At 74.5% G+C, this 54,231-nt stretch carries 55 protein-coding genes, 1 other RNA gene, 3 pseudogenes and 1 riboswitch (1 of these 60 only partly in view); of the genes and pseudogenes, 28 read left to right on the top strand and 31 right to left on the bottom strand.

The genetic code is table 11. From position 1 onward, the window contains the following. The 4 genes in view from ACFY60_RS28950 to ACFY60_RS28935 are tightly spaced (at most 29 nt apart) and all read right to left on the bottom strand, a layout consistent with a single transcriptional unit that may run on beyond the window. Positions 1-1,539, bottom strand: the 5' portion of a protein-coding gene (locus tag ACFY60_RS28950; RefSeq protein WP_388608291.1) for an ABC transporter ATP-binding protein. The gene continues 189 nt to the left of window position 1, outside the view; the window shows 1,539 of its 1,728 coding nt (coding positions 1-1,539); it begins with the start codon at positions 1,537-1,539; the stop codon falls past the left edge of the window. Beyond that, a complete protein-coding gene (locus ACFY60_RS28945) occupies positions 1,536-2,738 on the bottom strand; it encodes an energy-coupling factor transporter transmembrane component T (RefSeq protein ID WP_388608289.1) in 1,203 nt (400 codons plus the stop codon). The genes ACFY60_RS28950 and ACFY60_RS28945 overlap by 4 nt, the downstream gene beginning before the upstream one ends. Then, positions 2,735-3,391 (bottom strand): SCO2322 family protein, encoded by a 657-nt coding sequence (locus ACFY60_RS28940; protein WP_388608286.1) that lies wholly within the window; start codon positions 3,389-3,391, stop codon positions 2,735-2,737. The genes ACFY60_RS28945 and ACFY60_RS28940 overlap by 4 nt, the downstream gene beginning before the upstream one ends. A gap of 29 nt (positions 3,392-3,420) precedes the next feature. Then, the gene (locus ACFY60_RS28935) at positions 3,421-4,683 is read right to left on the bottom strand and encodes a prenyltransferase/squalene oxidase repeat-containing protein (RefSeq protein WP_388608284.1); all 1,263 of its coding nucleotides are present in this window, start codon (positions 4,681-4,683) and stop codon (positions 3,421-3,423) included. Between the two features lie 95 nt (positions 4,684-4,778). Then, positions 4,779-4,855, bottom strand: a riboswitch (cobalamin riboswitch). 170 nt (positions 4,856-5,025) lie between these two features. Between ACFY60_RS28935 and ACFY60_RS28930 the strand changes: the two genes are divergently transcribed. Continuing rightward, positions 5,026-5,694 (top strand): hypothetical protein, encoded by a 669-nt coding sequence (locus tag ACFY60_RS28930; RefSeq protein WP_388608282.1) that lies wholly within the window; start codon positions 5,026-5,028, stop codon positions 5,692-5,694. Positions 5,695-5,793: 99 nt separating this feature from the next. Continuing rightward, on the top strand, positions 5,794-6,333 hold the full coding sequence (locus ACFY60_RS28925; protein ID WP_388608280.1) for a hypothetical protein: 540 nt from the start codon (positions 5,794-5,796) through the stop codon (positions 6,331-6,333). 46 nt (positions 6,334-6,379) lie between these two features. Here the strand turns inward: ACFY60_RS28925 and ACFY60_RS28920 are convergent, their stop codons facing one another. After that, positions 6,380-7,015, bottom strand: a complete 636-nt coding sequence (locus tag ACFY60_RS28920; protein WP_388608279.1) for a TetR family transcriptional regulator — start codon at positions 7,013-7,015, stop codon at positions 6,380-6,382. Positions 7,016-7,231: 216 nt separating this feature from the next. On the opposite strand from ACFY60_RS28920, the gene ACFY60_RS28915 reads away from it, so the two are divergent. The 4 genes from ACFY60_RS28915 (at position 7,232) to ACFY60_RS28900 (ending at position 11,253) form a co-directional block, all read left to right on the top strand. Continuing rightward, entirely contained in the window at positions 7,232-8,590 is a 1,359-nt protein-coding gene (locus tag ACFY60_RS28915; RefSeq protein WP_388608277.1) for a glycosyltransferase family 4 protein, read from the top strand. Positions 8,591-8,762: 172 nt separating this feature from the next. Continuing rightward, positions 8,763-9,497: a methyltransferase domain-containing protein gene (locus ACFY60_RS28910; RefSeq protein ID WP_345283704.1), complete on the top strand. Its 735-nt coding sequence runs from the start codon at positions 8,763-8,765 to the stop codon at positions 9,495-9,497. Next, on the top strand, positions 9,494-10,570 hold the full coding sequence (locus ACFY60_RS28905) for a prenyltransferase/squalene oxidase repeat-containing protein (RefSeq protein WP_388608274.1): 1,077 nt from the start codon (positions 9,494-9,496) through the stop codon (positions 10,568-10,570). Before ACFY60_RS28910 ends, ACFY60_RS28905 begins: the two co-directional genes overlap by 4 nt. Positions 10,571-10,692: 122 nt before the next feature. Then, positions 10,693-11,253 carry a hypothetical protein gene (locus tag ACFY60_RS28900; RefSeq protein ID WP_388608272.1) on the top strand — a complete coding sequence of 187 codons (561 nt, stop codon included), beginning with the start codon at positions 10,693-10,695 and terminating at the stop codon, positions 11,251-11,253. 71 nt (positions 11,254-11,324) lie between these two features. Here the strand turns inward: ACFY60_RS28900 and ACFY60_RS28895 are convergent, their stop codons facing one another. The 4 genes from ACFY60_RS28895 to ACFY60_RS28880 all read right to left on the bottom strand — a co-directional run bounded on the left by ACFY60_RS28895 (position 11,325) and on the right by ACFY60_RS28880 (position 14,502). Beyond that, positions 11,325-12,212 carry a DUF5336 domain-containing protein gene (locus ACFY60_RS28895; protein WP_388608269.1) on the bottom strand — a complete coding sequence of 296 codons (888 nt, stop codon included), beginning with the start codon at positions 12,210-12,212 and terminating at the stop codon, positions 11,325-11,327. 101 nt (positions 12,213-12,313) lie between these two features. Further along, positions 12,314-13,231 (bottom strand): N-acetylmuramoyl-L-alanine amidase, encoded by a 918-nt coding sequence (locus ACFY60_RS28890; RefSeq protein WP_388608267.1) that lies wholly within the window; start codon positions 13,229-13,231, stop codon positions 12,314-12,316. A 180-nt stretch (positions 13,232-13,411) separates the two neighbouring features. Beyond that, positions 13,412-14,044, bottom strand: coding sequence for a class I SAM-dependent methyltransferase (locus tag ACFY60_RS28885; protein WP_388608265.1), 633 nt, complete (start codon positions 14,042-14,044; stop codon positions 13,412-13,414). 50 nt (positions 14,045-14,094) lie between these two features. Then, a complete protein-coding gene (locus ACFY60_RS28880) occupies positions 14,095-14,502 on the bottom strand; it encodes an ATP-binding protein (protein ID WP_388608263.1) in 408 nt (135 codons plus the stop codon). 84 nt (positions 14,503-14,586) lie between these two features. On the opposite strand from ACFY60_RS28880, the gene ACFY60_RS28875 reads away from it, so the two are divergent. From ACFY60_RS28875 to ACFY60_RS28865, 3 genes are all read left to right on the top strand, one after another. Then, positions 14,587-15,435 (top strand): Scr1 family TA system antitoxin-like transcriptional regulator, encoded by an 849-nt coding sequence (locus tag ACFY60_RS28875; protein WP_388608261.1) that lies wholly within the window; start codon positions 14,587-14,589, stop codon positions 15,433-15,435. Further along, the gene (locus ACFY60_RS28870; RefSeq protein ID WP_388608259.1) at positions 15,395-15,673 is read left to right on the top strand and encodes a DUF397 domain-containing protein; all 279 of its coding nucleotides are present in this window, start codon (positions 15,395-15,397) and stop codon (positions 15,671-15,673) included. The genes ACFY60_RS28875 and ACFY60_RS28870 overlap by 41 nt, the downstream gene beginning before the upstream one ends. Before the next feature lie 213 nt (positions 15,674-15,886). Next, a complete protein-coding gene (locus tag ACFY60_RS28865) occupies positions 15,887-17,383 on the top strand; it encodes an MFS transporter (protein ID WP_388608257.1) in 1,497 nt (498 codons plus the stop codon). A 111-nt stretch (positions 17,384-17,494) separates the two neighbouring features. Here ACFY60_RS28865 and ACFY60_RS28860 read toward each other — a convergent pair whose 3' ends face one another. Beyond that, positions 17,495-18,400 (bottom strand): arginase family protein, encoded by a 906-nt coding sequence (locus ACFY60_RS28860; protein WP_388608255.1) that lies wholly within the window; start codon positions 18,398-18,400, stop codon positions 17,495-17,497. 127 nt (positions 18,401-18,527) lie between these two features. Here ACFY60_RS28860 and ACFY60_RS28855 point away from each other — a divergent pair, with 127 nt between their 5' ends. Continuing rightward, positions 18,528-19,214, top strand: a complete 687-nt coding sequence (locus ACFY60_RS28855; RefSeq protein ID WP_388608253.1) for a hypothetical protein — start codon at positions 18,528-18,530, stop codon at positions 19,212-19,214. Positions 19,215-19,307: 93 nt separating this feature from the next. On the opposite strand, the gene ACFY60_RS28850 is transcribed toward ACFY60_RS28855, so the two are convergent. The 3 genes from ACFY60_RS28850 to ACFY60_RS28840 form a co-directional block, all read right to left on the bottom strand. After that, positions 19,308-19,685 (bottom strand): hypothetical protein, encoded by a 378-nt coding sequence (locus tag ACFY60_RS28850; RefSeq protein WP_388608251.1) that lies wholly within the window; start codon positions 19,683-19,685, stop codon positions 19,308-19,310. A gap of 210 nt (positions 19,686-19,895) precedes the next feature. Continuing rightward, positions 19,896-20,033 (bottom strand): hypothetical protein, encoded by a 138-nt coding sequence (locus ACFY60_RS28845; protein WP_309054059.1) that lies wholly within the window; start codon positions 20,031-20,033, stop codon positions 19,896-19,898. Between the two features lie 47 nt (positions 20,034-20,080). Further along, a complete protein-coding gene (locus ACFY60_RS28840) occupies positions 20,081-21,229 on the bottom strand; it encodes a hypothetical protein (RefSeq protein WP_388608249.1) in 1,149 nt (382 codons plus the stop codon). Between the two features lie 311 nt (positions 21,230-21,540). Between ACFY60_RS28840 and ACFY60_RS28835 the strand changes: the two genes are divergently transcribed. The 4 genes from ACFY60_RS28835 to ACFY60_RS28820 all read left to right on the top strand — a co-directional run bounded on the left by ACFY60_RS28835 (position 21,541) and on the right by ACFY60_RS28820 (position 25,820). Beyond that, the gene (locus ACFY60_RS28835; RefSeq protein ID WP_388608247.1) at positions 21,541-22,578 is read left to right on the top strand and encodes an ABC transporter substrate-binding protein; all 1,038 of its coding nucleotides are present in this window, start codon (positions 21,541-21,543) and stop codon (positions 22,576-22,578) included. A gap of 163 nt (positions 22,579-22,741) precedes the next feature. After that, positions 22,742-23,560: a Nif3-like dinuclear metal center hexameric protein gene (locus ACFY60_RS28830; RefSeq protein ID WP_388608245.1), complete on the top strand. Its 819-nt coding sequence runs from the start codon at positions 22,742-22,744 to the stop codon at positions 23,558-23,560. Continuing rightward, positions 23,557-24,300, top strand: a complete 744-nt coding sequence (locus ACFY60_RS28825; RefSeq protein ID WP_388609187.1) for a zinc ribbon domain-containing protein — start codon at positions 23,557-23,559, stop codon at positions 24,298-24,300. Before ACFY60_RS28830 ends, ACFY60_RS28825 begins: the two co-directional genes overlap by 4 nt. Beyond that, positions 24,300-25,820, top strand: a complete 1,521-nt coding sequence (locus ACFY60_RS28820; RefSeq protein ID WP_388608243.1) for a bifunctional RNase H/acid phosphatase — start codon at positions 24,300-24,302, stop codon at positions 25,818-25,820. Before ACFY60_RS28825 ends, ACFY60_RS28820 begins: the two co-directional genes overlap by 1 nt. 10 nt (positions 25,821-25,830) lie before the next feature. On the opposite strand, the gene eda is transcribed toward ACFY60_RS28820, so the two are convergent. Continuing rightward, positions 25,831-26,475, bottom strand: coding sequence for a bifunctional 4-hydroxy-2-oxoglutarate aldolase/2-dehydro-3-deoxy-phosphogluconate aldolase (gene eda, locus ACFY60_RS28815; RefSeq protein ID WP_388608241.1), 645 nt, complete (start codon positions 26,473-26,475; stop codon positions 25,831-25,833). Between the two features lie 74 nt (positions 26,476-26,549). Continuing rightward, entirely contained in the window at positions 26,550-27,317 is a 768-nt protein-coding gene (gene yaaA, locus ACFY60_RS28810) for a peroxide stress protein YaaA (RefSeq protein WP_309053200.1), read from the bottom strand. Between the two features lie 196 nt (positions 27,318-27,513). Between yaaA and ACFY60_RS28805 the strand changes: the two genes are divergently transcribed. Next, the gene (locus tag ACFY60_RS28805) at positions 27,514-28,956 is read left to right on the top strand and encodes an RNB domain-containing ribonuclease (protein WP_388608239.1); all 1,443 of its coding nucleotides are present in this window, start codon (positions 27,514-27,516) and stop codon (positions 28,954-28,956) included. Here ACFY60_RS28805 and ACFY60_RS28800 read toward each other — a convergent pair. Beyond that, on the bottom strand, positions 28,901-29,713 hold the full coding sequence (locus ACFY60_RS28800) for a hypothetical protein (RefSeq protein ID WP_388608238.1): 813 nt from the start codon (positions 29,711-29,713) through the stop codon (positions 28,901-28,903). The genes ACFY60_RS28805 and ACFY60_RS28800 overlap by 56 nt on opposite strands. Before the next feature lie 188 nt (positions 29,714-29,901). After that, the gene (locus tag ACFY60_RS28795; protein ID WP_388608237.1) at positions 29,902-30,654 is read right to left on the bottom strand and encodes a MerR family transcriptional regulator; all 753 of its coding nucleotides are present in this window, start codon (positions 30,652-30,654) and stop codon (positions 29,902-29,904) included. A gap of 95 nt (positions 30,655-30,749) precedes the next feature. Here ACFY60_RS28795 and rnpB point away from each other — a divergent pair. Next, an RNA gene (gene rnpB, locus ACFY60_RS28790) (RNase P RNA component class A) lies at positions 30,750-31,148 on the top strand. Between the two features lie 68 nt (positions 31,149-31,216). On the opposite strand, the gene ACFY60_RS28785 is transcribed toward rnpB, so the two are convergent. From ACFY60_RS28785 to ACFY60_RS28770, 4 genes and pseudogenes are all read right to left on the bottom strand, one after another. After that, positions 31,217-31,378, bottom strand: a complete 162-nt coding sequence (locus ACFY60_RS28785) for a DUF6087 family protein (RefSeq protein ID WP_388609186.1) — start codon at positions 31,376-31,378, stop codon at positions 31,217-31,219. A 79-nt stretch (positions 31,379-31,457) separates the two neighbouring features. Then, positions 31,458-31,508, bottom strand: a pseudogene (locus ACFY60_RS28780) (hypothetical protein); the annotation flags it as partial. 109 nt (positions 31,509-31,617) lie between these two features. Beyond that, a pseudogene (locus tag ACFY60_RS28775) lies at positions 31,618-31,842 on the bottom strand (methyltransferase); the annotation flags it as partial. Positions 31,843-31,869: 27 nt separating this feature from the next. Continuing rightward, positions 31,870-33,735, bottom strand: coding sequence for a DUF262 domain-containing protein (locus ACFY60_RS28770; protein ID WP_388608236.1), 1,866 nt, complete (start codon positions 33,733-33,735; stop codon positions 31,870-31,872). A 257-nt stretch (positions 33,736-33,992) separates the two neighbouring features. Here ACFY60_RS28770 and ACFY60_RS28765 point away from each other — a divergent pair, with 257 nt between their 5' ends. Further along, a complete protein-coding gene (locus ACFY60_RS28765) occupies positions 33,993-34,631 on the top strand; it encodes a flavin reductase family protein (RefSeq protein WP_388608234.1) in 639 nt (212 codons plus the stop codon). A 17-nt stretch (positions 34,632-34,648) separates the two neighbouring features. On the opposite strand, the gene ACFY60_RS28760 is transcribed toward ACFY60_RS28765, so the two are convergent. Continuing rightward, positions 34,649-35,083: a hypothetical protein gene (locus ACFY60_RS28760; protein ID WP_388608233.1), complete on the bottom strand. Its 435-nt coding sequence runs from the start codon at positions 35,081-35,083 to the stop codon at positions 34,649-34,651. 175 nt (positions 35,084-35,258) lie between these two features. On the opposite strand from ACFY60_RS28760, the gene ACFY60_RS28755 reads away from it, so the two are divergent. Further along, positions 35,259-35,582, top strand: coding sequence for a nuclear transport factor 2 family protein (locus ACFY60_RS28755; protein WP_388608232.1), 324 nt, complete (start codon positions 35,259-35,261; stop codon positions 35,580-35,582). Between the two features lie 156 nt (positions 35,583-35,738). Here ACFY60_RS28755 and ACFY60_RS28750 read toward each other — a convergent pair whose 3' ends face one another. Beyond that, the gene (locus tag ACFY60_RS28750) at positions 35,739-36,515 is read right to left on the bottom strand and encodes an SDR family oxidoreductase (protein ID WP_388608231.1); all 777 of its coding nucleotides are present in this window, start codon (positions 36,513-36,515) and stop codon (positions 35,739-35,741) included. Positions 36,516-36,617: 102 nt separating this feature from the next. Between ACFY60_RS28750 and ACFY60_RS28745 the strand changes: the two genes are divergently transcribed. Then, the gene (locus ACFY60_RS28745) at positions 36,618-38,249 is read left to right on the top strand and encodes an alkaline phosphatase D family protein (protein ID WP_388608230.1); all 1,632 of its coding nucleotides are present in this window, start codon (positions 36,618-36,620) and stop codon (positions 38,247-38,249) included. Positions 38,250-38,324: 75 nt separating this feature from the next. Here ACFY60_RS28745 and ACFY60_RS28740 read toward each other — a convergent pair whose 3' ends face one another. Continuing rightward, positions 38,325-39,389 (bottom strand): Gfo/Idh/MocA family protein, encoded by a 1,065-nt coding sequence (locus tag ACFY60_RS28740; RefSeq protein ID WP_388608228.1) that lies wholly within the window; start codon positions 39,387-39,389, stop codon positions 38,325-38,327. A 62-nt stretch (positions 39,390-39,451) separates the two neighbouring features. Here ACFY60_RS28740 and ACFY60_RS28735 point away from each other — a divergent pair, with 62 nt between their 5' ends. After that, positions 39,452-40,792: a Bcr/CflA family multidrug efflux MFS transporter gene (locus tag ACFY60_RS28735; protein ID WP_388608227.1), complete on the top strand. Its 1,341-nt coding sequence runs from the start codon at positions 39,452-39,454 to the stop codon at positions 40,790-40,792. Positions 40,793-40,951: 159 nt separating this feature from the next. Continuing rightward, positions 40,952-41,938 carry a small ribosomal subunit Rsm22 family protein gene (locus tag ACFY60_RS28730; RefSeq protein WP_388608226.1) on the top strand — a complete coding sequence of 329 codons (987 nt, stop codon included), beginning with the start codon at positions 40,952-40,954 and terminating at the stop codon, positions 41,936-41,938. A gap of 6 nt (positions 41,939-41,944) precedes the next feature. Here the strand turns inward: ACFY60_RS28730 and ddaH are convergent, their stop codons facing one another. Continuing rightward, complete coding sequence (gene ddaH / locus ACFY60_RS28725) at positions 41,945-42,775, bottom strand: dimethylargininase (RefSeq protein WP_388608224.1); 831 nt, start codon at positions 42,773-42,775, stop codon at positions 41,945-41,947. A gap of 246 nt (positions 42,776-43,021) precedes the next feature. Here ddaH and ACFY60_RS28720 point away from each other — a divergent pair, with 246 nt between their 5' ends. Both ACFY60_RS28720 and ACFY60_RS28715 read left to right on the top strand, forming a co-directional pair. Next, positions 43,022-43,708 (top strand): TetR/AcrR family transcriptional regulator, encoded by a 687-nt coding sequence (locus ACFY60_RS28720; protein WP_388608221.1) that lies wholly within the window; start codon positions 43,022-43,024, stop codon positions 43,706-43,708. Positions 43,709-43,858: 150 nt separating this feature from the next. Next, entirely contained in the window at positions 43,859-44,638 is a 780-nt protein-coding gene (locus tag ACFY60_RS28715) for a bifunctional DNA primase/polymerase (RefSeq protein WP_388608220.1), read from the top strand. A 99-nt stretch (positions 44,639-44,737) separates the two neighbouring features. On the opposite strand, the gene ACFY60_RS28710 is transcribed toward ACFY60_RS28715, so the two are convergent. Beyond that, complete coding sequence (locus ACFY60_RS28710; protein ID WP_388608218.1) at positions 44,738-45,850, bottom strand: hypothetical protein; 1,113 nt, start codon at positions 45,848-45,850, stop codon at positions 44,738-44,740. A gap of 154 nt (positions 45,851-46,004) precedes the next feature. Between ACFY60_RS28710 and ACFY60_RS28705 the strand changes: the two genes are divergently transcribed. After that, positions 46,005-46,688 (top strand): PhzF family phenazine biosynthesis protein, encoded by a 684-nt coding sequence (locus ACFY60_RS28705; protein ID WP_388608216.1) that lies wholly within the window; start codon positions 46,005-46,007, stop codon positions 46,686-46,688. Between the two features lie 40 nt (positions 46,689-46,728). Here the strand turns inward: ACFY60_RS28705 and ACFY60_RS28700 are convergent, their stop codons facing one another. After that, positions 46,729-47,379: a heme oxygenase (biliverdin-producing) gene (locus tag ACFY60_RS28700; RefSeq protein WP_388608215.1), complete on the bottom strand. Its 651-nt coding sequence runs from the start codon at positions 47,377-47,379 to the stop codon at positions 46,729-46,731. 113 nt (positions 47,380-47,492) lie between these two features. After that, positions 47,493-48,350 (bottom strand): type I methionyl aminopeptidase, encoded by an 858-nt coding sequence (gene map, locus ACFY60_RS28695; RefSeq protein ID WP_388608213.1) that lies wholly within the window; start codon positions 48,348-48,350, stop codon positions 47,493-47,495. Positions 48,351-48,411: 61 nt separating this feature from the next. Between map and ACFY60_RS28690 the strand changes: the two genes are divergently transcribed. Next, positions 48,412-48,642 (top strand): hypothetical protein, encoded by a 231-nt coding sequence (locus tag ACFY60_RS28690; protein ID WP_388608211.1) that lies wholly within the window; start codon positions 48,412-48,414, stop codon positions 48,640-48,642. 182 nt (positions 48,643-48,824) lie between these two features. Here the strand turns inward: ACFY60_RS28690 and ACFY60_RS28685 are convergent, their stop codons facing one another. Then, a complete protein-coding gene (locus ACFY60_RS28685; protein WP_388608208.1) occupies positions 48,825-50,150 on the bottom strand; it encodes an MFS transporter in 1,326 nt (441 codons plus the stop codon). A 73-nt stretch (positions 50,151-50,223) separates the two neighbouring features. Beyond that, complete coding sequence (locus ACFY60_RS28680) at positions 50,224-50,826, bottom strand: hypothetical protein (protein WP_388608206.1); 603 nt, start codon at positions 50,824-50,826, stop codon at positions 50,224-50,226. Positions 50,827-50,932: 106 nt separating this feature from the next. Here ACFY60_RS28680 and npdG point away from each other — a divergent pair, with 106 nt between their 5' ends. Together npdG and ACFY60_RS28670 are read left to right on the top strand one after the other, a co-directional pair. Further along, complete coding sequence (gene npdG / locus ACFY60_RS28675) at positions 50,933-51,706, top strand: NADPH-dependent F420 reductase (RefSeq protein ID WP_388608204.1); 774 nt, start codon at positions 50,933-50,935, stop codon at positions 51,704-51,706. 46 nt (positions 51,707-51,752) lie between these two features. Further along, positions 51,753-51,984, top strand: a pseudogene (locus tag ACFY60_RS28670) (hypothetical protein). 4 nt (positions 51,985-51,988) lie between these two features. Here ACFY60_RS28670 and ACFY60_RS28665 read toward each other — a convergent pair. After that, positions 51,989-52,783 (bottom strand): site-2 protease family protein, encoded by a 795-nt coding sequence (locus ACFY60_RS28665; protein WP_388608202.1) that lies wholly within the window; start codon positions 52,781-52,783, stop codon positions 51,989-51,991. A 146-nt stretch (positions 52,784-52,929) separates the two neighbouring features. Between ACFY60_RS28665 and ACFY60_RS28660 the strand changes: the two genes are divergently transcribed. Next, positions 52,930-54,231, top strand: a 1,302-nt coding sequence (locus ACFY60_RS28660; RefSeq protein ID WP_388608201.1) for a BTAD domain-containing putative transcriptional regulator, incomplete at its 3' end; no start/stop codon positions are given.

Below are 54,231 nucleotides of genomic sequence, written 5' to 3'. Positions count from 1 at the left end.
CAGGACGGTCGCGTGTCCCGCGGCCGCGAGGGTACGGAGGTGGGCGACCAGCCGGGCCTTGGCGGCGTAGTCCAGACCGCGGGTCGGCTCGTCCAGGAGGAGCAGCGGCGGGCGGCCGGTCAGGACGACGGACAGGGCGAGCGCGAGCCGCTGCCCCTCCGACAGGTCCCGGGGGTGCGTGGTGTCCGTCACGCCCGGCAGCAGCTCGGCCACGAGGGCCCGGCAGGTGCCGGGGGCGGCGCCCGCGTCCGCGTCGGCCGCCGCGCACTCGGCGGCGACGGTCTCCGCGTACAGCAGGTCGCGCGGCTCCTGCGGGACCAGGCCCACCTGCCGGATCAGGGCGCGCGGATCGGTGGTGTGGGGGGTCCGGCCGGCCACGCGGACGGTGCCGGAGGTGGGGGCGACCGTGCCGACGAGCGTGTGGAGGAGGGTCGACTTGCCGGCGCCGTTGCGGCCCATCAGGGCGACCGTCTCGCCGGCCCGCACCCGGAGGTCGATCCGGCGCAGCGCCTCGACCCGCCCGCGCCGGACGGCCAGGGCGCGCACGTCGACCAGGGGTCCGGGCGCCGTGTCCTCCGCCGGGGCGGTACGCCCCCGGCGGAACAGGGGCCGGCGCCCGGAGCCCCTTCCGGGGGACGCGGCGGACGGACCCGCCGCCTCGGCACCGCCCGCGCCCCCGGCCTCACCGGCACCGCCGTCCCGCCCCGCGAGCGCGCGCGGCGGCTGCGGGGTGCGGTCGGCGAGGCGGTCGCGGAGGGCGGTGGCGCGGCGGCGGGCGTCACGGACGGTCAGCGGGAGCGGGTCCCAGCCGGCGAGGCGTCCCAGGGCGACCACCGGCGGATGGACCGGCGAGACGGCCATGATCTCGGCCGGCGGGCCCATGCGGCCGTCGGGGAGCAGAAGGACCTGGTCGGCGTACTGGACGACCCGTTCCAGTCGGTGTTCCGCCATGAGGACCGTCGTGCCCAGGTCGTGGACGAGCCGCTGGAGGACCGCGAGGACGTCCTCGGCCGCCGACGGGTCCAGGGCGGAGGTCGGCTCGTCGAGGACGAGGACCCGCGGGTGCGGGGTGAGGACGGAGCCGATCGCGACCCGCTGCTGCTGGCCGCCGGAGAGCGTCGCGATCGGCCGGTCCCGCAGCTCGGCCAGACCGAGCAGGTCGAGGGTCTCCTCCACGCGGCGGCGCATCACGGCCGGCGGGAGCCCGAGGGACTCCATGCCGTACGCCAGCTCGTCCTCCACCGTGTCGGTGACGAAGTGCGCCAGGGGGTCCTGGCCGACCGTGCCCACCAGGTCCGCCAGCTCACGCGGCTTGTGGGTGCGGGTGTCCCGGCCGCCGACGGTGACCCGGCCGGTCAGGGTGCCGCCCGTGAAGTGGGGGACGAGCCCGGACACCGCGCCGAGCAGGCTGGACTTGCCGACCCCGGACGGGCCGACCAGCAGCACCAGCTCGCCCTCGGGCACGGTCAGGGCCACGTTCCGCAGGGCCGGCGCGGCGGCCCCCTCGTAGGTGACGGAGACCTTCTCGAAGCGGATCACGTGTCCTCCTTCGGTACGGGGGCGACGAACGCGGGCAGCAGCCCCACCAGGACCGCGAGCGCCGGCCACAGCGGCAGCTCCGGTGTCTCCAGCGGGACGACCCCGGGACGCAGGGCGTCCGGTACGCGGGCGGCGGCGAGGACCATCGCGACGGCGACCGTGACGCCCGAGGCGGCGACCAGCCAGGACCGGGGCCCGAACCGGTCGGGCCGGTAGCGGGTGCGGACGGTCCTGCGCCCGCCGAGTCGGAGTCCCGCGAGGGCGGCGAGCAGCCCGGCGCCGAGCAGCGGCAGCCCGTACGCGGCGCCCTCCGCGGCGAGCAGCCCGTACGAACCGGCGCACACGCCGAGGAGACCGCCGAGGACCAGCACGTTCGTGGTGCGGCGTACGGAGTCGGGGACGCGGGCGGTACGGCCGTAGCCGCGCGCGTCCATGGAGGCGGCCACGGCGATCGACCGCTCCAGGGCCCCTTCCAGGACCGGCAGGCCGATCTGGAGCACCGCGCGCACCCCGCCCGTGGGCCGGCCCCGCAGCCGGCGGGCGGTGCGCAGCCGCACCACGTCGGCGACCAGGTTCGGGGCGAAGGTCATCGCCACGACGACCGCGACCCCGGCCTCGTACAGGGCGCCCGGCAGCGACTTCAGCAACCGCGCCGGGTTGGCGAGCGCGTTGGCGGCACCCAAGCAGATCAGCAGGGTCGCCAGCTTGGCGCCGTCGTACACCGCGAAGACCAGCTGCTCGGCCGTCACCCGGCCCCCGATCCGTACCCCCCGCGCCCAGTCGGGCAGCGGCACCTCGGGCAGCGTGAACAGGGCGGTCGTGCCCGGGATGGGCGAGCCGAGGACCAGCGAGAACACGACCCGCAGAAGCACGACGAACAGGCCGAGCTTCACGAACGCGCCGTACGAGCGGGCCCAGGGCGCGTCCGTGCGGCGCGCCGCGACGACGTAGCCCGCGACGGCGACGACGAGGCCGAGGAGGAGCGGGTTGGTGGTGCGGGAGGCGGCGACGGCGAGGCCGAGCGCCCACAGCCACCACGCTCCGGCGTGCAGCGCGTTCGACCGGTTCGCCTCCGGGGCCACGAGTCCGGCCCCTGCGGCCGCGAACCCGCCGCGCCACGCGGTGGCGGCGCTACGGCCTCCGGGACGGGGCTCGGACGTGCGGGTGGTACGGCGGCCGGGGCCGCGGGCGGGGGTCATCCGCGCCGGCGGGCCTTCCAGACGGCGGCGCCGCCGAGGGCCAGCACGGCCGCGCCGCCGACGAGCACGCCGAGCGACGGGCCGCCGCCCGAGGGCGCGGACGCGGTGCCCGTCTCCCCGGACGCGGGGGCGGACGGGGCGGGGGTGGCCGGCGGGGCGTCCGCGACCTGCTCCCCGCAGCCCTTCGCCGGGTAGCCGGCGATCCCGCAGAGCAGGGCCGCGCTGTTGTACCGCAGCGGCGTGACGACCGCCGCCAGGGCGTCGGCGGCCGTCGCCGACTCCGGGACCTGCGCGCAGCCGGCCCGCAGCAGGTCGCGCGGCGGGGTCTCGCCGGGCGGGGCGTCCTTCGGTCCGCCGAAGTCGACGACGACCGCGACCCGCTTCGTCCCCTCCCGCTCGGGCACGTCCCGGCAGGTCCGGGCGGCGTCGGGGGCGGTGGAGGGCCGGGCCGCGTCGGCGGAGTCGGCGCTGACCGCGAAACGGAAGCCGATCGCGGAGCCGTCGGCGGGCCGGGCGGTCGCCGGGCCCTGCGTGGCGTACGTCCAGCGGCCGCCGTCGGCCTCCCAGAAGGACCAGTAGCGGTATCCGGCGGCCTCGGCCGAGGGGGCCGCCGCGGCGAGCGCGATCAGCGCCCCGGCCGTGGCGCCCGCCACCCGGCCACGGGTACGGAGGCGAAGCGCGGTCACTTCTTGCGGCCGCTCAGGAGGAAGCCGATGCCGACGCCGACGACCGTGCCGATGCCGATGATCCACCAGAGGTCGAAGCCGCCCTCGTCGTCGTCGCTGGTGGAGGAGGCGGAGGTGTCCGGGGTCTTGGGGGCCGGGCCGGTGGCGTTGAGCTGCTCGACCAGGTCGGCCTCGCCGAAGTCGCGCGGGTCGGCCTCCATGGCGCGGGCGGCGAGGATCAGCTGGGCGTAGGCGGCGGGGCCGCTCTCCTTCGCCCAGGCGGCGGAGTTCTGCTCCAGCCACTGGAGCGCGGGCTCGGCCTGCCGGCCGACACCTGCGGCGGCCAGCGCGACGACGGCGTCGGCGGTGTTGCCGAAGTCGGGCTTCTCGGCCGGGTCGGTCGCGCCCGGCATCGGCGGGGTGGTCAGGTGACCGGTCTTCACGAGCGCCTTCGCCAGGTACGAGGCGCCGTTGAGGGCGGCCCGCTCGGCGGTCGGCTCGGGCAGGTCGACGCAGGTCGGGGCCTGCGGCGGGGAGGCCTTGGTGGCGGCGACGCCCTTGCCGAGGCCGGCCAGGACGGCGGCCGCCGTCGCGTCGGCGTTGGCGAGCAGCTTGCCCGCCTTGTCCGGCTGGTAGGCGAAGGCGCCGGGGCCGGTCTCGTCCTCGCAGGGGAGGGCGAAGGTGAGGAGCGCGTCGTAGGGGGTGCGGCCCGTGGCGGAGGTGAAGGAGGTGGGCTTCACACCGGTCGCGGCGAGGGCGCTGACCACGATCGAGGTGGAGTTGGCGTCGCTGGCGCCGCCGGGGCTGTAGCTCCAGCCGCCGTCCTTGTTCTGCGCGGACCGCAGCCACGCGGTGCCCGCCTGCACGGCCTTGTCGGCCTTGGCCGGGTCCGCCGCCTGGCGGCGGACGGCGGCCAGCGCCTGCACGGCGACGGCGGTGGCGTTGCTGTCCCGCAGGGTCTTCGCGTCGCACGGCTTAGTGGTGTCCGCCCGGTAGGAGGCGAAGGACCCGTCGGCGCACTGCTGGGCGACGAGCCAGTCCACGGCCCGGTCGGCGGGCTGGTAGCCGGTGGCGCGCTGGGCGAGGAAGGCGAGCGACTGGCGCCACACGCCGTCATAGGTGGGGTCGCCCTTGCCGTACAGGCCGGAGGAGTTCCCCGCGGCGGTCGCGGGGGCCGGCGCGGACGGCGACGGCGTGGCGGAGGCGACGCCGGTGGCTCCCGCGCCGAGCAGGACTGCGGCGGCGGCGAGCGCGGCGGCGCCGCGGCGGACGGTGTTCATGGGGCCCTCTCCTGCGGCCGGTCACCGGTACGCCTCACGGCACCGGGCTCCGGCTCCGTAATCCTCGACGGGTGCCGGCCGTCACGTCCCGGGCGGGGCATTCCGACTCGCCGCGCTCGCGACGAGGCGGCTCACGGTTGCGGGTCAGTGCCGGATTCGCACCGGCTTCCCCCCGTACGGGGCATGATGACGACGCGCCCACTCTACCGGCCCGTAGGCGCCGCTCCCCGGGGGTGGGAGCCGCCTCACATGGGCGCGGGCGGGCGGCCGGACCCGCCCGGCGGAGTCCCCGGCCCCTGTGTGACACTCCCCGCACAAGCGTGCGACAAGGGTGGGGAAGACATGGGCAACACACGGGTGGCGGCCGTCGTCGTCGCGACGGCGGCGGCGCTTCTGGCGGCGGGATGCGGGCCCGGCGGCGCGGACACGGGCTCCGCTCCCGCGCCGGCCTCGGCCACCCCGGCCGCCTCCGCCCCGGCCACCCCGGCCGCCTCCGCCCCCGCCGCCCCGGCCTCCACCACCGGCCCCTTCGGCCGGAGGGCGGTGTACGACGAGATCATGGCGGTCGTGACCGCGGCGAAACTGCCCGGCTCCCACACCCCGGGGATCGGCGGCCCCACGCCCGGCCGGACCGCCCCCGCCCCGACCACGGAGAAGGGGCGGGTGGCGGAACGCGCCATGGCCTGCTCCGCCGTCTGGGCCACCTACGCGCGTCCCGCTGACCGGACGGGGGACCGGTTCGACGAGGCGATCACCGACCTCCGGTGGAGGGGCTGGTCGGCCGGGGAGCCGCGGGAGCAGAAGATCGGCGACAAGGGCGACACGATGCGGAGTGTCGCCCTCACGAAGCGGGGCTGGACGCTGAACGCCACGCACCAGGTCATGCGGGAGATGGTCACGGGCGACAACCTCCTCTTCATCGCCACGGAGGACGCGTGCATGAAGCGGTTCACCGCGCGGGAGCTGGAGCTCCTGGAGGAGGGTCCGGATCGCGGAGGCGAACAGCCCTGACCAAAACGCCCGTTGGGCCGGGGTGTCGTTCCCGCGTGCAAAACTAGGCCCTTGGTCACGGGGGCAACGGGCCTTCGTGCGCGCGAGTTCGGGAGAGTTGTGCGCAAGGCGAAGTGGGTGGCCGCGGCCGCCGGTGTGGTGATGCTGGTCGCGGGCTGCGGCGGCGAGGGCGCGGACAAGTCCGACGCGGGCAAGGGCGGTTCGGCCTCGGCGGCCCCGTCCGCCTCGGGCGGCTCCGGCTCGGACGGCGGCGGGAAGCTGGACGCCGCCGCGGTGAGCAAGGAGATCGAGACGGCGGCGACGGCGGCCGGCTTCACCGAGGACCCGACGGGCGACCCGGTGTCCCCCGAGCTCAAGGAGTGCATGGTCTCCTGGGCGGCCGACAGCGAGAAGGCCGCCGACCCGAAGAAGTCCTTCGCGGACACCGTCGCCGGCCTCACCAAGGGCGGCTGGGCCGAGGGCCAGACCTTCTCCCAGGCCGGTTCGGAGATGAAGACCCTGACCAAGTCCAACTGGACGCTCAAGGCCAGCGGTCACCTCAGCGGGCCGCTGAAGGTCGTCCTCTTCGTCGGCACCGACACCGGTCCGGAGTGCGCGGCCCTCTTCGCCGCCGACCTGGAGAAGAACAAGAAGTCCTGACCGGAGGCGGTCGGCCGGGCCCCCGCCGCGGGGCCCGGCGCCGCCCTCACCCGGTCGGCGCGTGCCGCGGGGCCCGCCCGGACAGGGCGATCAGCCGGCAGACCGTCTCTATGTCGACCTTGACCTGGGCGATCGAGGCGCGCCCGGACAGCCAGGTGATCAGCGCCGAGTGCCAGGTGTGCTCGATGACCCGCACCACCGAGAGCTGCTCGGGCGTCGGGTGCTCCGTCCCCATCGCGTCCAGGATGATCGCCGTCGTCAGCCGCGAGACCGTGTCGACCTCCGGGCTCACGCTGCGGTCCGCGAAGGTCAGCGCCCGCACCATCGCGTCGGCGAGCTGCGGTTCCCGCTGGAGCGCCCGGAAGGCGCGCATCAGCGTCTCGGCCACCCGCTCCGCCGGGTCCTCGCCCGCCGGGGGCCGCCTGCGCAGCGTGGTGTGCAGGTGCTGGAGCTGGTCCTGCATCGTCGCCACCAGCAGATGGATCTTGGAGGGGAAGTAGCGGTACAGCGTTCCGAGGGCCACTCCGGCCGCCTCCGCGACCTCCCGCATCTGCACGGCCTCGAAGCCGCCCCGCGCCGCCAGCTGGGCGCTCGCGTCGAGGATGCGCCGTCGCCGGGCCTCCTGGCGCTCCGTGAGGTGCGGTGACGCCGGTCTGTGGTCCGCTCTGCTGTCTGCGGTCATGGATTCCCGTTCCGTGCGGTGGGAGCGACAGTATGGCGGCCCTCCGGCCGTGGCGTGAATCACCCGTTCCGGCTCTCACCGCGGAGCTACCTGCCGGTAGATTCTGTGCTCCTTGAACGATCAAGAAGATGCATGAGCGATCGACTCTGTAACTTGTTCTAGATTAGCGCGAGCGGATACGCTCGCGCGAAAACGCACGCTCGAAGGGGGTCGCGCATGACCGCTGAGGCCGTAGAGGCAGGCCCCCGGCAGGGCGACACCGCCACCGGTGACCGTCCGTTGCGGATCGCTCTCCTGACGTACAAGGGCAACCCCTTCTGCGGCGGCCAGGGCGTCTACGTACGGCACCTCTCGCGCGAGCTCGTCCGGCTCGGGCACAGCGTCGAGGTCATCGGCTCCCAGCCGTACCCCGTCCTGGACGAGAACCCCGACGGCTCGCCCCTCGCGGGGCTCTCCCTCACCGAGGTCGCCAGCCTCGACCTCTACCGCTCGCCCGACCCCTTCCGCACGCCCCGTCGCGAGGAGTTCCGCGACTGGATCGACGCGCTCGAAGTGGCCACCATGTGGACCGGCGGATTCCCCGAGCCGCTCACCTTCTCCCTGCGCGCCCGGCGCCTGCTCGCCGCCCGCCGGGGCGACTTCGACGTCGTGCACGACAACCAGACCCTCGGGTACGGGCTCCTCGGCGGGCCGCGCGCGATCGGCGCGCCGCTCGTCACCACGATCCACCACCCCATCACCGTCGACCGGCAGCTCGAACTCGACGCCGCCGCCGACTGGAAGCGGCGCACCTCGGTCCGCCGCTGGTACGCCTTCACCCGCATGCAGAAGCGGGTCGCCCGCCGCCTGCCGTCCGTCCTGACCGTCTCCGGCAGCTCCCGCCAGGAGATCGTCGAGCACCTCGGCGTCCGCGAGGACCGCGTCAAGGTCGTCCACATCGGCGCCGACACCGCGCTCTGGTCCCCGGACCCCTCCGTCGCCGAGGTCCCCGGCCGGATCGTCACCACCTCCAGCGCCGACGTCCCCCTCAAGGGGCTGGTGCACCTGGTCGAGGCGCTCGCCAAGCTCCGCACCGAGCACCCGGACGCCCACCTCGTCGTCGTCGGCAAGCGCGCCGAGGACGGGCCGGTCGCGCAGGCCATCGAGCGGTACGGGCTCGGCGGCGCCGTCGAGTTCGTCAAGGGCATCAGCGACGCCGAGCTGGTGGACCTGGTGCGCTCCGCCCAGATCTCCTGCGTCCCCTCCCTCTACGAGGGGTTCTCGCTGCCCGCCGCCGAGGCGATGGCCACCGGCACCCCGCTCGTCGCCACCACCGGGGGCGCGATCCCCGAGGTCGCCGGGACCGACGGCGAGACCTGCCTGGCCGTGCCGCCCGGCGACGCCGGCGCGCTGGCCGCCGCTCTTGGCCGGCTCCTCGGCGACGCGGAACTCCGCGCCCGCCTCGGCGCCGCCGGACGCGCCCGCGTCCTGGACCGTTTCACCTGGGCCCGCGCGGCCCAGGGCACCGCCGAGCTGTACCGCGAGGCCGTCGCACGCCAGGGCGCCGCCGCGCCCCGTGGAGGCACCCGTCCGTGACTGCCGCCGTGCCCACCCGGGTGCCCCCGCGCCCGCCCGCCGCCGCGACCGCGCCCGTGGCCCACCCGCCCGTCGTCCCGACCGCCCCGACCGTCGTCCCGACCGTCCCGGCGTCCGTGCCGTTGCGCGGCCGACCGCATCACCACCGTCCCGACCGCGAAGGCAGGCCCTCGTGCTGACCGTCGACTTCACCCGCTTCCCGCTCGCTCCCGGCGACCGCGTGCTCGACCTGGGCTGCGGCGCGGGCCGGCACGCCTTCGAGTGCTACCGGCGCGGCGCCCGGGTCGTGGCCCTCGACCGGAACGGCGAGGAGATCCGCGAGGTCGCCAAGTGGTTCGCCGCCATGAAGGAGGCCGGAGAGGCCCCGGCCGGGGCCACCGCCACCGCCATGGAGGGCGACGCCCTCAACCTGCCCTTCCCCGACGCCTCCTTCGACGTCGTCATCATCTCCGAGGTCATGGAGCACATCCCGGACGACAAGGGCGTGCTCGCCGAGATGGTCCGCGTCCTCAAGCCCGGCGGCCGGATCGCGATCACCGTCCCCCGCTACGGCCCCGAGAAGATCTGCTGGACCCTCTCCGACGCCTACCACGAGGTCGAGGGCGGCCACATCCGCATCTACAAGGCGGACGAACTGCTCGGCAGGATCCGCGAGGCCGGCCTCAAGCCGTACGGCACCCACCACGCGCACGCGCTGCACTCGCCGTACTGGTGGCTCAAGTGCGCCTTCGGCGTCGACAACGACAAGGCGCTGCCCGTCCGCGCGTACCACAAGCTGCTGGTCTGGGACATCATGAAGAAGCCCGCCCTCACCCGGGTCGCCGAGCAGCTGCTCAACCCGGTCGTCGGCAAGAGCTTCGTGGCGTACGCGACCAAGCCCCACCTCCCGAAGGCCGACGCGCGGTGACCTCGCCCGAACGGATCGCGGAGCACCTGGTCCTGCCGGGGGTCCTCACCGCCGCCCAGGCCGCCGAGACCGTCGCCGGCATCCTCGCCGCCCAGCGCGAGGACGGCGCCATCCCCTGGTTCCGGGGCCACCACCTGGACCCGTGGGACCACACCGAGGCCGCGATGGCCCTGGACACGGCCGGCGAGCACGAGGCAGCCGCCCGCGCCTACGACTGGCTGGCCCGGCACCAGAACCCGGACGGCTCCTGGTACGCGGCCTACCACGACGGCGACCCGGAGCGGGTGACCGACCGGGGCCGGGAGACCAACTTCGTCGCGTACATCGCCGTCGGCGTCTGGCACCACTACCTGTCGACGGGCGACGACGCCTTCCTCGACCGCATGTGGCCGGTCGTCGTCGCCGCCGTCGAGTTCGTCCTGGCCCTCCAGCGGCCCGGCGGCCAGATCGGCTGGAAGCGCGAGGCCGACGGCACCCCCGTCGAGGACGCCCTGCTCACCGGCAGCTCCTCCATCCACCAGGCGCTGCGCTGCGCCCTGGCCATCGCCGAGGTCCGCGAGGAACCCCAGCCGGACTGGGAGCTGGCCGCCGGGGCACTGCGGCACGCGATACGGCGCCATCCCGAGCGTTTCCTCGACAAGTCCCGCTACTCCATGGACTGGTACTACCCGGTCCTGGGCGGCGCGGTGACGGGCGCGGAGGCACAGGAGCGGATCGACGGGCAGTGGGACGCGTTCGTCGTCCCCGGGCTCGGTGTGCGCTGCGTGCTGCCCAACCCGTGGGTCACGGGCGGCGAGAGCTGCGAGCTCGCCCTCGCCCTGTGGGCGATGGGGGAGTCCGACCGGGCCCTCGCCGTCCTCCAGGACATCCAGCACCTGCGGGCCTCCGACGGCGGCTACTGGACCGGTTACGTCTTCGAGGGCGACCGGGCCTTCTGGCCCGAGGAGCGGACCACCTGGACCGCCGGCTCCCTGCTCCTGGCGGTGGCGGCGCTCGGCGGCGACGAGGCGACCGTCGCGGTCTTCGGCGGCGAACGCCTCCCGCTCGGACTCGAACCCGACTGCTGCGCCTGACGGCGGGGGCGGGAACCCGCCCGCCGCCGGGCGTCACCCCGACGGGGTGCCCGGGGGTGCGGCGGGACGAGGGCCGGGTGAGGCTGACGGCACAGTCCCCGAGGCCCCAGGGAGGGCTCACCGTGCCCCGTTTCGCCCGTGCGCGCCGTGCCGTCGTCGCCGTCCTCCTGTCCGGCACCCTCCTCGCCACGACCGCCGCCTGCGGTGGTGACGACAAGCAGAGCGGGACGGCGAACGGCCAGGCCACCCCCTCGGTCTCGGCGACCGCCGAGCGGCAGAAACTCGCCAAGACCCGGTTCGTCGCCAACGCGGGCCTCGCGGCGGGCGCCACGTACCAGTGGATCGTCAAGCCGTACCGCGCGGGCACCTTCAAGAAGGGGGCCGACGGCCGCACCGTGGCCCTGGTGAAGGCGGGCCTCGCCGGTGCCTTCGCCTACAACCGGCTCAAGGCCGCCGTCAACAACGCCAAGGGGGACCCGCTCCTGTCGAAGGCGGTCGCCCCGCTCACCGCCGGCATCGACTCGCTCAAGGACATGGGCACCAAGCTCCGGAAGGGCGAGGCGACCGGTGGTGACGTCGGCGCGTTCGAAAAGGTCATCAACAGCGTGAAGGACGCGGGCCGCAGCGCGGGCGCCGAGGTCGTCGACAAGGTGCCGAGCACCTCCCAGCTCAGCGGCGGCTGAACCCCGCCCGGTACGCCGACGGCCCCCCGCCCGGAAGGAATCCGGACCGGGGGGCCGCTGCCGTGGAGGTGTCAGCCGCGCTGGATGCCCGTGGTGTCCTGGAGGACACCACGACGGCCGTCCTGCGTCTGCGCCACGAGCGCGGAGCCGCGCTGGTCCACGGCCAGGTACCAGGTGCCGGGCGCCAGCTCGGCGATCTGCGACGGCGAACCGTCCTCCGCGTACAGCGGGCGGGCGACCGGCACGGCGAACCAGAACGGCGCGAAGTCCGAGGCGGTCTGGGCCGGAGCGGCCTGCGCCTGCTGGGCGGCCTGCGGCTCGGGCTGCGACGGCGACTGGTCCTGCGGGCCGGCCTGCTGGTGCTGCGGCTGCGCGGCGGCGGCGTGCGCGCCGTACGGCTGGCCGCCGCCCTGCGAGGCGTCCTGCGGGCCGCCGTAGGGCTGCTGCTGGATGCCCGGGTAGCCGTAGCCGCCGGGGACGCCCGGCTGGCCGTGCTGCATGCCGTACGGCTGCGGGGTCTGCGGGCGCGGCGCGCCGAGGAGCGGGGCCTTCAGGGCGGGGACCAGCGGGCCGGCCACGGCCGCACCGGCCATCACGAGCGCGGCGATCAGGCCGAGGATCAGGCCGGCGCCGGCGTTGTGCGACTCGAACAGCCACATGAGCATGGTCCACGCCGAGGCGATGGTGAAGGCCGTGCCGAGCTGGCCGAGCTCCAGGCCGATGACCTTGCGGGGCTGCGGAAGACCGTGCGAGAGGACGACCAGGGCGGCGCCGGCGATGCCGAGGAAGACGGCGCCCCAGCCGAGCTGGGACAGCTCCCAGGAGTTCGTGGACGGCACCTGGTCGCAGATCGCCGCGCTGGCGTCACAGCCGCTGATGTCGAGGAACGAGGCGATGAACAGCACCAGCGCTGCACCGATCAGCACGCCATCGCCTCGAGTGAGGGAGCGGATATTCACGTAAGAGTCCTTCGTCGGGTCGTCGTCGTGTCGGGCTGGCGCCGGAGTCTTGGGCACGGGGGCGGCCCCATCGTACGGAGCGAATCTATCGCCCGCCGGTTCTACCCCTCGAGGTAGGTCTCGATGCCGTCGGCGAGGCCGAGGGCCGCCTTCTGCCGCCACGCCGCCGACGTGAGCAGCCGGGCGTCCTCCGGATCACGCATATTGCCGCATTCGACGAAGACCTTGGGGACGGTCGACAGATTGAGGCCGCCGAGGTCGGACCGGACGTCCAACCCCGTACCGGATCCGATGTAGTTGGAAGGAGCCGTGCCGGTGGCGCGGCGGAACTCCGCCACGATGCTCCGCCCCAGTTCGCGCGAGGGGCCGACGATCGCCGTGGTGTCGGCGGAGCCCTCCTTGACGAGGGCGGGCAGGATCACGTGGTAGCCGCGGTTGCCGGTGCCCGAGCCGTCCGCGTGGACGGAGACGACGGCGTCCGCCCCGGCCTTGTTGCCGATCCGGGCGCGCTCGTCGATGCAGGGGCCCCAGGGCCGGTCGGCGTCGTGGGTGAGGACCACCGTGGCGCCGCGCGCCGTGAGCAGGTCCCGCAGCCGGTGGGAGACGTCGAGGGTGAAGGAGGCCTCGGTGTAGCCGGCGTTCGTGGAGGTGCCGGTGGTGTCGCACTCCTTGCGGCCGGTACCGATGTCCACCTTCTGATTGATCTCCGAGGTGTGGCGGAAGTTGCCGGGGTTGTGGCCGGGGTCGATGACGACGGTCCGCCCGGCGAGCGGCCCCGACCCGGCCGGGGGCGCGGTCGCGGCCGTCGTCGTGGACGGGCTCGGGGTTCCGGGAGTGGCGGGGCCGCCCGTGGCGCGGGGCCCGGTCGTCCCGCCGCCCTTGCCGGGCGTGTGTCCGCCGCTCTGCGCGGCCTGCCCGGCGCCGCAGCCCGCGAGCACGGCACAGGAGGCGAGGGCGGTGAGCGCCAGGGCGAGGGGACGGCGGGCGGTCCGGCGGCGGTGAAGGTGGTCGTACGGCACCCCGCGACTTTAGGCCCTGCGCGGGCCGAAATCCCGTACCGGTGGCCGGCGGCTCGGTACCGGCTCGATACCGGGTCGGTGCGCGGGCGGCGGGTTCGGTGGACGCCGTGCGCGACCGGTGAAGGGTGGAGCGGGCGGGTGGAGGCCGTCCCGCCCGGACGCCCGGCCGGGCAGCGGCCCTCAGCGGCGGCGCAGCACCCGCAGCGAGTCCGTGACCGAGACCTCCTCGAAGTCCCCCGACTCCAGGGCGCGCAGGTAGATGCGGTACGGCGCCTGGCCGCCGTCCGCCGGGTCGGGGAAGACGTCGTGGATGACGAGCAGGCCGCCCGGGGCGACCTTCGGCGCCCAGCCCTCGTAGTCGCCGGAGGCGTGCTCGTCGGTGTGCCCGCCGTCCACGAAGACGAGACCGAGCTGCCCGGCCCACACCTTCGCGACCTGCGGGGACCGGCCGACGACGGCGATGACGTGCTCCTCCAGGCCCGCCTTGCGCAGGGTCCTGCGGAAGGTCGGCAGGGTGTCCATGACGCCGACCTCCGGGTCGACCACGGTCGGGTCGTGGTACTCCCAGCCCGGCTGCTGCTCCTCGCTGCCCCGGTGGTGGTCCACGGTGACCGCGACCGTGCCGGCCTCCCGGGCCGCCTCCGCCAGGAGGATCGTGGAGCGCCCGCAGTAGGTGCCGACCTCCAGGAGCGGCAGCCCGAGCTTCCCCGCCTCGGTGGCCGCCCCGTACAGCGCGAGACCTTCCCCGACCGGCATGAATCCCTTCGCGGCCTCGAAGGCGGCAAGGATCTCGGGGCGGGGCTCGGCGGCCATGGGCAGGTCCTCCTACTGGCGGGTACGCGGGTACGGGCGCCCATCGTGCCTCATGCGTCGCACTCGAACCACACCGTCTTCCCGCCGCCCGTCTCCTCCACCCCCCAGCGGTCCGTCACGGCCTCCACCAGCACGAGTCCGCGCCCGCCCTCCTCCAGCGGGTCGGCGGCCTTGGCGACGAGGCTTCCCGGTACGGCGTCGGCGACCTCCACCCGCAGCCCGTGCGGCTCGCGGAGGATGAGCACCGAGCAGCGGCGGTCCGGCACGTGCCGGACGACATTGGCCACCAGCTCGGTGAGCGCGAGCCCGGCGGAATCGGACAGCCGGTCGAGTTCCCAACGCGTGAGGAACATGCGCAGGATGCGACGCATGTGACCGGCCGAGTGCTCACCCACGGTGAACCCCATGCGGTAGCTCGACGCAAGCTCCGCAGGATAGAGGTCAGTTACGTGATTCATGCCACCAGGATGGAGTCAACTGGTTACGCTCGGCTACGGACAGGACGCAACGCTTCGACGCGTGAGCTTGGGGGTGACCTCGCCGTGGCCAACATCCGTGACCTGGATCCCAGCGCCTCGCCGCTGGACTACTACGGGTCCGAACTCCGCCGTTTGAGGGAGGAGGCCGGACTCAACCAGCCGCAGCTGGGGAAGATCCTCTACTGCACGGGCTCGCTCGTCGGTCAGATAGAAACGGCGAAGAAGGTCCCCACCAGGCGTTTCTCGGAGCAACTGGACGCCGCGTTGATGACGGGCGGCCTCTTCTCGCGCCTGGTGGGACTGGTGCTGCGGTGCCAGCTCCCGACCTGGTTCCAGCCGTACGCGGAGATGGAGGCGAAGGCGGCGTACATCTCCTCGTTCCAGCCGCAGTTGGTGGTCGGCCTGCTCCAGACGGAGGCGTACGCGCGCGCCGTTCTGGGGGTGCGGACCGAGGGCGACCTGGACGCCAAGGTGGCGGCCCGCATGGAACGGCAGCGGATCCTGGAACGGGACACGCCGCCCCTGCTCTGGGTGGTCCTGAGCGAGGCGGTACTGCGCCAGGAGATCGGCGGCCGGGAGGTGATGCGGGAGCAACTCGCCCACCTGTTGCGGATGCAGGAGAAGGAGTGGGTGAAGATCCAGATCCTCCCCTTCGAGGCCGGGGCTCATGCGGGGCTGCCCGGCGAGTTCAACCTGCTGCGGTTCGAGGACGACCCCGATCTCGTCTACACCGAGGACTTCGTGCAGGGCCATATGACCGCCAATCCGGCCGCCTTCAGGGAGGGCTCGCTCCGTTACGATCACCTCCAGGCAGCCGCCCTCTCGGTGCGGGACTCGGCCGCACTGATCGCCCGCGTGATGGAGGAGCACTATGGGGACCGACCTGAACCTGACGGGCGCGCGCTGGCGTAAGTCGTCGTACAGCTCCGACACCGGCGGGAACTGCGTCGAGTGCGCCCCGCTCGGCACCGCAGCCTGGCGCAAGTCCTCGTACAGCGGTGACACCGGCGGGCAGTGTGTCGAGGTCGCCGACCTCTCCGCGCACGTCGCGGTCCGCGACTCCAAGGCCCCGGAAGGCCCGGCCTTCCTCGCCACCCCCGCCGCCTTCACGGCCTTCGTACGGGCGGCGGCCGGCGGCCACCTCCGCTGACGGAGGTGGAAGCGGGACCACGCGGCCCCGGAGGCTCCACCGCCTCCGGGGCCGCGCCGTGTCCGTCCCTCGGCCGCGCGGCGCCGTCCCCCGTTCCACGGGCGGATGTCCCTTCCCCGGGACACCGGGCCCCGCCGGTCCGTGACACCCCTCCTCCGGTCCCGGGACCAAAGTCTCATGTACGGGGCGGAGAGGGTCTGCGACCATGACGGAATGCCGCAGACCGACCCGGCCGGTACGGCCCTCCCCGCCCCCGCACACCCCTCCGCCACCGCTTCCGCCGCCGCCCGTACCCCACGGCCCTGGCTCGTCGTCCTCGTCGCCTGCGCGGGACAGTTCCTCGTCGTCCTCGACGTCTCCGTCATGAACGTCGCGCTCCCGTCCCTCCGCGCCGACCTCGGCCTGTCGCCGCTCGGGCTGCAGTGGGTGCTCAACGCCTATGCCATCGCCTTCGCCGGCTTCATGCTCCTCGGCGGCCGGGCCGCCGACCTCTACGGGCGCAAGGCGATGTTCCTCGGCGGGCTCGGCCTCTTCACCGCCGCCTCCGTCGTCGGCGGACTCGCCCCCGAAGGCGCCTACCTGATCGCGGCCCGCGCCGCGCAGGGCCTCGGCGCCGCCGTGCTCTCGCCCGCGACCCTCACCCTCGTCACCTCCGCCGTCCCCACCGGGGCCGCCCGCACCCGGGCGATAGGCACCTGGACGGCGGTCGGCGCCGCCGGGGGAGCGGCCGGCGGCTTCGTCGGCGGCCTGCTCGTGGACCTGCTCTCCTGGCGCTGGGTCCTCCTCGTCAACGCGCCCGTCGGCGTCCTCGTCCTCGCCGCCGCCGTCCTGTGGCTCCGCGAGAGCCGCACCGGCGGCGGCCGGCGCCTCGACCTGCCCGGGGCCGTCCTCGTCACGGCGGGCCTCGCCGTCCTCGCGTACGGCGTCGTGCAGACCGAACTCACCGGCTGGACCGCCCCCGAGACCCTGCTGCCGCTCCTCGGCGGCCCGGCCCTGCTCGCCGTGTTCGTGGCCGTGGAGGCCCGTACCGCCGCCCCGCTCGTACCGCTGGGCATCTTCCGCAACCGGGCCGTGACGGCGGCCAACGCCGGGATCCTGCTGTGCGGGTGCAGCTCCTTCGGCATGTGGTTCTTCATGACGGTGTACGCGCAGAACGTCCTCGGCTACACCCCGCTCCAGGCCGGACTCGCGCTCGTGCCCAGCTCCCTGGCCGTCCTGCTGGGCTCGAAGGCCGCCCCGCGCCTCATGCCGTTCACCGGCGCCCGGGGACTCGCCGTCGCGGGCATCCTCGTCGCCGCGGCCGGGTTCGCCTGGCAGTCGACCCTGACCGCCGACGGGAGCTTCGCCGGGACGATCCTCGGCCCCGGCATCCTCATGATGGGCGGCATCGGCCTCGCCACCACCCCGCTGGCCACGCTCGCCACCTCCGGCGCCGCCCCAGGCGACGCGGGCCTCGTCTCCGGGCTCGTCAACACCTCCCGCACCATGGGCGGCGCGATCGGCCTCGCGGTCCTCAGCACGGTCGCCGCCGCGGCCACGCCCCTGGCCGACGGCCACGGCGAACCGGGCCCGGCCGCCCTCGTCGTGGGCTACGCCATGGCCTTCCGCGTCTCGGCGGCGGTACTGCTCGTGGCGGCCGTGCTCATGCTGCTGTGGCTGCCGAGGCCGGCGGGAGCGGGCCGGAAGGAGCGGGCGGCCCTCCCCGCATGACGTGACCGCCGGCGGGTGCCGCTCCGCCTTCGCGGCGCCCGGCTCGGGGCGCTGCCGGTCCCGGTCACGGTTGGGTTCGGGGCGCCCGGCGCGGGGCGTTGCCGGTGCCGGTCACGGCCGGGCGAAGGCGTCCACCACGATGTCGGTGAGCAGCGCGCCCGCCGTGCCGTCCGGGTCGAGATCGGGGTCGTAGATGGTGACGTTGAATCCCACGCAGAGCGGGGAGGCGAGCAACGGCCGCAGCAACTCCACCAGTTCGCCGGGCAGCAGCCCGTCCGGGTCGGGACTGTCCACGGCCGGCATCACGGACGGGTCCAGCACGTCGGCGTCCAGGTGCACCCAGAAACCGGACACGACCCCGCTCGCGAAGGACTGGGCGGTGGCCCGCGCGAGCGCCTCCGCGCCCCACTCGCGCAGCTGGCCGACGGTCACCACCGGGATCTTCAGGGCGGCGAGCTCGACACAGTCCGCGTCGTCCCGGAAGGCGTCCCGGATCCCGAAGAACCGCACGTCCTCGTCGCGCAGATAGGGCTTGAGCCCCTCCAGGTCGGTCAGGTCGTCCTGCCCGCGCCCGGTGGCCAGCGCGACCTCCTCACCGCCGGCCGCGCCGATCCGGTCCGAGACGCCCGGGTGCCGGAAGTCCGGCGAGGCGTCGACCGCGACCAGCCCGTACCGCCCCAGGCGGCGCAGCGCGAGCGAGGCGCCGAGCTGGATCGAGCAGTCGCCCCCGAGCACCACGGGGAAGTCCCCGGCCCGGACGTGGTGCTCGATCCGGTCGGCGAGCCTGCGCGTGTAGGAGGCGAGCGCGGCGGCGTTGAACACCCCGTCGCCCTCCCGCCAGTCCCCGCGGTCGTACCGCGGCGGCACCACCACGCCGCCCTCCAGCGCACCGAGCCGCCGCAGGACGCCCTGCTCCCGCAGGGCCCCGGCGAGCTTGTAGCAGCCGGGCACGGTGCCGGGGGCGGGCGGGCGCAGCCCCAGATTGGACGGGGCGTCGAGCACGACGAGGTTCCGCATGCGCCCATCCTCCGCGACGGGGGACGGCCCCACCACCCGATCGGCGGAAGCCCGCACGAACGCGCCCTCGTGATCATAAGATCGTCGCGACCGCCGTGGAGGCGGGCGGACAAAGGGAGTTGCGGCCATGGCGGCAGGTGTCGACGACGGGTTCGCTGCGGAGGCCTCGGGCCCGGGACGGCGTGTGCTGGGCCTCGTGGACAAGGCGATCGACCTCCAGAGCCCCCTGGTCCGCAGGAACATCGAGCGGGCCCGGCAGCGCAGGCCGGACGCCACCCCCGAACAGGTCGTCCGCACCCTGGAGCGGATGTACGTCAGCGCCCTGGCCGGAACCGGCGCCGCGGTCGGCGGGGCCGCCGCCGCGCCCGGCGTCGGCACGACCGTCTCCCTCGCCCTCTCGGCCGGCGAGGCCCTCTCCTCCCTCGAACTGAGCGCCCTCTTCGCCCTCTCGGTCGCCGACGTCCACGGCGTCTCCCTCGACGAGATCGAGCGCCGCCGCACGATCGTCCTGGGCGTCCTCCTCGGCGGCAGCGGCTCCACCACCATCACCAAGGTCGCCGAGCGGACCGGTCAGCACTGGGGCCGGCAGGTCGTCGCCAAGGTGCCGGTCGAGACGCTGCGCCGGATCAACGCGATCCTCGGCAGGAACTTCGTCACCAAGTACGGCACCAAGCAGGGCATCATCGTCCTCGGCCGCGTCGCCCCCTTCGGCATCGGCGCCGTCATCGGCGGCGGCGCCAACGCCGCCCTCGCCACCCTCACCGTCCGCTCCGCCCGCCGCGCCTTCGGCCCGGCCCCGGAGACGTGGTCCTGAGCGGCGGCCGAAAACCTCCGCCCGCAGGCCGGCCGCCGCTCCGAGTCCCGAGCACCTCGGCAACCCGACGCACGGAAGCGCGGAGCGGGGTGCTCACGAGGAGTGGCGCAGCGACCCGATGATCACGCCGTCCCGCTCCCGGCGCCAGGCGGTCCACCCGTCCGCCTGCGACCCTGCCGCGGCGACGGCCGCACCGGACGGGGTGCGGTAGGGCTTGCCCTCGAAGGACATCCAGCCGTTCTCCAGGACCGTCGCCTCGTGGCGCACGCCCAGGCGCGGACGGGACCAGTAGAGCTTCTCGCCGACGCGCAGGTCACCCGACTCGATCATGGGGGCCAGGCCCCCCGGGGTGGTCTGGGTGGCGGACGTGTCCGGGGCCTCCTCCGGAGTGATGTCGATGTGCAGGTCCTCACCGACCGTCCTGGTCTGCACGGTGACTCCGGGGATGGCGACGCGGATGATGACGCTCACGAATGCCTCCAAGTTTTGTTCATCTGGCTAATCTGAGAATACGGCGGGGAGGGGGCGCCGTCAAGGAAATTCCGACGGCCGCTGCGTCGCGGGCTCCGGGTGGTCGCCGCTTGCCGGTGCCCTGCGGGTGGGGACCTGTCCGTACGGCGAAGGGCCCCGGGAAGCCATCGGCTCCCGGGGCCCCTCGTTCGTCCCGCTCCCCTCGCGGGATCAGCGCGCCTGCGCGTCGGGCTCACGGCGGTGGCGGCCGTGCGGCGAGGACGCGGAGTCCTCGACCGGCGCGGCCTGACCGCGGTGCTTCCCGGAGCCGTGCCGCTCCTGCCCGTCCGTGCTGATGCTCTCCGACATGGTGGAACTCACCCCGTAGCAATCGATCTTGTGGTGCGGCCCGGAGTCTAACGAGCGGGCCTACGGTCCGTCAGGGGAGCCTGCTGCAAAGGCACCGGGCGGCACACCCGGGGCTCCTCGACCACCACGACCGGCTGCGGAGCGGGCTCCGGCGGCACCGTGAGGGCGGCCAGTCCGCACGGTGCCCCGGGCGTCGCGTACGGGAGCCGCAGCACCCCCTCCGCCGTCCACAGGCCTGCCCCCGCCAGCCAGCCGGCCGGCGCCGCCAGCTGCCGCATCCGGCGGGAGGACGGCTTCCAGACCCCGACCCAGCTCCCGGCCGCCGCGTCGATCCGCAGCGCCACCGCGCAGCTCTCCGGCATCAGCACCTGCCCCGGCTGCACCGCGAACGGGGTCACCGCCGCGTCGTCGAGCCGCAGGCATTCCGGGAAGCGCACCGGCAGCAGACTCCCCAGGACGCCCCAGCCGAGCCGCTCGTGGCCCGGCGACGGCGCGTCCGAGCGGATCAGGAGCAGTCCGCTCTCCGGGTCCGCGAGCAGCAGCCGGTCGTTGCTGTCCTCCGTGATCTGGAGCAGCGGCGTCACCTCGCCGCCCCGCTCCAGGTCGACCGCCACCGTCTTCACGGGGCCGCCGCCGAGCCGCCGGTCCAGGGCCAGCATCCGGCCCGTACGGTCCAGCCAGACCCCGCCCGAGCAGTGGCCGCGCACCTCGGCGACCTGCTCGGGCCCGAACGCCCCGCCCGCCACCAGCCACAGTGTCGTCGTCTCGGGGCCGACGCACATCGCGTAGGCGCAGATGCCGTCCGGCGACGGCGGCAGCAGGATCAGCCCCTCGGAACCGGGCGCCTCGACCGCGCCCAGCTGAAGCTCTCCGGTGCCGGGGCCGGTGGGGTACAGCAGCGAGAACGTGTTCCGCCGCCCGTCCACGCGACGGGCGACGAGGACCCGGCCGTCCGCCAGGGGCAGGAGCTGCGTGCCGCGTTCCTCCGGCTGACCGAGGGGGAGCGGTACGGCGTAGGGCTCCGGGCCGTCGAGGGTCCACCGCTCCGCGTACAGGGCGTCCCCGGCGCCCGCGAGCCTGGCGGCGTAGGCACCGTTCGCCGTGATGGTGAACCCGGACGGCCATCCCGCACCCGGGGCACGGTCCCCGTCGTGATCGTCGTCCTCGGCCGTGGTCTCGATGGCACACGCTGTCATCGACTCGTCACCTCCAGCCACGAAGCTAGTTTTCGCACTTCCTGCCGAACAACACGACCAGGGTCACTTCACACATAAGGGTGGCCGTCCGGTGATTCGACTGAGAGGAGGGGGCTGGTTGTGCTGATGGGGGAGAAGGTACGTAAGGTAAGGCGACCCTAAGCGGACCCTGTGGCTCCGCTGACAGCCTCGTGAGCCCGGCGTACGCCCGCGCGCCCGGAGGTCCGCCCGCCCGAGCCGGGGCGCGCGGCCGGCCGGACCGCGCGCCGGCACCCGCCCGGGCGCCACGTACCGGAAGAGGAGCCCCGCCCATGTCCTTCCGCCGCCGCGGCACCGCCGCAGCCGTCGCCCTCGCCGCCGCGCTCTCCCTCGCGGCCTGCGGAGGCGGCGACACCGCCTCCGACCCGGCCAAGAAGGAGGACACGGCCAAGAAGAAGGACGTCGCCACCGGTGGCAAGGACTTCGGCGACGCCGCCGCGAAGACGGCGGCCATGGGCACCGAGGCCAAGCCGGGCCAGTTCCCGCGCACCCTCACCCACGCCATGGGGAAGACCGAGCTGAAGACGGCGCCCAAGCGGGTCGTCGTCCTCGACGTCGGCGAGCTCGACAACGTCGTCTCGCTCGGCTTCCAGCCCGTCGGCTACGCCCCCTCCGAGGGCGACGACGGCATCCCCGGCTACCTGAAGAAGGACGCCGGCGCCCCCAAGTCCGTCGGCACCATCAACAACCTCAACCTGGAGGCCATCGCCAACCTCCAGCCCGACCTCATCCTCGGCAGCCAGCTCCGCGCCGCCGACAAGTACGACGAGCTGTCGAAGATCGCGCCGACCGTGTTCTCCATCCGCCCGGGCTTCACCTGGAAGGAGAACTACCTCCTCAACGCCGCCGCCCTCGACAGGACCGCCGAGGCGAAGGCCGCGCTGGCCGCGTACGAGACCAAGGCGAAGAAGCTCGGCACGGACATCGGCCCGAACAGGCCGACCGTCTCCATGGTCCGCTACCTTCCGGGCAAGATCCGGCTGTACGCGAAGGCCTCCTTCATCGGCACCATCCTGGAGGACGCCGGCCTGCCCCGGCCGAAGAACCAGCAGATCGACGAGCTGGCCGCGGAGATCAGCCCCGAGAAGATCGACGAGGCCGACGCCGACTGGATCTTCACCGGCGTGTACGGCGACCCGAAGGCCACCAAGCGCGACGCCGCCCAGGCCAACCCGCTCTGGAAGAACCTCAAGGCCGTCAAGGCCGGCCGGGCCAAGGACGTCCCCGACGAGACCTGGTACCTCGGCCTCGGCGTGACCGCCGCGAACAGCGTCCTGGACGACCTGCGCGCGGACCTCGTCAAGAAGTAGGGGGAGGGGGAGCGCCGGGCCCCCGGGCCCGGACCTCCGGGACCGGACCTCCGGGACCGGACCTCCGGGACCGGCTCGGGGCTCCCGGGCGCGGGGCCCGGCGGCCGGGTGCTTTTCCACAGGCCAGAACGGCGGGGCGCGGAGGACAGGTAGCCTTTCCCCCGTGCCCCGTCTGTCTGAAGTCATCGCCGCACTCGACGCCCTCTGGCCGCCCGAGCGGGCCGAGACGTGGGACGCCGTCGGCACGGTCTGCGGCGACCCCGACGCCCCCGTCGGCCGCGTGCTGTTCGCCGTCGACCCCGTCCAGGAGATCGCCGACGAGGCGATCGCCCTCGGCGCCGACCTGATCGTCACCCACCACCCGCTCTACCTGCGCGGGACGACGACCGTCGCGGCCGGCCACTTCAAGGGCCGCGTCGTCCACAGCCTCATCAAGCACGACATCGCCCTCCACGTCGCGCACACCAACGCCGACACCGCCGATCCGGGCGTCTCCGACGCTCTCGCCGGCGCCCTCGGGCTCCGCGTCACCGGCCCCCTCGTCCCCGAGAACAACCTCGGCCGGATCTGCGAACTCGACCGCGCGCAGACGCTGGGCGAGTTCGCCGCCCGCGCCGCCGAGCGGCTGCCCGCCACCGCGCAGGGCATCCGGGTCGCCGGCGACCCGGGCATGACCGTGCGCCGCGTCGCCGTCAGCGGCGGCTCCGGCGACAGCCTCTTCGGCGCCGTACGGGCCGCCGGTGTGGACGCCTTCCTCACCGCCGACCTGCGCCATCACCCGGTCTCGGAGGCGACGCAGCACTCCCCGCTGGGACTGGTCGACGCCGCCCACTGGGCCACCGAATGGCCCTGGTGCGAGCAGGCCGCCGCCCAGCTCGACGAGATCTCCGACCGTCACGGCTGGGACCTGCGCGTCCACGTCTCGAAGACGGTCACCGACCCCTGGTCCTCCCACCACACCTCTCCTGGAGCCCCCAACTGAACGCCGCGCCCGCCGACCAGATCCGCCTCCTCGACGTCCAGGCCCTGGACGTACGCCTCCAGCAGCTCGCGCACAAGCGCCGGGCGCTGCCCGAGCACGCCGAGATCGAGGCGCTCACCAAGGACCTCACCCAGCTGCGCGACCTGCTCGTCGCCGCGCAGACCGAGGAGAGCGACTGCGCCCGCGAGCAGACCAAGGCCGAGCAGGACGTCGACCAGGTCCGCCAGCGGTCCGCCCGCGACCAGCAGCGGCTCGACTCCGGCGCCGTCTCCTCCCCGAAGGACCTGGAGAACCTCCAGCGCGAGATCACCTCGCTCGCCAAGCGCCAGGGCGACCTGGAGGAGATCGTCCTGGAGGTCATGGAGCGCCGCGAGTCCGCGCAGGAGCGCGTCACCGAGCTGACCGGCCGGGTCGAGGCCGTCCAGGCCAAGGTCGACGACGCCACCACGCGCCGGGACGCCGCCGAGACCGAGCTGGACGCCGAGGTGGCCACCGTCACCAAGGAGCGCGAGCTCGTCGCCGGGTCCGTCCCGGCCGACCTGCTCAAGCTGTACGAGAAGCTGCGCGAGCAGCAGGGCGGTGTCGGCGCTGCCCGCCTCTACCAGCGCAAGTGCGAGGGCTGCCACATCGAGCTCAACATCACCGAGGTGAACGAGGTCCGCGCCGCCGCGAAGGACGTGGTGCTGCGCTGCGAGAACTGCCGCCGCATCCTGGTCCGCACGGCGGAGTCCGGCCTGTAATGCGCGAGCTCGTGGTCGAGGCCGACGGCGGTTCCCGGGGCAATCCGGGGCCCGCCGGGTACGGCGCGGTCGTCCTCGACCCGGCGACGGGCGAGACCCTCGCGGAGGCCGCCGAGTACATCGGCGTCGCCACGAACAACGTCGCCGAGTACCGGGGGCTCGTCGCGGGTCTGAAGGCGGCCCGCGCGCTGTTCCCGGACGCCCTGGTGCACGTCCGGATGGACTCCAAGCTGGTCGTGGAGCAGATGTCCGGCCGCTGGAAGATCAAGCACCCGGACATGAAGCCGCTCGCCGCGGAGGCCGCCCGGATCTTCCCGGCCGGCCAGGTCCGCTACGAGTGGATCCCGCGCGAGCGGAACAAGCACGCCGACCGTCTGGCCAACGAGGCCATGGACGCCGGCCGGGCCGGCCGCTGCTGGGAGCCCTCCGGTTCGACGGCGGCCCTCGACGCCGCCGCCGCCCGCAACGCGGCGGCGCCGCCCCCCGCCGGCCCGCCCGGCGACGCCACCGCCGGCGCCGCCCGCGCCCGCGCGGCCCTCACGGCGACCCGCCGGGCGACGCCGGAGGAGGGCGGGACCGAGAGCCTTTTCGGTACGGAGCCGGACACCGGGTCCTCGCCCGCCCCCGTCTCCGGAGCGACCCGCGCCGACGCGGGGCACGAGGGCCTCTTCGGGGCCGAAGCCCTGCGGCCCACCGGACACGCGACGGCGCCGTACGCTCCGGCCCCGGGCGCCGCGAGCGCCCCCGTCACCCCGCCCGCCTCCCCCGCCGCAGGGGACTTCGAGGCCGAGGCGGGCAAGGCGCAGGCGCCCGATGCCCGGACGCGGCGCCCGTCCGTCGTACCGGCGGGCATCGTCGCGGACGACCGGCGGGGCTGGACGGGCGGGCCCGACATGGGTGCGCCCGCGACGTTCGTCCTGCTGCGGCACGGGGAGACGGCGCTCACGCCCGAGAAGCGGTTCTCGGGCAGCGGGGGCTCCGACCCCGAACTGTCCCCGGTGGGCCTGCGCCAGGCCGAGGCCGTCGCCGCCGCGCTCGCCGCGCGCGGCACCGTCCAGGAGATCGTCAGCTCCCCGCTCACCCGCTGCCGCCAGACCGCTGCCGCCGTGGCGGCCCGCCTCGGCCTCGACGTGCGCGTCGAGCAGGGCCTGCGGGAGACCGATTTCGGGGCCTGGGAGGGCATGACCTTCGCCGAGGTCCGGGAGCGGTACCCGGAGGACCTGGACGCCTGGCTGTCGTCCCCGAAGGCCGCCCCCACCGGCGGCGGCGAGAGCTTCGCCGCCGTCACCCGCCGCGTGTCCGCCGCCCGCGACCGGCTGACCGCCGCGTACCCGGGCCGCACGGTCCTCGTGGTCTCGCACGTCACCCCGATCAAGACCCTGATCCGCCTGGCCCTCGGCGCCCCGCCGGAGTCCCTGTTCCGGATGGAACTGTCGGCGGCGGCGCTCTCGGCGGTGGCGTACTACGCCGACGGCAACGCCTCCGTACGGCTCCTCAACGACACCTCGCACCTGCGGTAGGGCCCGCCCGTCACCCCCCGGCGGGCACCGCCCCGCGCAGCCCCGACGCCTCCCGTGCCAGCGCTTCGACACGGGACCAGTCGCGGGCCGCGAGGGCGTCGGGCGGGAGCATCCACGTACCGCCGACGCAGGGGACGTTCGGCAGGGACAGGTACGCGGGGGCCGAGCCGGGCGAGATGCCGCCGGTGGGGCAGAAGCGGGCGCCGGGGAGCGGGCCCGCCAGGGACTTCAGATACGGCACGCCGCCCGCCGCCTCCGCGGGGAAGAACTTCATCGCCTCCACGCCCCGCTCCAGGAGCGCGACGACCTCCGACGCCGTGGACACCCCCGGCAGGAACGGCACGCCGGAGTCCTCGAGGGCGCCCAGGAGCCGCTCGGTCCAGCCGGGGCTCACCAGGAACCGGGCACCCGCGCCGACCGCCGCCGCTGCGGCATTCGCCGTCACGACGGTGCCGGCGCCGACGACCGCCTCCGGCACCTCCTCCGCCACCGCCCGCACCGCGTCCGGAGCGGCCGGCGTGCGCAGCGTGATCTCGATCAGCGGCAGGCCCCCGGCCACGAGGGCGCGGGCCAGGGGCACCGCGTCGGCCACGTCCTCGATCACCACCACGGGGACGACAGGAGCTTCCGGGGCAAGGTCGAAGACGCTCGTCATGGCCCCATCCTGCCCACGGTGAACGAAACCTGCAATGACCGTTGCGCAGGACGCAACGGCGTCTGGTGTTCGCGCTAGTGGATCTCGTCCACCAGCACGTCCAGCGCCCCGGCCCTGCCGCCCTCCTCCACCACGTACCCCAGCTCCCGCAGCGCCCCGGCCAGCTCCGCCGGCGACCCCGGCTCGGCCCCCGCCTCCAGCAGGCTCCGCACGATCCGGCCCTTCGTCGCCTTGTTGAAGTGACTCACGACCTTCCGCGTCGGCGCGTGCAGCACCCGCACCGTCGCCGTCCGCGCCGCCACCTCACCCTTCGGCTTCCACGCCGTCGCGTACGCCGCCGAACGCAGATCGAGCACCAGCCCGTCCCCGGCCGCCTCCGGCAGCACCGACGCCATCGCGCCCCGCCAGTGCGCCCCCAGCGCCCCGAGCCCCGGCAGCTTCACGCCCATCGAGCAGCGGTACGACGGGATGCGGTCCGACACGCGGACCGCGCCCCACAGCCCCGAGAAGACCAGCAGCGACCGCTCGGCCCGCTCCCGCGCCGCCGCGCCGAGCGTGGCCAGCCCCAGCGCGTCGTACAGCACGCCCGTGTAGATCTCCCCGGCCGGCCGCGCGCCCGCCGTCCGCAGCCCCGCGTTCTTCGCGACCTCGCCCCGCAGCCCCTCGCTCAGGCCGAGCACCTCACGGGCCTTCTCCTCGTCCGCAGCGCACAGCTCGACCAGCTCGTCCAGGACCGCCGCCCGCGCCTCCGCGAGCCCCGGCAGCGACAGCGACTCCGGCTTCAGTGGCGCTCCGGTCCCCGAGGACGCCTTGCCTTCGGAGGGCGGCAACAGCACGAGCACGGTGGTTCTCCTTCGTACGGGGGGAAACGGGGGTGCGGCCCCGGACAGCCAGCGTACGAGGTGCCACCCCGCCCCCCGCCCCACCGCCCCTCCGGGACGCGGCCACCCCCGTCCGGGTACGGCTCCACGGCGCTGTTCCTCAACTCCCTCACCCCGCCGAGGTGCCACGCCCCGCTCCGCCCCCTACGCTCGGTCCATGCCCCGCCGCCCTCTCCACGTGACCGGCGCAGCCGAGGCTCCCCTGCGGGCCGCCCTGCGCGCGCTGCGGACCGAACTCGCGGTCCCCGACTCCTTCCCGCCCGGTGTGCTCGCCGAGGCCGAGGCCGCCGCCAAGGCCCCGCGCCTGCCCGCCTACGACGCCACCGACCTGCCCCTGCTCACCATCGACCCGCCCGGTTCCACCGACCTGGACCAGGCCATGCACCTGGCCCGCCGGGCCGACGGCGGCTACCGCGTCCACTACGCCATCGCCGACGTCGCCGCCTTCGTCACCCCCGGCGGCGCCCTCGACGCCGAGGCCCACCGGCGGGTCCTCACCCTCTACTTCCCCGACGACAAGGTCCCGCTCCACCCCCCGGTCCTCTCCGAAGGCGCCGCCAGCCTCCTGCCCGGCGAACCCCGGCCCGCCCTGCTGTGGCGCATCGACCTCGACGCCGAGGGCCGCCGCGTCGCCACCGACGTCCGCCGCGCCCTCGTCCGCAGCCGCGCCCGGCTCGACTACGCGGGCGTGCAACGGCAGATCGACGCGGGCACCGCCGAGGAACCCCTCGCCCTGCTCCGCGAGATCGGCCGCCTCCGCGAAGCCCTCGAAGTCGAACGCGGCGGGATCTCCCTCAACGTCCCCGAGCAGGAGATCGTCGCGCGCGACGACAGCTACTCCCTCGTCTACCGGGCCCCGCTCCCCGCCGACGGCTGGAACGCGCAGATCTCCCTGCTCACCGGCATGGCCGCCGCCGACCTCATGACCGCCGCCGGCACCGGCATCCTCCGCACCCTGCCCACTGCCCCCGACGGAGCCGTCGCCCGGCTGCGCCGCTCCGCGCACGCCCTCGGCGTCGACTGGCCGCACCACGTCCCGTACGCGGAGGTCGTCCGCTCCGCCGACCCCACCGACCCGCGCCACGCCGCCTTCCTCCAGGAGTGCACGACCCTGCTGCGCGGCGCCGGCTACACCGTCTTCACCGACGGCCACGTCCCCACCCCGGCCGTGCACGCCGCCGTCGCCGACGAGTACACCCACTGCACCGCGCCCCTGCGCCGCCTCGTCGACCGTTACGCGGGCGAACTGTGCGTGGCCGCCGTCGCCGGCAACGAACCGCCCGAGTGGGTCCGGTCCGCGCTGCCCGCCCTGCCCGACACCATGGCCATGGGCACGCGCCGCGCGAGCGCCGTCGAACGCGAGAGCGTCGACGTGGTCGAGGCGGCACTCCTCGGCGGGCGGATCGGCGAACTCTTCGATGCCTACGTCATCGACGTGAAGGAGCGCGAGCCGTCCGTCGGCACCGTCCACCTGGAGAACCCGGCCGTCGTCGCCCGCGTCGCGGGCGGCACGGCCCCGCTGCCGCTCGGGGAGTGGCTGCGGGTCAGGCTGGCCGAGGCGGATCCTGGACGGGCGAAGGTTCTGTTCGCGCCCGCGTGAGCGCCTCCTCCACGGCGCGTACGAGCGCGGTGGGGTCGTCCGCGTGACAGCGGATCAGCCGTACGGGCCGGGGCGCGCCAAGCAGCCCGGGCGCGTCCACCGGCGCGTTCAGCTCGATGGTGACGGAGGTCTGCGAGCCCACCGCCAGGTTCAGCTCCCCCTCCGCCCTCTCGTGCGTGAACAGCGTCTCCCGGCGTACGGCGGCGATCCGCTCCCACGGCACGCGCACGTCCACGTGGGCCGCCTGCCGCAGCCGCAGGGCGTCCCCGAGCAGCAGGTGCGGGCGCGTGGCCGAGGCCGCGTGCAGCCCGAGGACGAACAGGACCGTGTACACGTCCAGGACGAGGACCACGGCGTGGGCCACGGGCAGATCGGCCAGCAGGTACGACATGCCGACCGTCTCCACCACGCACACGAACGCGAAGCCGTACATCATCGCGGCCTGGTCCCGGGCGTGCGGGAACACCGCCCGCGCGCCCGCCACCCCGTGCGGGCGGCGCGCCACCCAGCGGCCGAGGCTCGCCATCAGCCGCAGCTCGTGCCCGATCAGCCGCAGCACGCTCTCCGGCACCAGCTCGCCCACCGCCTCCCGCCGCGAGAGGCCCCGCCGCCGCAGCCGCGTCCACACGGTCACCTCGGCCAGGAGGAGCGCCACGACGAGGGCCTCGGCGACGGCGAGGACGGCCGCCGGTATCCGTACCCCGCCCACCAGACAGCCGGCCAGCACGAGCTCGACCGGCAGGACGCCGTACGCCACCCACCGCAGCCCCCGCAGCAGGGGCCCACGCGGACCCGGCCCCGGAGCCCCGGCCCCGCGCTGTCCGGGCCGGGCACCCTCCGGTGGCGGGGTGCGGGGACCGGGCCTTCCGGTCGGGTCACCCTCCGGCCCCGGGGTGCCGGGCCCGAGCCCAGCGGGAGCCGCCCCCCGCTGCCCTTCGCCGACCGTCACCGCAGCCCCTCCTTCCGCTCCCGCACCCACCGCATCGCGAGCCGGACCGCCGCCTCCTGCCCGGGGGAGAGGTCGGCGAAGAACGCGTCCGCGAGACCCCCCGCCCCCTCCTCCGGCAGCTCGGTCCCGGCGGCCTCGTCCGGCAGACAGTCCGCGAGCGCCCGGGCCGCCTCCGCGACCCGCGGATCGTCCGCCTCCGCACCGGCCAGCGCGTCGAGCAGCCCGTACACCTCCCGTGCTCCGGCGGCCGCACGCCGCATCAGCTCCATCAGCCGGCCCCGCTCCTCCTCCGGCAGGACCGTGTCGAGAAGGGCCAGGATCTCCCGGTCCTTCGCGGCCATCGGGGAGTCCGGCAGCTCGCCCAGCCCCGCGAGGAGCGCCGTCAGCTCCGGCGACACCGGTCCCTCAACGGTCAGCCGCCCCGCCCGCGCCTCGGCCAGCAGCTCCGCGAGCCGCGCCCGCCGGGCCCGGACGACGGCCTCCTGACGCGCCAGGTCCTCGTCCAGCTCCTCCAGCACCTCCACCAGCTCCCGCCCCTCGTCGTCCGCGAGCACGTCCCGCACCTCGTCGAGCCCCAGCCCCAGCTCCGCCAGCCGCCGCACCCGCGCGAGCAGCACCGCGTCCCGTACGCCGTACTCCCGGTATCCGTTCGCCCGCCGCTCGGGCTCGGGCAGCAGCCCGAGATGGTGGTAGTGCCGCACGGCCCGAGGGGTCACCCCGACGAGCGCGGCGATCTCGCCGATCCGCATGGCCCCAGTAGAAACCCTGCCGTCGCGACAAGGTCAAGCACCGCTCCCCGGCCCGGCCGCCCCGAAACGGCGGGTAGCATGGTCGGCACGGCAGACGAGCCGGGCGGGCGGCCGCGTGGGGATCCCCGGATCCCCCCGAGGAACGTCCGGGCTCCACAGAGCAGGGTGGTGGCTAACGGCCACCCGGGGTGACCCGCGGGACAGTGCCACAGAAAACAGACCGCCGGGGGCCTCGGCCCTCGGTAAGGGTGAAACGGTGGTGTAAGAGACCACCAGCGCCTGAGGTGACTCAGGCGGCTAGGTAAACCCCACCCGGAGCAAGGTCAAGAGGGGACGCCCCGGCGTCCCTGCGCGAATGTTCGAGGGCTGCTCGCCCGAGTTCGCGGGTAGACCGCACGAGACCGGCGGCAACGCCGGTCCTAGATGGATGGCCGTCACCCCGACGACCGCGAGGTCCCGGGGCACAGAACCCGGCGTACAGCCCGACTCGTCTGCCCCCAGGCTTCTGCCCTGCGATACCGCAGGTCAGGGGCCTTTTCTCGTGGAATCACGGGCGGAGGTGTCAGGACGGCGGCTTCCGGTGTCTGCCGGTCCCCGGGCCGAGCTTCGGTGCTGCCCCAGGGGCGGGGGCGACCTCGGAGCGGGGAAACAGCACGCGTCTCGCTTCCGCCAGGTTCACCGCGAAGCCGTGCGGCTCCCACGTATGGCCGTTCCACCGCTGGATCGCGCGGGGCGCCTCGGGGTTCAGATGCGATGCCCCGCGGGCCGTCGCCGGTCACAAGGGGTACGGCGCGAAGCTGCCCGATCCTCGCATCCCGGCGCTCGGCCCACTCGGCGAGCGGCTCGTCGTCCATGTCCGGAGCGTAGTGGGTCAGGCGATCCGGTGCTCCCACCAGCAGGGAAGGGGCCCGGTCGATCCCGTACCGGTGGGACGCGGGCGTCACGCGCACCCGTAAAGGGCGGACCGTCACCGCCCGTCGCGCGGACGAGCTGAGCCCCGGGCGCGGCCAACTGCGCGAGGAATGCGGGCATCCACTCCTCCAGGACGAGAGGCGCCACCAGAACGTGTCGCTCGCTGTCCGCGTACGCGGTCCGGGCGGAGAGATCACCCGCCACGGTGGCAACGGCCTGTGCCCGTGCCCGCATGAAGGAGGAACGCCCCACGATCGCGCCCTCGGCGGTCCCGTCACCGCCGTGAACGCCCGCGGCGCCCGGTCAGCGGATCTCCGCCCGCTCCCCGTCCGACGCCGAGCCGACCGGCATGCCGAGCAGGTCGTCCCCCGACGGCCAGATGCGCAGGGCCAGCGACGCCAGGTACGTTCCGCGCGCACGGATGCGGTCCTCGTCCCAGCCGCCGCCCCAGTCGTCGACGGCAACGGCGGGCGGCGGATTGAGAAGGGTTCCGTGGGTGAGCCGGAGGAGGCTGTGCTCGCCGAGCCACTGCCGCTTGTCCCGCCAGGCCATGTTGCCCAGGGCCGGGTTGAGCCGAGCCGTGACCAGTGTCAGATTCCCCAGCGTGTGCACCAGCTCGTCCCGGTCGGCGCCTTCCAGAGGGTCGTCCTCCCGAGCGGGCCAGTGGTCGCGCCAGCTCTGGGGCATGACGTGCTCGATCGTGAGCTTCGCGCCGGCGTGCTCCCCGACCGGGGCGGTGAGCTGCTCGGTGTGGTCGGTGCGCAACTCGTCCTCCAGGCCCTCCAGGAGGATGCGGACCCGGTGGCGGTACAGCCGGGAGTAGAGCGGGTCCTGCTCCAGGGCGGCACGGAACTCCGCGTCCGTGGGCCACTGCCGGTGATGTCCCTGCAGGGCGGACAGTGCCTTGATGACGGCTTCGTCCGCGCATTCGGGCTGCTGCGCCGCCACGCCGACCAGCTCGCGGAAGACGTGGTTGTAGTCCCGGTTGCTGAGGTTGAGGATCGCCCGCCGCATCAGGTAGCTGTCGAGGGCGCGAATCACCCGCAGCCGCCGGTCCAGCGGCAGCACGTCCTCGTTCAACCCGTAGAGAAAGAGCAGCAGCGGCATCGGTGTCGACGTCTGCATGACCTTCATCCGGTACAGGAACCGGCCCTCCACCCCGTCCAGGGGATGCTGGTCGATGCCGTCGTAGAGCTCCGCGTACCGGGCGAGCTCCCCGAACACCTCCTCGGTGGGCGCGGAGGATTCGAGCAGCCAGCGCTCGAACTCCTTGAACAGGGCGGACGTGGTGAACTCGCGCCGGCTGCGCATCGTGAGCCAGTACGTCAGGAACACGTCGAGACGGCTGCGGGTGATACGGCCGGTGGTCTGCTCGGAGCGCCATTCGTCCTGGTCGAACGGGGCCCAGTACGTGGCGTAGAGCCGATCCACATCCGCGCCGGCGTGTTCGGCGTTGCGGAACAGGAGGTTCTTGATGAGGTCCGCGTGCTCCAGCGGGGTCCCGCGGCTGTTGAGCGTCTCGAAGACGACCTGGGCGTCGTCGTGCTTCTCCAGGTCGATGACGACGAGGCGCAGGTGTTCCCGCATCGTCTGCACCAGCGCGTCGAGCCGTTCACCGGGCAGGGGAGCTTCGGCCACCCAGGTGTCGATCTCCTGCCGGAAGTAGGCGACGGCTTCGGCGAGCCGCCCGTGTCCGGGCTGTCCTGCCATCACGGCCCTGAACTCGTCGCGGTCGGCGTTGGTCGGCCAGACCTTGTAGAGGTGATCGGGGTTCTTGTCCCGGTCGAACAGGTCCTGGTCGTTCTCCAGGAACTTCCGCAACAACCGGACCGAGCGCTCGTGTTCGAGCGAGGTGGCGGAGAGCCGGGCCGCGAACAGGAACAGCTGGAGCGTCGTCAGACGCTGCTGGCCGTCGATGACCTGGCGGGTCTCCAGGTTCGACGACGGGTAGGGCGTCTGGTCGAAGACCACGGCACCGAGGAAGTGAGGCGCCACCGTGTCCCCGGTGCGTGCCGCGCGCTCGGCCCGTTCGACCGCACGACGGATGTCCTCCCAGAGAGCCGACCAGTTGTCGTCGCGGTTCCAGACGTAGGGCCGCTGGAACAGTGGCACGGTGTAGCGGACGTCCTTGCCGAAAATCCGCCGCAGGTCGACCGTATCCGCCCGCATGGGCTCCCCCTCACCTCGTGTACGGGCCCACACACTAGCGACCTGGGACGGCCGTCCCCGGGGGATGCGTGGATCTTCAGCCACTCGGTACGAGCGGTGGACCGACACTGACCGGAGGGGGCCACGGGCAAGGCCGGCCCCGCAACGCCATGCCGTGATTCCGCCAGCGCGGGCCGCACCCCCGGCGCAGAGTCGGGAACCGGCCCGTGGACCGTCGCGGGTCCGGTCGACTCGGCGCTCTGTGGAAGGTGCGGCACATGCACGTCGTTCCCGGGATCAAGGTTCTGTACTTCGGGACTCCCGTGGTGCTCATCAGTTCGCTCAACGAGGACGGCACGGCGAACCTCGCGCCCATGTCGTCCGCCTGGTGGCTCGGGCAGTCCTGCATGCTCGGGCTCGGGAACAGCGCCCGGACCACGGAGAACCTGCTGCGGGACGGGGAGTGCGTGCTCAATCTGCCGTCGGCGGCGATGGCCGGGGCCGTCGACCGGCTCGCGCTCACCACGGGGCGGCCGGACGTGCCGGAGCGCAAGGCCGGGCAGGGCTACCGGTACGAGCCCGACAAGTTCGGGGTGGCGGGCCTGACCGAGCAGGCGTCGGAGGTGGTGGGGGCGCCCCGGGTGGCTGAGTGTCCCGTGCAGCTGGAGTGCCGGGTCGTCGCGGCCCATCCGTTCGGGGGGACGGACACGCGGGCCACCGCCTTCGAGGTCCGGGTGCTCCGGACGCACGTGGAGGAGGAGCTGGTCATCCCGGGGACGCGGTACGTGGACCCGGTCGGCTGGGACCCGTTGTTCATGAAGTTCTGCGAGTTCTTCGGAGGCGGGGAGCAGCTGCGCCCCTCGCGGCTCGCCGGGGGATGGGCCATGCCGCACCGGCGCCCGCCCGCCTCCGTCTGATCGCCCGGGGCCGCCGGTCAGTCCAGGATCTCCACCCTCCAGAACGGGGTCCGGTCGTCCGTGCGGACCACGACCGGCTTCGGGCCGGGCGTGCGGGGCTCGAAGAGGTCCCGGCCGAGGGCCAGGCCGCGCCGGTCGATCACGTACGTGCCGTCGCGCAGGTCCGCGAGCGAGGTGAGCGTGGTGGTGCCCTCGGCGTCCACGTACTGGAGGCGCCACACGGAGGCCTCCGTGGTGTCCGGGCGGACGGTGGCGGGCGCGCGGTCCGTGCCGGCGGCGGTGACCACCTCGTCCGTCCCCTTCAGGGCGAAGCGGAAGCCGCCGTCCGTCAGGCTCACGGACCATTCGGCGGCGCGTTCCCCCGGCGCCGGGAGGGCGACGAGTCCTCCGTCCAGGACACCCACCGGGGCCCCCTTGGCGTACAGCTTGACGACCTTCGCGGCGTCCGACATCGCTCCTCCTGAGCTGGCTCCGGCTGCGGCATATGCCCCGATCCTGCCCGGAACGCCCGGCTCCGGGCAGGAGAACACGCGCGGCGGTCGCCCGTGTCGGTCATCCGGGGCAGCCCGCGGGGGCCGTTCGGCGCGCACCGCGCCCCCGGGAGGTCCCCCGGTGTACGGGTGGGGCATGACCATCCCCGTGCACCAGCTCAGCGACCCGGCCGTCCGCGCCTTCGTCACCGCCCTCAACGCCCACGACGAGGAGGCGCTCCTCCACACCCTCACCCCCGACGCCACCATGTCCGACGACGGTTCCGACCGCGATCTGCGGAAGTGGCTCGACAACGAGGTGTTCGCCTCGCGGGGTCACATGGACGTCGAGAAGGAGACCGACGGCGGGCGCGCGCTCGTCGCCCGCTACCGCAACGACACCTCGGGCGAGATGCGGACCGCCTGGCGCTTCACCGTCGAGGACGGCAGGGTGTCACGCTTCGAGGCCGGCCAGGCCTGAGGCGGCGGGCCACGGGGCGCCTCCCGGCCGCGGGGCCTGTGCGGCGGGCCGCGAGCGCTTTCCGCCCGCAGGGCTCGAGGGGGCCGGGCCACCGGACGGCCTTCCGCCCGCAGGGCCTGAGGCGGCCGCCCCGGGCCGCCGGCCCGAGGCGCCCTCTCAGCCCCGGCCGATGTACGGCATCGCCGTCGCCATCACCGTCGCGAACTGGACGTTCGCCTCCAGCGGCAGACCCGCCATGTGCACCACCGTCGCCGCCACGTCCGCCGCGTCCATCACCGGCTCCGGCGCCAGCCGGCCGTCCGCCTGGAGGATGCCGGCCTGCATGCGGGCCGTCATCTCCGTCGCCGCGTTCCCGATGTCGATCTGGCCGCAGGCGATCCGGTGCGGGCGGCCGTCCAGCGACAGGGACTTCGTCAGGCCCGTCATCGCGTGCTTCGTCGCCGTGTACGCGATCGAGTGCGGGCGCGGTACGTGCGCGGAGATCGAGCCGTTGTTGATGATCCGGCCACCCTGCGGGTCCTGCTCCTTCATCGCCCGGAAGGCCGCCTGGGCGCACAGGAACGCGCCCGTGAGGTTGACGTCGACCACCGCGCGCCAGGTCTCCGGGTCCAGGTCCTCCACCGGGACGCCGCCGCCCGCGAACGTGCCGGCGTTGTTGAACAGCAGGTCGACGCGCCCGTACCGGTCCCGTACCGCAGAGAAGAGGGCGGCCACCCGCGCGGCGGACGTGACGTCCGTCGGCACGCACAGGAAGTCACCGGAGGGGAGGGCCGCCGCCGTCTCCCGCAGGGCCTCCTCCCGGCGGCCCGCCAGGGCCACCGACCAGCCCGCCTCCGCGAGCGCCAGCGCCACGCTCCGGCCGATGCCCGAACCCGCTCCCGTCACCACTGCGATGCTCATGGCCGCGCAGCGTACGCCAGGCGCGTGCCCCATGAACTCATCCGTCCGACACGTGGATGTCCTGTCCCCGACAACAGGATGACGTCCCGCGCGCCTCGAATACCGGACGGACATCATCCGTCAGGGGAGGGGCACATGACCCAGGGACAGCAGCACGACAGGGAACTCCGCGACGCCGCACGTCACTTCGGCCGTCGCCGGTTCCTCACCGTCACCGGCGCCGCCGCCGCGCTCGCCTTCGCCACCCAGCTGCCCGCGGCCGGTGCCGCGGCCGCCGCCGAACTCGACGCCCGCCGCCTCACCGAGGACCCGTTCACCCTCGGGGTCGCCTCCGGAGACCCGCTGCCCGGCTCCGTCCTCCTCTGGACCCGGCTCGCGCCGCGCCCCTTCGAGCCGGGCGGCGGACTGCCCGCCCGCCGGGTCACCGTCCACTGGGAACTCGCCCGCGACGAACGCTTCAGCCGTACGGTCCGGCGCGGAGCGGCCACCGCGCACCCCGAGTTCAGCCACACCGTCCACGCCGAGGTCGAGCACCTGGAGCCGGGCCGCGAGTTCTTCTACCGCTTCCGGGCCGGCGACTGGACCAGCCCGGTCGGCCGCACCCGTACCGCCCCCGCCCCCGGGGACCGGCCCGCCGGGCTCACCCTGGCCGCCGTCTCCTGCCAGGCCTACCACGACGGCTACTTCACCGCCTACCGTCACCTGGCCGACGAGGACCTCGACGTCGTCCTCCACCTCGGCGACTACCTGTACGAGTACGCCGTGAACGCCACCGGCGGCGCCCGTGCCTACACCGACCGCACCCTCCCGGCCGTCTTCAACCGCGAGACGATCACCCTGGAGGACTACCGGCTCCGCTACGGCCTCTACAAGACCGACCCCGACCTGCGGGCCGCCCACGCCGCCCACCCCTTCGTCGTCACCTGGGACGACCACGAGACCGAGAACAACTACGCCGGCGGCACGCCCGAGAACGGCGTCCCGCCCGAGGAGTTCCTGCTCCGCCGCGCCGCCGCCTACCGCGCCTACTGGGAGCACCAGCCGCTGCGCCGCCCCCAGCTGCCCGAGGGCCCGGACATGCGGCTGTACCGGCGGCTGCGCTTCGGCCGCCTCGCCCAGTTCGACATCCTCGACACCCGCCAGTACCGCTCCGACCAGGCGTACGGGGACGGCTGGCAGGTCCCCGGCCCCGCCTCCGAGGACCCGGCGCGCACCATGACCGGCGCCGCGCAGGAACGCTGGCTGCTCGACGGCTGGCGCGCCTCCGGCGCCCGCTGGAACCTCCTGCCGCAGCAGGTCGTGTTCTCCGAGCGCCGCGACCGGCCCACCGCCGACTTCAAGGTGTCCATGGACTCCTGGGACGGCTACCCGGCCTCCCGGCAGCGGATCCTCGCGGGCGCGGCGGCGGCCGGGGTGGAGAACCTGATGGTGCTCACCGGAGACGTCCACGTCGGTTACGGCTTCGACATCAAGGCCGACTTCCGCGATCCGTCCTCCCGGACCCTCGGCACCGAGATCGTCGCCACCTCCGTCGCCAGCGGCAAGGACGGCGCCGACCGTCCCGCGAACTACGACCGGCTGATGCAGGCCAATGCGCACCTGAAGTTCTTCAACGGGCGGCGGGGGTACGTCACGGTGGCCCTCACCGAGGACAGCGCCCGCGCCGACTTCCGTACGGTCCCGTACGTGACGACCCCGGGCGCCCCCGTCACGACCGCCGCCTCCTTCGTCACGGAGGCGGGGAACCAGGGCCTCAGGCCGGTGTGACGGCCCGGGGCCCCGGCGGTGCGGCGGCCCGGGCCTCAGGCCGGTGCGACGACCGGGGGCCCGGGCCGGCCGGTCTCAGGCCGGTGTGACGGCCGGCTCGGCGCGGCCCGCCACGGCCGGCGGCGGGATGGTCCCGGTCTCCCGGGGATAGCGGACGCCGACGCGCTCGCGCACCGCGTCGAGCGTCCGCATCACCGCGAGCGTGCCCTCCAGCGGCACCAGCGGCGACTCCTTCTCGCCCGCGCGCAGGCACCGCATCACCTCGGCCGCCTCGTGCCGCAGCGAATGCGGATCGTCCGCGTTCACGAACTCCTCCGGCTCCGCGCCCCCGTTCCGCACCAGCGTGAACCGCTCGGGGAAGAAGAAGCCGCGCGGGACGTCGATCCGGCCCTCCGTCCCCGTCACCGAGGCCGTCAGCGGAGTGTCCGCGACGAGCGAGCAGGACAGCAGCGCCGACGCGCCCGACTCCCAGCCCAGCAGCATGCCGGTGTTGAGGTCCACCCCCTCGGGGGAGAGCAGCGCGTGCGCCTGGACGGCGGACGGCTCGCCGAGCAGCAACTGCGCGAACGACACCGGGTACACCCCGAGATCGAGCAGCGCCCCGCCGCCGACGGCCGGGTCACGCAGCCGGTGGTCCGGACCGAACGGCCCCGCGAGCCCGAAGTCCGCCTGGACGGTGCGGACTTCGCCGATCGCCCCGTCCCGTACCAGCTCGGCCAGCCGCCGGATCAGCGGATTGCAGTACATCCACATGGCCTCCATCAGGAAGAGGTCCCGGTCCCGGGCGATTCCCACCAGCTCCTCCGCCTCGGCGGAGTTGAGTGTGAAGGCCTTCTCGCAGAGGACCGCCTTTCCCGCCTCCAGTGCGCGTCCGGCCGCCTCCCGGTGCGCGTGGTGCGGCGTCGCGACGTACACGACGTCCACCTCCGCGTCGGTGAAGAGGCCCGCCCAGTCCCCGTACGCCCGGGGAATCCCGAACCGGTCCGCGAAGGCCCGCGCCGACGCCTCCGTACGGGACGCCACCGCCACGACCTCCGCGCCCTCCAGGCCCCGCAGATCCGAGGTGAACCGCTCCGCTATCCCACCGGTCGCGAGCACGCCCCAGCGCACTGTCCGGTTCCCGACCTTGTTCCCGTCCATCCCCACCCCACAGGTCTCGACCATGCCGATCGAGCTGAGAGCATAGGCAAGGATTCAACGAAATGGAGCTGTCGATGCCGGAGAGCGGCAAGACCACGACGCACGGACCCATATCCCCGACCCCCGACCCCGCCGCCGCCTCCGCCGCGGACCCCGGCACGGCCGCCGCCACCCCGGCCCCCGCCGCCGCGCTCCGGCGGGCCGGTCTGCTCGTCACCCTCGTCCTCGGCGGCCTCACGGCCCTCCCGCCGCTCTCCATGGACATGTACCTCCCGGCCCTGCCGGAGGTCACCCGCGCCCTCCACGCCCCCGCCGCCACCATCCAGCTCACCCTCACCGCCTGCCTCGCGGGCATGGCCGTCGGCCAGCTCGTCGTCGGGCCGATGAGCGACAAGTGGGGGCGCCGCCGGCCGCTCCTCGCCGGCATGGTCGTCTACGTCCTCGCCACCGCCGTCTGCGCCCTCGCCCCGACCGCCGAACTGCTCATCGCCTTCCGGCTGCTCCAGGGACTCGCGGGCGCCGCCGCCATCGTCATCGCCCGCGCCGTCGTCCGCGACCTGTACGACGGCGTCGAGATGGCCCGCTTCTTCTCCACCCTCATGCTGATCTCCGGGGCCGCGCCCATCGTCGCCCCGCTCATCGGCGGCCAGATCCTGCGGATCACCGACTGGCGGGGCGTCTTCCACGTCCTCGCCGTGATCGGTCTCCTGCTCACGGTCGTCGTCTGGCGCTTCCTCGGTGAGACGCTGCCCGCCGAACGCCGCCACCAGGGCGGCGTGGCCGACGCCCTGCGGACGATGCGCGGCCTGCTCGCCGACCGGGTCTTCACCGGCTACATGCTGGCCGGCGGCCTCGCCTTCGCCGCGCTCTTCGCCTACATCACCGCCTCGCCCTACGTCGTCCAGGAGATCTACGGCGCCTCGCCGCAGACCTTCAGCCTCCTCTTCGGCCTCAACTCGGTCGGCCTCGTCGCCGTCGGCCAGATCAACGGCAAGCTGCTCGTCGGCCGCGTCAGCCTGGACAAGGTGCTCGGCTGGGGGCTCGCGGTCATCCTGCTCGCCGCCGTGGCGCTGCTGCTCATGACGACCGGGGTCTTCGGCGAGCCCGGACTGGTGCCGATCGCGGCCGGACTCTTCGTCCTGATGTCGGCGATGGGCCTCGCCATGCCCAACACCAACGCGCAGGCGCTCATGCGCACCCCGCACGCCGCCGGCTCCGCCTCCGCGCTCCTCGGCACCTCCTCCTTCCTCATCGGCGCGGTCGCCTCCCCGCTCGTCGGCATCGCCGGTGAACGGACGGCGGTGCCGATGGCCGCCGTGCAGCTCGCCTGCGCCGTCCTCGCCCTCGGCTGCTTCCTCGGCCTCTGCCGCCCCTGGCGGCGCCCGGCGGCCACCGGCGGCTGAGGCCCCGGAGCCGAGGAGACCGGCCCCCGGGCCCGAGGAGACCGGCCCCCGGGCCCGAGGAGACCGGCCCCCGGGCCCCAGGGTGCCTGCCCCCGAGCCCTCGGTGAGTGCGGTCCGGGGGGCCGGTTCCGGACGCGCGGGGGCGCCTAGACTGTCTCGGTGAACGCCTCTCCTTCCTCCGCCGAGTCCCTGCGCGCCGCCCTCGCCGGGCTCCTCGACGGGTTGCCGCCCTCCCAGGCCGCGAAGGCCGTCGAGCGGCTCATCACCAACTACCGGGGGACCACCCCGACGGACGCCCCCGTGCTGCGCGACCGCTCCGACGTCGCCGCCTACGCCGCGTACCGGATGCCCGCCACCTTCGAGGCGGTACGGGGCGCCCTCGCCGCGCTGCGCGACGCGGCGCCCGACTGGGCGCCCGGCACGCACACGGACGTCGGCGGCGGCACCGGCGCGGCGAGCTGGGCCGTCGCCGGGGCCTGGGAGGAGAACCCGCCCCGGACCACCGTCCTGGACTGGGCCGAGCCGGCCCTCGCGCTCGGCCGCGAACTCGCCGGGGGCGTCCTCGACGCCGAGTGGCGGCGCGAACGGATCGGCTCGGCGCTGCGCCTCACCGACACGGACCTCGTCACCGTCTCGTACGTGCTCAAGGAGCTGACCGAAGCCGACCGGACCGCCCTGGTGACCGAGGCGGCCCGCGCCGCTCGGGGCGCGGTCGTCATCGTCGAGCCCGGCACCCCGGACGGCTACGAACGGATCATCGCCGCCCGTGACCTGCTCGTCGGCGCCGGCTTCGCGGTCGCCGCGCCCTGCCCCCACAGCGGGGCCTGCCCGATCGTGCCCGGCACCGACTGGTGCCACTTCTCCGCCCGGGTCACCCGGTCCTCGCTGCACCGCCGGGTGAAGGGCGGTTCCCTGCCGTACGAGGACGAGAAGTACGCGTACGTGGCGGCCGTCCGGTTCCCGGTGGCCCCGGCGTCCGCCCGCGTCACCCGCAGGCCGCAGATCCGCAAGGGTCAGGTGCTCCTGGAGCTCTGCGGCCCGGACGGTCTCGGGCGCGAGACCGTCACCAAGCGGCACGGCGCGCTCTACAAGGAGGCCAGGGACGCCGACTGGGGCGACCCCTGGCCTCCCGGGGAACCGGCCTGACCCGGCCTAGGGCCGCAGCTCCTGCGTGCAGCACTTCACGCTGCCGCCGCCCTTGAGCAGCTCGCTCAGGTCCATGCCGATCGGCTCGAAGCCGCGGCGCCGCAGCGGTTCGAAGAGGCCCGCCGCCGTCTGCGGGAACAGCACGTGGCGGCCGTCGCTGACCGCGTTCAGGCCGAGCGCCGCCGCGTCCTCCTCGGTGGCGAGCAGGGCGTCGGGGAAGAGGCGGGCGAGGACCGCGCGGCTGCCGGGGGAGAAGGCGGCGGGGTAGTACATGACCTCGTCGCGGGCGTCGTCCAGGACGCACAGGGCGGTGTCCAGGTGGTAGTAGCGCGGGTCCACCAGCTCCAGGCCGATCACCGGGCGGCCGAAGAACTCCTGGGCCTCGTCGTGCGAGAGCGGGCTGGAGCGGAAGCCGCGCCCGGCGAGGATCCAGGAGGAGGTGACGGCGAAGTCGCCCTCGCCCTCGTTCACGTGGTCCGGCTCCCGCAGGTCCTCCTCCGCCCAGCCGTTCCTGCGGAACCAGGCCAGGTGGACGGCCGCCTCGTCGGCGCGCTCGGGGTACGCGAACTTCGCGCCGAGCACCCGGCCGTCGACGACGGTGGCGCCGTTGGCGGCGAACACCATGTCGGGCAGGGCGGGGTGCGGGTCGAGCAGCTCCACGGTGTGGCCGAGCGAGCGGTAGCGGTCGCGCAGGTCCTCCCACTGGGCGAGGGCCAGCGGCAGGTCGACCGGTTTCGTGGGGTCCATCCACGGGTTGATGGAGTACGTCACCGAGAAGTGCGTGGGTGGGCACATCAGGTAACGGCGGGGCGAGGGCGTGCGCGGAGTGGGGCGCAATGCGGGCTCCTCACGAACGGACGGACGGAAGAACCGAGAATCGGTGACCCCATGGTCCGCTCCCGGCGGCCCGCGCGCTGTGGACCGTTCGGGTGGTTCGGGCGGCGCCGCCGGGTCATCGGCGGGACGCGGGGAGACCGGTGGGGGCGGGGGGACCGGTGGGGCGGGGGAGACGCGCGGATCCGGTGCCGGCCTGCCCCTCCTCAGGCGAGACGTGACGTCTCGCCGACTGCTAGATTGAGGTTCATGTCCCCCGAGTCCCAGACCCCCGAGACGCCCCCCGCCCCCACGGCCCCCGGGGCGCCCGCGACGCCCCGGAAGGCCAAGGCGCCCGACGCCTCCCGCCGCAGCGAGCGCTCCCGCCGCGCCATCTTCGACGCCGCCCTCGCCCTCGTCTCCGAGACCGGCTACGCGAGGACCACCATCGAGGGCATCGCCGCCCGCGCCGGTGTCGGCAAGCAGACCATCTACCGCTGGTGGCCCTCCAAGGCCGCCGTCCTCCTCGACGCCTTCCTCGACCTCGCGGCCCGCGCCAACGAGGCCCTCGGCGGCACCGCCGAGAGTGAGATCCCCGACACCGGCGACCTCGCCGCCGACCTGAAGTACGTCCTGCGCGCCACCGTCGACGAGATGAACGACCCCGCCTTCGAGGTGCCCTCCCGGGCCCTGGCCGCCGAGGGGATCGTCGACCCCGACCTCGGCGCCCGCTTCACCGAGGCACTGCTCGAACCCCAGCTCGCGTACTACACGCGCCGCATCGAGGCCGCCCGGCGGGCGGGCGACATCGCCCCGGACACCGACCCGCGCCTCGCCGTCGAGCTGCTCGTCGGCCCCCTCCACCACCGCTGGATCCACCGCACCCTGCCGCTCACCCACGCCTACGCCGACGCCCTGGTCGACCAGGTCCTGCGCGGCCTGGCGCCCCGCCCCTGAGCGTTCCGGACGGCGCCCGCGGGCCCCTTCCCCCGGGCCGCCCGGATCCCGCGCTTCCGCACCCCGGTTCCCCACTCCGGTCACCTGGGGCGCAGGATGGTGGGACCATGGGCAGAGCCGAACGGGCGAGCATGAGGTGTGAGGGGATAGATGGGCGACGGTATCGGCCGCTACCGCGGCACGGAGAGCAAACTCGCACAGTGGCTGCGCAGGCGCCCCAAACGCGACGCGGCCGGGGACCAGAACGACCGCGAGAAGCTGCTCCTGGCCGTCGCCGCCGCCGGGCTGCCCCTCGCCCCCGCCGCGTACCCCGTCGGCTACAGCTGTTCCTGTGAGCGGATCGGCTGTCCCACCCCCGCCCGCCACCCCGTCTCCTTCGCCTGGCAGACCCAGTCCACCACCGACCGGGCGCAGATCGAGCGCTGGGCGCGGAACGAGCCCCAGGCGAACTTCATCACCGCCACCGGCATGGTCCACGACGTCCTAGACGTGCCGCTGTCCGCCGGCCGCGCCGCCCTGGAACGCCTCCTCGCCGAGGGCGTCGACGTCGGCCCGGTGGCCGCGTCCCCCGACAGCGTCGGCGACGGCGGCCGGATGCTCTTCTTCACCGCCACCCGCGGCACCCCCGAGGACGAGGACGAGTGGTGGCCGTGCGAGCTCGACTGCCATCCCGAGACCATGGACGAGCACCCCGGCCTGCGCTGGCACTGCCGGGGCAGCTACGTTCTCGTCCCGCCCGCCCGGCTCCCCGGTGACGAGGACGCCCATCCCGCCGTCACCTGGGTCCGCGGTCCCGAACACGCCCTGCCGGACCCGCTGAACCTCCTGGAGGCCCTCACCGACGCCTGCGCCCGGCACGCCGCCGCGCGGGAGTCGGAGGACGGCGAGGACCACGCGGCCCACGAGATCGCCTGGCCGCTGACCCGCTGACCCGCACTCCCACCGCTGACCCGGGGCCGCGCCGGGCCCGCCGAGCCCGCGCCGCGTCGCGGGGCCGCCGGTCCCCGGACCCGTCGGCCCGCCCGCCGCTCAGGAGCCCTCGGCCGCCACCACGCCCTGGAGGCGGCCCAGGACCACGACCCCGTCGCGGTCCGTGCCCGCCGGTTCCACCAGCGCCGCCTGGTCCGACACCCACTCCTTGGTGACCGTGCGCGTGACCTCGCCGGTCATCAGCGCCTTCACCTCCGGCGCCACCTTCGGCCGGTAGCCCTGCGCCGCCGTCTGCCGCTCGAAGTACCGGGTCGCGAAGAAGACGAGCGCGCCGCCGTCCTTGGTCCGCAGCCCCAGCGGGGCGAAGTCGCCCTGATCCGCGACCTGGTCGAGGTACTGGGTGGCGAGCCCCGGCCGCTCGGCCGCCTTCAGCCGGTCCGCGCGCCAGCGCGTGGTGTGCGGGCCCGCCGCCAGCGGCCCCTGCTCGCCGTCCTTCAGGAACGCCACGTACCGGGCGCCGAGGTCCTTCGGCGCGACCGCCAGCGCCCCCTCGCCCCCGCCGACGGGGACCGCGTACCCCTCCTCCTCGGCGAACTCGGGCACCGTGGCCGTACCGAGGATCACCAGGTGGGCGACCTCCCACGGCTGGTCGGGGCCGTTCCGTACGAAGGTCAGCAGCCAGCGGTTGTCGGCGGCGCCCTCGTCGACGTCCCGGTTCGAGTCGGCGTCCGCGAGGAACCAGCGCGGCCAGCCCGCCTTGCGCGGCAGCGCGAACCGCGCGTCCGTCAGCTCCAGCGGCAGGTGGTTCGGGTTCCCGCCGGGGGCGGTGACCGCCCGCGCGCGCAGCCCCGCCTGGTTGATCGCCCCGAACGGCCCGGTGACCCGCCCCGAGGCGAGGGCCGGGTCGTGCTTCTTGTCGGCCTGGTTGTACGCGGCGGTGAACTCCGCCAGCGCCCGCGCGGCCTCCTCCCGGGAGGCCGGCGGCAGCAGCTCCAGCTCGCCGTGCACGGTCACGCAGCCGCTCGCCGTCAACGCGAGCGCGAGCGCCGCGGCGGTCGTCACGACCCCGCGCGCCGCGCGCCCCCGCGCCGCCCGGCCGGCCGCCACGACGACCCGTCCGCCGCTCGCGCCCCCGCGCGCCGGCAGCCGCCTGCGCGCCTGCGGTTCCGACTCCGACCGGGACTGCTCCAGCGGTCGCCTCAGCCTTCTCATCGGTCGCCTTCTGCTCCTCCACCCGGCACGGACGCCCCCGACCTTATCGGGGCCGGGGACACAGCCGATCCGGGGACCGGGCACCGTGACCGGGCCGGAACCGGAAATCCTGGTGCGCCCCTGCCGCCCGGTCCCCGGATGGTTCAATTCCGACATGCACACGACCGCGTACGGCAGTTCCGCCACCGAGATCGACGTCCTCCGGGTCTTCTGCGCGGGCGACGGCCGGCACGGCAACAGGCTCGGGGTCGTACGGGACGGGCGCGGGCACCCCGACGAGGCCGCCCGGCAGGCCCTCGCCAAGGAACTCGGCTTCAGCGAGACCGTGTTCGTCGACGACCCCGAGCGCGGGATCGTCGACATCTACACCCCCGGCGTGCGCCTGCCCTTCGCCGGGCACCCGCTCGTCGGGACGGCCTGGCTGCTCGACCTGGAGGTCGTACGCCCGCCCGCGGGCGAGGTGTGGGTGCGCGGGGACGGCGAGTTCACCTGGATCGAGGCCCGGGCCGAGTGGGCGCCGCCGCGCACCCTGCGCCGGTACGGCTCCGCCGCCGAGGTCGAGGCGCTGGAGGTGCCCGAGCCCGGGGAGTGGATCTACGCCTGGGCGTGGGAGGAGGAGGCCGCCGGCCGGATCCGGGCACGCGCCTTCCCCGGGCGGGGCGACGGCATCGACGAGGACGAGGCCACCGGCGCGGCGGCCCTGCTGCTCTCGGCCGAACTCGGCCGGGCCCTGAACATCACCCAGGGCCGCGGCTCGCAGCTCCTCACCGCCCCCGGACCCGGCGGCATCGTGGAACTCGGCGGCCGGGTCCTTCTGGAGGCGACGCTCACCCGGTGAGCCCGGTGCACCCGGTGAGGGGCTCGCGGGCCCCGCAGCTTCACGCGCTGAGCGGGAACTCGGCCCCCAGCTCGCGGAAGACGGCCGTGTTGAAGGCGAAGGCGCGCCGGCACTCGTCCACGATCCGCTGCTTCTCCAGGTCGTCGGCGTTCACCCCGTCGAGCAGCTCCCGGTAGGCCCGCTTGAACGCGGCCGGGTTGCCGATCTCCTCGAAGACGTAGAACCGCACGCCGTCGCCCTTGCGCGCGAAGCCCCAGGTCCGCTCGGCCTTGTCGCGGATGATCTGACCGCCCGACAGGTCGCCCAGGTAGCGCGTGTAGTGGTGGGCCACATAACCACCCGGCCAGTCACGCGCGCACGCGGCGACCCGCTCGGCGTACGCGGCGGTGGCCGGCAGCGCGGAGGCCCGGGTACGCCAGCCGGGGCCCCGCAGATGGACCAGGTCCCGCTCCAGGGCGGCCGTACGGAACAGCTCCGGCCGCACGAACGGCCCGGCGACCGGGTCCTCGCGCAGCGCCTCCGCGCCCTCCTCCAGGGCCCGGTAGACGAACCAGAGCTGCTCCGTGTAGCGCGCGTAGGCGTCCACGCCCAGGCGCCCGCCCAGGAGGTCGGTCATGAAGGACGACGTCTCCGCCTCCGTGTGCTGCTCGTGCGACGCGGTGCGGATGAGCGTGGAGAAAGGCGTGTCCAAGGCGGGCCTCCGGGACCGATGGGACGGGAACCGATGACGATCCTGCCTACTTAGGCATACCTAAGTCAACGGTTCCCGACGTCCTGTCGGTAAGACGCTACCCGCTCGCGGGGTCAGGGCAACGTGAGAATTTCGGCCCCGTTCTCGGTCACCACGAGGGTGTGCTCGAACTGCGCCGTCCGCTTCCGGTCCTTGGTCACCACGGTCCAGCCGTCCTCCCACATGTCGTACTCGTGGGTGCCGAGGGTCAGCATCGGCTCGATCGTGAAGGTCATGCCCGGCTTGATGACCGTGGTGTGGTGCGGGGAGTCGTAGTGCGGCACGATCAGGCCGGAGTGGAAGGACGAGTTGATGCCGTGCCCGGTGAAGTCCCGCACGACGCCGTAGCCGAAGCGCTTGGCGTAGGACTCGATGACCCGGCCGATGATGTTGATCTGGCGGCCCGGCTTGACGGCCTTGATGGCGCGGTTCAGGGACTCCCGGGTCCGCTCCACCAGCAGCCGCGACTCCTCGTCCACGTCGCCGCAGAGGTAGGTGGCGTTGTTGTCGCCGTGCACGCCGTGGATGTAGGCGGTGACGTCCAGGTTCACGATGTCGCCGTCCCGCAGCACCGTGGAGTCCGGGATGCCGTGGCAGATGACCTCGTTGACCGACGCGCACAGCGACTTCGGGAAGCCGCGGTAGCCCAGCGTCGACGGGTAGGCGCCGTGGTCGCACATGAACTCGTGCGCGACCCGGTCGAGCTCGTCGGTGGTGACGCCCGGGGCGATGTGCTTGGCGGCCTCCTCCATCGCCCGCGCGGCGATGCGGCCGGCGATCCGCATCCGCTCGATGGTGTCGGAATCCTGCACCTCGGGCCCCGTGTACGGGGCCGGGGCGGGCTTCCCCACGTACTCGGGGCGGCGGATGGAGCCGGGGACGGAGCGGTGGGGGGAGAGCTCCCCCGGTACGAGAAGCGACTGGCCAGACATGCCAGCGAGTCTAACGACCACGGGTGGGGCAGCATGGTCTCGGAGGAAGGAGCCCCCGACGATGGCCCTGTTCAAGAAGCGCACCGCCGGAAAGCCGGGCGAATGGTTCTACTGCCTGGAGCACAAGAAGGTCGAGGAAGGCCCCGAGTGCCCGGCGAAGAACCGTTTCGGCCCGTACCCGAGCCGGGAGGAGGCCACCCACGCCCTGGATACCGCCCGCGAGCGCAACCTGGAGTGGGAGACGGACCCCCGCTGGCACGACGCCGCCGCGAAGGACGAGAACCCGGACTAGGGGCCGCCTTCAGGACGCCCGGGGCCTCCTCCTGGCCGAGCGCCGGCAAGAAGGAGGCCCCGGGCTCTGCGGGTCCCGGCCATGGCGCGCGCCGTCCGGCCGGGTGCGTCACCCGGCGGAAAGACATGCCGTACGTCCTCGGCGCCCTGGCGTCCCGGCCCGCCGGTGAAAGGCGCGAGGGCTCAGACGTCTGCGTCGGTCCCTGACCCGGTGGCGTCCCGGCCCCGGGGCACCGCGGCGGTCTCCCGCTGGGCGGCCCTGCGGGCGAGCGAGTCCTCGTCCGTCTCGGAGTCGTACGTGAGGAGCTTCGGCAGCGCCAGGCAGAGCAGGCCCACGGAGGCGACACAGGCCAGGCCGCCCGACCAGACCGCCGGCCGGGTGCCGGTCCAGCCGGCCATCGCGCCCGCCCGGACCTGGCCCAGCTGCGGGCCCACGCTGTAGGAGAGCACCTCGATGCCCGCCAGCCGGCCGCGCAGCTCCTCCGGGACGGTCTGGTTCCAGATGGTCGAGCGGCCCAGACCGCTCAGCATGTCGCCGGCGCCCGCGCACGCCAGGCAGAGCAGCACCAGCCAGATGTTCCCGAACCAGCCGGCCGCCGCGATCGCCACGCCCCAGCCCGCCGCGCCGAAGACCACCAGCAGGCCGTGGCGCCGTACCCGCGCCGTCCAGCCGCTGGTCAGACCCAGGATCAGCGAGCCGACCGAGCCCGCCGCGTACATCAGGCCCAGCGCCCAGTCCGCGTCCAGCTCGTCCGCGAGGAACGGGAAGATCGTGTTCGGGAAGGCGAAGAACATGGCGGCCAGGTCCACCGCGTACGTCCCGAGCAGCACCGGCCGCGACCAGGCGTACCGGGCCCCCTCGGCGATGCCCCGCAGCGAGGGCTTGTCGGCGTCGTGCGCGGGCGGCGCGGGCGACAGCCGGCGGCAGAGCAGCACCGAGAGCGCGAAGCCGGCCGCCGTCAGCGCGTAGGCGGGGGCGTGACCCGCGTACGCCACCACCAGACCCGCGATCGCCGGCCCCGCGACGGCGCCCAGCTGCCACCGCAGAGAGTTCAGCGCGGCCGCCGCCGTCTGGTGCTCGTGCGGCACGATCCGGGCGAGCAGCGAGTCCAGGGCGGGCCGCTGGAGCCCGGCCAGCGCCGAGACCCCGGCCGCCACCACGTACAGCGGCCACAGCATCGGCTCCGGCAGGAGGGCGTTCAGGAACAGCAGCAGGGCCAGCAGACCGAGCCCCGCCTCCGTCCCGAGGATCACCTTCCGCCGGTCGACCGCGTCGGCGAGCGCCCCGCCGTACAGGCCGAACACCACCAGCGGCACCAGCTCGACCGCGCCCATCGCGCCGACCGCGAGCGGCGAGCCCGTCAGCTCCTTGATCTGCAGCGGCAACGCGATCATCGCCGTGGCGCCGCTGAAGTAGGTGACGAGCCCCTGGACCCACAGCAGCCGGAAGTCGCGCGAGGCGCGCCACGGCGCCAGGTCGGGCAGCACGGCGGAGAGCTTGGAGAACACGAGGGAACATGCTCCGTCGGCCCCGCGCCGCCCGGCAACCGAATTACCCGGTACCCCGCTCCCCGGGGCCGGCTCACCAGCGGGGCGGGGGAGGGGCCGTCAGCCGGTCCGCGAGCCGGGCCAGCCGGTCGGCGAACCGGCGCCGGCCGCGCGGGGAGGGCAGGCTGTTCTCCCCGGCCGCCGCGCTCACCAGGTGCTGCACGGTGTCCAGGTCCACCTCCGCGCCCTCCGCGACGGTGAGCTCCTCGTGCGCGAGCCCCCGCACCTCCGCGTCCCCGCCGTCCAGGGCCAGCACCGTGGCCCCCGCCCGGCGGGCGTCGTGCACGCGCTGGAGCAGCCCGCCGTCCGGCCGCTCCGGTGCCACCAGGAGCACCGTCGACCCCCGCCCGGCCGCCGCGAGCCGGCCGAGACCGACCGCCAGATGCGCCGGATCACCCGGCCGCACCCGGTGCCGCACCAGCGTCGGGGACAGCTCCGGCAGCCCGGACCAGGCCGACTCGTCCACCAGGTGCGCGGCCAGGTGCCAGGGCTCGTACTCCTCCGTGCCCACCAGCAGCAGCCCGCCCCGGTGCGGTACGACCGAGGCGCGGAGGGCACCGGCGAACCGGCGGGCGGCCCGCGGCCACTCCGTCCCGGCGAGCACCTCCCGCAGCAACGCGACCCGAACGGCATCCATGGGGCCGCATCCTGCCCCAGGCGGCAGCCGCACATGGCCCGTTGCCGGCGGATCCACCCGTACGGGCAAGGCCCGCCCCGCCCGACCGGTCGGTAATGTCGGGGCCATGACTTCCACGACGGAACCCCTGGACCCCTCGGTCTCCCCGGCAGCCCCGACGGCCGCCGTACCCGTGGCGCCCCCGGTACCCACCGAGCCCCGCAGGGCCCCCAAGGACCCCTGGGACCTCCCCGACGTCTCCGGCCTCGTCGTCGGCGTCCTCGGCGGCACCGGCGAACAGGGCCGCGGCCTCGCCTACCGGTTCGCCAAGGCCGGCCAGAAGGTCGTCCTCGGCTCCCGCGCCGCGGAGCGCGCCCGGGAGGCGGCCGCCGGGATCGGCCTCGGCGTCGAGGGAGCCGACAACGCCGAGTGCGCCCGCCGCAGCGACGTCGTCATCGTCGCCGTGCCCTGGGACGGGCACGCCAGGACCCTGGAGTCCCTCCGCGGAGAACTCACCGGCAAGCTCGTCGTCGACTGCGTCAACCCGCTCGGCTTCGACAAGAAGGGCGCCTACGCCCTCAAGCCCGAGGAGGGCTCCGCCGCCGAACAGGCCGCCGCCCTGCTCCCGGACTCCCGGGTGACCGCGGCCTTCCACCACCTCTCCGCCGTCCTCCTCCAGGACAGCACCGTCGAGGAGATCGACACCGACGTGATGGTCCTCGGCGAGGAGCGCGCCGACGTGGAGATCGTCCAGGCCCTCGCCGGGCGCGTTCCCGGCATGCGCGGCCTCTTCGCAGGCCGCCTGCGCAACGCCCACCAGGTGGAGTCCCTGGTCGCCAACCTGATCTCCGTCAACCGCCGCTACAAGGCGCACGCGGGCCTGCGGATCACCGACGTCTGAGCCGGGACCGCCCCCGGACGGAGGCCGAGTCCGGACGCTTCGGGGCATGGGGGACACTGGACGGGCACCACCAGCCGTACGCACCGGTACCCCGACAGGAGCCGACCCCCATGCCCCGCCTCGCTCTCTACGCCCTCGTCGTCTGCGCCCTGGCCGTCGCCGCGGCCGTCGTCTCCTTCGTCCAGGGCAGCTTCCTCGGCATCGTGTGGGTGCTCCTCGCGGGCCTCTCCTCCAACATGGCCTGGTACTACATCCGCCGCGCGAAGGCCCGGGCGTAGCGGCTCAGACCTCGCAGAACTCCGGCGCGTCCGTCCAGAAGCGGAACAGCTGCGAGCCGCAGTACCGGGTCAGCTCCGGCACCCCGAGGCCCCGCATCAGCGCGTCGATCGCGTCGAAGAAGGCCGCGTTGACCGCCGGGACGAACAGCAGGGCGATCACCACGAAGAAGCCGTACGGCGCGTACGGCTCGACCTGCCGCCGCACCTTGTACGACAGCCAGGGCTCCAGCACCCCGTAGCCGTCGAGCCCCGGCACCGGCAGCAGGTTCAGGAGCGCCGCCGTCACCTGGAGGAACGCCAGGAAGGCCAGGGCGTACCGGAAGGCGGTCGGCACGCCGTCGAGCGCGCCCAGCCAGAACGGCGCCGTGCAGACGAGGGCGAAGAGGACGTTGGCGAGCGGGCCCGCCGCCGAGACGAGGCTGTGCTTCCAGCGGCCCTTGATCCGCCCCTGCTCGATGAAGACCGCACCGCCCGGCAGACCGATCCCGCCCATGATCACGAACAGCAGCGGCAGGACGACGCTCAGCACGGCGTGGGTGTACGCCAGCGGGTTCAGCGTCAGATAGCCCTTGGCGCCCACCGTGATGTCGCCGCCGTGCAGGGCCGTGCGGGCGTGCGCGTACTCGTGCAGACAGAGCGACACCACCCACGCCGAGACCACGAAGAGGAAGACGGCCAGGCCCAGGGAGGCGGCGAAGTCCGTCCACACCGCCCAGCCGGTCACGGCCATGACGGCGAGGATCGCCAGGAAGACGGGGCTGACCCGCCGCTCGTGGCGCCGGGTGGTGGCCGTGGTCATCGGGGGCTCCCAGGGGACGGAGGAGTGGGCGGGCGGAGCATCGGTCTGCGGGAAACGTACCGGTGGGCCGCGGGAGTTCCACCCCCAGGTGCCGGGGAGGGGCGGGGACGGTCCGGGGCGGGACGGCGTTCACGGAGAATGGGGGCGTGCGCTACTCCGTCCTCGGCCCGACCCGCGTCCACGCCCCCGACGGCACCGGCGTGGCGGTCGGCGGCGCCCGGCTGCGGGCGCTCCTCACGGTCCTGGCCCTGCGGGCCGGCCGGACCGTGCCCGCCGGCGCCCTCGTCGACGAGGTGTGGCACGGCACGGAGCCGCCCGCCGACGCCGTCGCCGCGCTCCAGGCCCTCGTCGGCCGGCTCCGCCGGGCGATCGGCCCGGACCGCGTGATCTCCGCCGTGGGCGGCTACCGCCTCGCCGCCGGTCCGGCGGACGTGGACCTCCACCGCTTCGCACGCCTCACCGCCGACGGCACGGCCGCGCTCGACGCCGGGGACCCGGACCGCGCCGCCGCCCTCCTCGACGAGGCCCTCGGCCTGTGGCGGGAGCCGCCCCTCGCCGACCTGCCGGACCGGGAGGCGGAGGCCGCCCGCTGGGAGGCGCGCCACCTCGACGCCCGCCGCGCCCGCCTCGGCGCCGCCCTGGCCCTCGGCGACGCGGCCGGTGCCCTCCCCGACCTCACCGCCCTCTGCACGGCCCACCCGCTGGACGAACCCCTCCACGCCCTGCGCATCCGCGCCCTGCGCGCCACGGGCCGCCCGGCGGAAGCGCTCGCCGCCTACGAGACCCTCCGCCGCGCCCTCGCCGCCCGCCTCGGCACCACCCCGTCGCCGCCCCTCCTCGCCCTCCACGCCGAACTCCTGCGTCCGCAGGCGGCACCCGCCGCCGCGACCGGATCCGCTCCCCCGCCTCCGGGGGAGCACGGGACGGCCGCCGCCCCGCCCGGCAATCTCCGGGCCCGGCTCACCAGCTTCGTCGGGCGGGAGGAAGAGATCGCCGCGATCAGTGAGGCTCTCGGCTCCTCCCGGCTCGTGACGCTGCTCGGGACCGGCGGGGCCGGGAAGACCCGGCTGTCGCAGGAGGTGGCCGAGCGGGTCGCCGGGGCCTGGCCCGACGGGGTGTGGGTGGCCGAACTCGCCGCCGTACGGGACCCGGACGCCGTCCCCGAGGCGGTGCTCGCCGCCGTCGGGGCGCGGGAGACCGTGCTGCGCGGAGCCGGGGCCGAGGAGCTGCGCGGCGGAGGCGACCCCGTCGCGCGGCTCGTGGAGCACTGTGCCGGGCGCCGGATGCTGCTTCTGCTGGACAACTGCGAGCACCTGCTGGGGCCGGCGGCCGGCCTGGCCGAGGAGCTGCTCGCCCGGTGTCCGGGGGTGCGGGTGCTGGCGACGAGTCGGGAGCCGTTGGGGGTGCCGGGGGAGGTGGTGCGGCCGGTGGGGCCGTTGGCGCGGGAG

This window comes from Streptomyces sp. NPDC012827 (assembly GCF_042900905.1).
GTDB classification, from domain to species: domain Bacteria; phylum Actinomycetota; class Actinomycetes; order Streptomycetales; family Streptomycetaceae; genus Streptomyces; species Streptomyces gulbargensis.
Note: the sequence above shows the minus strand (reverse complement) of the source record. Positions and strands in the feature narration are given on the sequence as shown.

Excerpts from the sequence above, each read along its gene's own strand:
- ACFY60_RS28945 (WP_388608289.1), bottom strand. The coding sequence starts at position 2,738 with ATGACCCCCGCCCGCGGCCCCGGCCGCCGTACCACCCGCACGTCCGAG.
- ACFY60_RS28935 (WP_388608284.1), bottom strand. The coding sequence starts at position 4,683 with ATGAACACCGTCCGCCGCGGCGCCGCCGCGCTCGCCGCCGCCGCAGTC.
- ACFY60_RS28930 (WP_388608282.1), top strand. The coding sequence starts at position 5,026 with ATGGGCAACACACGGGTGGCGGCCGTCGTCGTCGCGACGGCGGCGGCG.
- ACFY60_RS28920 (WP_388608279.1), bottom strand. The coding sequence starts at position 7,015 with ATGACCGCAGACAGCAGAGCGGACCACAGACCGGCGTCACCGCACCTC.
- ACFY60_RS28915 (WP_388608277.1), top strand. The coding sequence starts at position 7,232 with ATGACCGCTGAGGCCGTAGAGGCAGGCCCCCGGCAGGGCGACACCGCC.
- ACFY60_RS28885 (WP_388608265.1), bottom strand. The coding sequence starts at position 14,044 with ATGGCCGCCGAGCCCCGCCCCGAGATCCTTGCCGCCTTCGAGGCCGCG.
- ACFY60_RS28880 (WP_388608263.1), bottom strand. The coding sequence starts at position 14,502 with ATGAATCACGTAACTGACCTCTATCCTGCGGAGCTTGCGTCGAGCTAC.
- ACFY60_RS28870 (WP_388608259.1), top strand. The coding sequence starts at position 15,395 with ATGGGGACCGACCTGAACCTGACGGGCGCGCGCTGGCGTAAGTCGTCG.
- ACFY60_RS28865 (WP_388608257.1), top strand. The coding sequence starts at position 15,887 with ATGCCGCAGACCGACCCGGCCGGTACGGCCCTCCCCGCCCCCGCACAC.
- ACFY60_RS28860 (WP_388608255.1), bottom strand. The coding sequence starts at position 18,400 with ATGCGGAACCTCGTCGTGCTCGACGCCCCGTCCAATCTGGGGCTGCGC.
- ACFY60_RS28855 (WP_388608253.1), top strand. The coding sequence starts at position 18,528 with ATGGCGGCAGGTGTCGACGACGGGTTCGCTGCGGAGGCCTCGGGCCCG.
- ACFY60_RS28845 (WP_309054059.1), bottom strand. The coding sequence starts at position 20,033 with ATGTCGGAGAGCATCAGCACGGACGGGCAGGAGCGGCACGGCTCCGGG.
- ACFY60_RS28840 (WP_388608249.1), bottom strand. The coding sequence starts at position 21,229 with ATGACAGCGTGTGCCATCGAGACCACGGCCGAGGACGACGATCACGAC.
- ACFY60_RS28835 (WP_388608247.1), top strand. The coding sequence starts at position 21,541 with ATGTCCTTCCGCCGCCGCGGCACCGCCGCAGCCGTCGCCCTCGCCGCC.
- ACFY60_RS28820 (WP_388608243.1), top strand. The coding sequence starts at position 24,300 with ATGCGCGAGCTCGTGGTCGAGGCCGACGGCGGTTCCCGGGGCAATCCG.
- eda (WP_388608241.1), bottom strand. The coding sequence starts at position 26,475 with ATGACGAGCGTCTTCGACCTTGCCCCGGAAGCTCCTGTCGTCCCCGTG.
- ACFY60_RS28805 (WP_388608239.1), top strand. The coding sequence starts at position 27,514 with ATGCCCCGCCGCCCTCTCCACGTGACCGGCGCAGCCGAGGCTCCCCTG.
- ACFY60_RS28795 (WP_388608237.1), bottom strand. The coding sequence starts at position 30,654 with ATGCGGATCGGCGAGATCGCCGCGCTCGTCGGGGTGACCCCTCGGGCC.
- ACFY60_RS28770 (WP_388608236.1), bottom strand. The coding sequence starts at position 33,735 with ATGCGGGCGGATACGGTCGACCTGCGGCGGATTTTCGGCAAGGACGTC.
- ACFY60_RS28765 (WP_388608234.1), top strand. The coding sequence starts at position 33,993 with ATGCACGTCGTTCCCGGGATCAAGGTTCTGTACTTCGGGACTCCCGTG.
- ACFY60_RS28760 (WP_388608233.1), bottom strand. The coding sequence starts at position 35,083 with ATGTCGGACGCCGCGAAGGTCGTCAAGCTGTACGCCAAGGGGGCCCCG.
- ACFY60_RS28755 (WP_388608232.1), top strand. The coding sequence starts at position 35,259 with ATGACCATCCCCGTGCACCAGCTCAGCGACCCGGCCGTCCGCGCCTTC.
- ACFY60_RS28750 (WP_388608231.1), bottom strand. The coding sequence starts at position 36,515 with ATGGGGCACGCGCCTGGCGTACGCTGCGCGGCCATGAGCATCGCAGTG.
- ACFY60_RS28745 (WP_388608230.1), top strand. The coding sequence starts at position 36,618 with ATGACCCAGGGACAGCAGCACGACAGGGAACTCCGCGACGCCGCACGT.
- ACFY60_RS28740 (WP_388608228.1), bottom strand. The coding sequence starts at position 39,389 with ATGGACGGGAACAAGGTCGGGAACCGGACAGTGCGCTGGGGCGTGCTC.
- ACFY60_RS28735 (WP_388608227.1), top strand. The coding sequence starts at position 39,452 with ATGGAGCTGTCGATGCCGGAGAGCGGCAAGACCACGACGCACGGACCC.
- ACFY60_RS28720 (WP_388608221.1), top strand. The coding sequence starts at position 43,022 with ATGTCCCCCGAGTCCCAGACCCCCGAGACGCCCCCCGCCCCCACGGCC.
- ACFY60_RS28715 (WP_388608220.1), top strand. The coding sequence starts at position 43,859 with ATGGGCGACGGTATCGGCCGCTACCGCGGCACGGAGAGCAAACTCGCA.
- ACFY60_RS28710 (WP_388608218.1), bottom strand. The coding sequence starts at position 45,850 with ATGAGAAGGCTGAGGCGACCGCTGGAGCAGTCCCGGTCGGAGTCGGAA.
- ACFY60_RS28705 (WP_388608216.1), top strand. The coding sequence starts at position 46,005 with ATGCACACGACCGCGTACGGCAGTTCCGCCACCGAGATCGACGTCCTC.
- map (WP_388608213.1), bottom strand. The coding sequence starts at position 48,350 with ATGTCTGGCCAGTCGCTTCTCGTACCGGGGGAGCTCTCCCCCCACCGC.
- ACFY60_RS28690 (WP_388608211.1), top strand. The coding sequence starts at position 48,412 with ATGGCCCTGTTCAAGAAGCGCACCGCCGGAAAGCCGGGCGAATGGTTC.
- ACFY60_RS28680 (WP_388608206.1), bottom strand. The coding sequence starts at position 50,826 with ATGGATGCCGTTCGGGTCGCGTTGCTGCGGGAGGTGCTCGCCGGGACG.
- npdG (WP_388608204.1), top strand. The coding sequence starts at position 50,933 with ATGACTTCCACGACGGAACCCCTGGACCCCTCGGTCTCCCCGGCAGCC.
- ACFY60_RS28665 (WP_388608202.1), bottom strand. The coding sequence starts at position 52,783 with ATGACCACGGCCACCACCCGGCGCCACGAGCGGCGGGTCAGCCCCGTC.